This window comes from Aureimonas glaciei (assembly GCF_014643375.1).
Taxonomy (GTDB): domain Bacteria; phylum Pseudomonadota; class Alphaproteobacteria; order Rhizobiales; family Rhizobiaceae; genus Plantimonas; species Plantimonas glaciei.
In genome coordinates this window covers 171,031-216,397 of sequence record NZ_BMJJ01000011.1, presented here as the reverse complement: position 1 = coordinate 216,397, position 45,367 = coordinate 171,031, and the positions used below count along the sequence as shown (strand labels likewise).

General features: G+C 64.8%; 24 protein-coding genes and 2 pseudogenes (1 of these 26 cut by a window edge). 19 read left to right on the top strand and 7 right to left on the bottom strand.

Going from position 1 to position 45,367, the window contains the following annotated elements; genetic code table 11:
• Positions 1-997: 997 nt before the first annotated feature.
• A complete protein-coding gene (locus IEX88_RS20825) occupies positions 998-2,875 on the bottom strand; it encodes an ABC transporter substrate-binding protein (protein ID WP_188854405.1) in 1,878 nt (625 codons plus the stop codon).
• Positions 2,876-2,926: 51 nt separating this feature from the next.
• Positions 2,927-16,240 carry an RHS repeat-associated core domain-containing protein gene (locus IEX88_RS20820; RefSeq protein WP_188854404.1) on the bottom strand — a complete coding sequence of 4,438 codons (13,314 nt, stop codon included), beginning with the start codon at positions 16,238-16,240 and terminating at the stop codon, positions 2,927-2,929.
• Between the two features lie 463 nt (positions 16,241-16,703).
• Between IEX88_RS20820 and IEX88_RS20815 the strand changes: the two are divergent.
• A pseudogene (locus IEX88_RS20815) lies at positions 16,704-17,592 on the top strand (IS256 family transposase).
• 651 nt (positions 17,593-18,243) lie between these two features.
• Here IEX88_RS20815 and IEX88_RS20810 read toward each other — a convergent pair.
• Both IEX88_RS20810 and IEX88_RS20805 read right to left on the bottom strand, forming a co-directional pair.
• Positions 18,244-18,575: pseudogene (locus IEX88_RS20810) on the bottom strand (transposase); the annotation flags it as partial.
• 204 nt (positions 18,576-18,779) lie between these two features.
• Positions 18,780-21,386 carry a glycosyltransferase family 39 protein gene (locus IEX88_RS20805; protein ID WP_188854403.1) on the bottom strand — a complete coding sequence of 869 codons (2,607 nt, stop codon included), beginning with the start codon at positions 21,384-21,386 and terminating at the stop codon, positions 18,780-18,782.
• A gap of 683 nt (positions 21,387-22,069) precedes the next feature.
• Here IEX88_RS20805 and IEX88_RS20800 point away from each other — a divergent pair.
• The 8 genes from IEX88_RS20800 to IEX88_RS20765 all read left to right on the top strand — a co-directional run bounded on the left by IEX88_RS20800 (position 22,070) and on the right by IEX88_RS20765 (position 31,950).
• Positions 22,070-23,212, top strand: coding sequence for an amidohydrolase family protein (locus IEX88_RS20800; RefSeq protein WP_188854402.1), 1,143 nt, complete (start codon positions 22,070-22,072; stop codon positions 23,210-23,212).
• 299 nt (positions 23,213-23,511) lie between these two features.
• Positions 23,512-24,888, top strand: a complete 1,377-nt coding sequence (locus tag IEX88_RS20795) for an efflux RND transporter periplasmic adaptor subunit (protein ID WP_188854401.1) — start codon at positions 23,512-23,514, stop codon at positions 24,886-24,888.
• Positions 24,885-28,022 (top strand): efflux RND transporter permease subunit, encoded by a 3,138-nt coding sequence (locus IEX88_RS20790; protein WP_188854400.1) that lies wholly within the window; start codon positions 24,885-24,887, stop codon positions 28,020-28,022. The genes IEX88_RS20795 and IEX88_RS20790 overlap by 4 nt, the downstream gene beginning before the upstream one ends.
• The gene (locus tag IEX88_RS20785) at positions 28,019-28,744 is read left to right on the top strand and encodes a response regulator transcription factor (protein ID WP_188854399.1); all 726 of its coding nucleotides are present in this window, start codon (positions 28,019-28,021) and stop codon (positions 28,742-28,744) included. The genes IEX88_RS20790 and IEX88_RS20785 overlap by 4 nt, the downstream gene beginning before the upstream one ends.
• Positions 28,744-30,096 (top strand): ATP-binding protein, encoded by a 1,353-nt coding sequence (locus tag IEX88_RS20780; RefSeq protein WP_188854398.1) that lies wholly within the window; start codon positions 28,744-28,746, stop codon positions 30,094-30,096. The genes IEX88_RS20785 and IEX88_RS20780 overlap by 1 nt, the downstream gene beginning before the upstream one ends.
• 109 nt (positions 30,097-30,205) lie before the next feature.
• Entirely contained in the window at positions 30,206-30,724 is a 519-nt protein-coding gene (locus IEX88_RS20775) for an isoprenylcysteine carboxylmethyltransferase family protein (protein ID WP_188854397.1), read from the top strand.
• On the top strand, positions 30,721-31,554 hold the full coding sequence (locus tag IEX88_RS20770; RefSeq protein WP_188854396.1) for a MipA/OmpV family protein: 834 nt from the start codon (positions 30,721-30,723) through the stop codon (positions 31,552-31,554). Before IEX88_RS20775 ends, IEX88_RS20770 begins: the two co-directional genes overlap by 4 nt.
• Positions 31,555-31,623: 69 nt before the next feature.
• Positions 31,624-31,950 (top strand): hypothetical protein, encoded by a 327-nt coding sequence (locus IEX88_RS20765; RefSeq protein ID WP_188854395.1) that lies wholly within the window; start codon positions 31,624-31,626, stop codon positions 31,948-31,950.
• Positions 31,951-32,280: 330 nt separating this feature from the next.
• On the opposite strand, the gene IEX88_RS20760 is transcribed toward IEX88_RS20765, so the two are convergent.
• Entirely contained in the window at positions 32,281-33,180 is a 900-nt protein-coding gene (locus IEX88_RS20760; RefSeq protein WP_188854394.1) for a LysR family transcriptional regulator, read from the bottom strand.
• Positions 33,181-33,613: 433 nt separating this feature from the next.
• On the opposite strand from IEX88_RS20760, the gene IEX88_RS20755 reads away from it, so the two are divergent.
• A complete protein-coding gene (locus IEX88_RS20755; protein ID WP_188854393.1) occupies positions 33,614-34,438 on the top strand; it encodes an alpha/beta fold hydrolase in 825 nt (274 codons plus the stop codon).
• Between the two features lie 17 nt (positions 34,439-34,455).
• Here IEX88_RS20755 and IEX88_RS20750 read toward each other — a convergent pair whose 3' ends face one another.
• Positions 34,456-35,610, bottom strand: a complete 1,155-nt coding sequence (locus IEX88_RS20750) for a GAF domain-containing protein (RefSeq protein ID WP_188854392.1) — start codon at positions 35,608-35,610, stop codon at positions 34,456-34,458.
• 259 nt (positions 35,611-35,869) lie between these two features.
• Here IEX88_RS20750 and IEX88_RS20745 point away from each other — a divergent pair, with 259 nt between their 5' ends.
• The 7 genes from IEX88_RS20745 (at position 35,870) to IEX88_RS20715 (ending at position 44,511) form a co-directional block, all read left to right on the top strand.
• Positions 35,870-37,474, top strand: coding sequence for a GMC family oxidoreductase (locus IEX88_RS20745; RefSeq protein ID WP_188854391.1), 1,605 nt, complete (start codon positions 35,870-35,872; stop codon positions 37,472-37,474).
• Between the two features lie 123 nt (positions 37,475-37,597).
• Positions 37,598-38,257, top strand: a complete 660-nt coding sequence (locus IEX88_RS20740; RefSeq protein WP_188854390.1) for a hypothetical protein — start codon at positions 37,598-37,600, stop codon at positions 38,255-38,257.
• Between the two features lie 8 nt (positions 38,258-38,265).
• Positions 38,266-39,318, top strand: coding sequence for a cytochrome-c peroxidase (locus IEX88_RS20735; protein WP_188854389.1), 1,053 nt, complete (start codon positions 38,266-38,268; stop codon positions 39,316-39,318).
• A complete protein-coding gene (locus tag IEX88_RS20730; protein ID WP_188854388.1) occupies positions 39,315-41,870 on the top strand; it encodes a two-component system VirA-like sensor kinase in 2,556 nt (851 codons plus the stop codon). Before IEX88_RS20735 ends, IEX88_RS20730 begins: the two co-directional genes overlap by 4 nt.
• On the top strand, positions 41,867-42,592 hold the full coding sequence (locus IEX88_RS20725; protein WP_188854387.1) for a response regulator: 726 nt from the start codon (positions 41,867-41,869) through the stop codon (positions 42,590-42,592). The genes IEX88_RS20730 and IEX88_RS20725 overlap by 4 nt, the downstream gene beginning before the upstream one ends.
• Before the next feature lie 173 nt (positions 42,593-42,765).
• A complete protein-coding gene (locus tag IEX88_RS20720) occupies positions 42,766-43,878 on the top strand; it encodes an FAD-dependent monooxygenase (RefSeq protein ID WP_188854386.1) in 1,113 nt (370 codons plus the stop codon).
• A 51-nt stretch (positions 43,879-43,929) separates the two neighbouring features.
• A complete protein-coding gene (locus IEX88_RS20715; RefSeq protein WP_188854385.1) occupies positions 43,930-44,511 on the top strand; it encodes a phosphatase PAP2 family protein in 582 nt (193 codons plus the stop codon).
• 9 nt (positions 44,512-44,520) lie between these two features.
• Here the strand turns inward: IEX88_RS20715 and IEX88_RS20710 are convergent, their stop codons facing one another.
• Positions 44,521-44,904 carry a winged helix-turn-helix transcriptional regulator gene (locus tag IEX88_RS20710; RefSeq protein ID WP_188854384.1) on the bottom strand — a complete coding sequence of 128 codons (384 nt, stop codon included), beginning with the start codon at positions 44,902-44,904 and terminating at the stop codon, positions 44,521-44,523.
• A gap of 56 nt (positions 44,905-44,960) precedes the next feature.
• Here IEX88_RS20710 and IEX88_RS20705 point away from each other — a divergent pair, with 56 nt between their 5' ends.
• Both IEX88_RS20705 and IEX88_RS20700 read left to right on the top strand, forming a co-directional pair.
• The gene (locus IEX88_RS20705; RefSeq protein WP_188854383.1) at positions 44,961-45,284 is read left to right on the top strand and encodes a nuclear transport factor 2 family protein; all 324 of its coding nucleotides are present in this window, start codon (positions 44,961-44,963) and stop codon (positions 45,282-45,284) included.
• Positions 45,284-45,367, top strand: partial view of an SDR family oxidoreductase gene (locus IEX88_RS20700; protein WP_188854416.1) — the start only. It continues 702 nt past the right edge of the window; the window shows 84 of its 786 coding nt (coding positions 1-84); its start codon is at positions 45,284-45,286; its stop codon lies beyond the right edge, outside the window. The genes IEX88_RS20705 and IEX88_RS20700 overlap by 1 nt, the downstream gene beginning before the upstream one ends.

Sequence of the window (45,367 nt, the reverse complement as noted above, 5' to 3'; positions counted from 1 at the left end):
GGTCGACCCATCCGATGCTGGCCTCCCACCCAGCCAGCATCTTGAATCACAGAATCAAAGCTTAGGGAATCCGGACCGATTCAAGCTGACGCTGAACCGCTCTAGTCGAAGTTGGCCGAACACCCCCATTACTTCCTCAAACGCCGTTTGCCGTTGCAACGATCAAGCAGAGGTAGTGACGGTCTGCCGATCGGCCCTGGCGGACCGTGGAAATCATTTCCAGACGCGGTGGCAGCGGTGTCGTGAGGCCTCCGTGCCGATGCTGCCATCCAAACCGGCTCACATCGATACGTCTCGGCAAAGCCACGTTCGCCGGCTCGGCTGATCCGCAGCGTCCGCCTCTTCGGCGTGCGGACGAGCCAACCGACCGCGACCGAACGATCGGGGATCGCGGCGCCGAGCTTGCCCGCCACATGTGGACGGCGCTCGATCCAGTCGACGCACGACCGGCAGAGCGGGCGCTTGCCCTCGACAGTCTAGCGATGTCGGGGCCGACGTTGGCGAGGAAGCGCCGGCCCTCGTCCGTGACCAGGCCGACGCCGTCCTCCAGCCGGACGAGATCACGGCGCTGCATTGCATCGGCGATGGCGACGCCGAGCCGGCCTGCCGTCGCTAAAGCTGATCCGAGGCAGATCTCGTGACGCTGGGCGGCGCAGGTCGAGCCGGCGCCGCCCGTCCAGAACGCCAGGGATCAGGGGAACCGCTACTCAGTGATGGTGTACTCTGCGAGTTTACACAGGTCTTGCGTGTCAGTTGTTGTCCGCTAGCTCGTTCCTTCAAATTCAAATTGCATGTCATAGTCGCAAACGTCGCGCCCGTCGGCACTACGAAAAGTTGTCTAAAGCATATATCCCGCTGCTCGGAGTGCTTCGCTAAGGCATTAGGACTAGTCTAAGCTTCGCCCGGGACCCACCCGGTGGGGGCCAACCAGGCGGACTCGCAAGCGGGATGCCGGGCAAACACGTAGACTAGAGTAAGCGCTATCGGGCTCGTCAACTCAGCGCTTCTTCAACCTGTGAACCATCAAATGCGCGTCGCCCGAGGTGTACATCGGCACGCCGCCGGTCGCCGCGGACGGCCAGCCCGTCCAGTTCGTGGTATTGAACGGGACAATGCGCGGCGTCTGCACTAGCGGGATGAAAGGTGTGTCCTCATCGATATGCTTGTACGCCTTCGCGACCAAGTCAGGGATCGCGGCGTCGCGGACCGGTAAGGCCGCGATCTCGTCGAGCGTCGCCTCAAAGGCCGCGCTCGCCTCCGAGTCCCACCGGCCGGTGTTGTTAAAGGTACGGGCGCCGAGAGGATTCTTGATGGCGGTGCTCTTCCGATATCGCGCCATTGAGGTGTAGGGCTCTACCACGGACCCGCAGGACAGCCATCCATAGGCCAGCGCATAGTCGCCGGTCGGGATGTCGCGTCCCCAATAGTCTGCATTGGAAACGCTCTGGAGGACTGTTTCCAACCCCGCGGCGCTCAACTGCGCCTTCAGTTCGTCGACTGCCTTCTTGTCCGTTGGAACGCTGTCGTTCACGGTGATGGCGGCAGTAAGTGGCTTGTCGTTTCTGTGATAGACTCCCGCCGTCTTTGAGTAGCCGACTTCCGAGAGGAGTCTCTCGGCCTCGGCGATATTCGCCTGCTCGGGGAGACCGAAATCCTCAGCGACGGCTTCGATGACCGGCGTCATCGCGCCGGTTTCGTAGAACATCGTTCTGGCTGGCGTGGTGGTTCCGCCATAGCCGATTTCGGCCAGTTTCTTGCGATCGATCAGGAGCGAAAGGACCTTGCGCATGCGTGGATCGTTCCACGGCTCGACCTTGGTGTTGATTTCGAGCTGCCGCGTGCAGGGCTCGGCCCAGGCGAGACCTGCGTCAACTGGGGACGGTGCTGGGCCAGTTGCCGGTCCAGATCCTGGATTCAGCGGCGGAACCGGGTCGGACCAGCCGACGATTGCCGGGTTCGCGCTGCGGGCGGCCAGGAACGTCTCGCGTGAATAGGCGCGCGCCGCGTCGAGCTCGTTGTTTACGAGCAGTGTTTTGCTGGCCATCTCGTCGGCGAGGGGCTGCCAGATCAGCTTTTCGGGTTCCGGCAGTTCGGTCGGATCGTACATGCCGCCAAGTTCTTCGCCGACACCCCACCACTTCGTCCTCCGCTTCCAGACGACCTTGGACATATCGTAGGACTCGAGTTCGTAAGGCCCGGTGCCGATCGGATCTTGCCACACGAACTGGGAAACTGGCGGTTCGAAGAACTCCCTGCCGTGCTTGTCCGTCTTGGTGCTGGGCCATTTATGCTCGGGCATGATCAGGAAGCTGCCGAACATTGCCCCGCCGAAATGCTTCAGCGCGAAGCGCGGATCGGGCTTGCGCAGTTTGAAGATCACCGTCAGGTCGCCGTCCTGCTCGATGCCGTTGTGGACGACCTTCCCGTCAACAACGCTGGAGCCGGGCTTCAGCGCACTGCGCATTTCCGTCGCCTCCAGCGCCGATAGCGTGTCATCGAGCAGCGCCATCTTGACCGTGTGGATCACGTCGCCTGCGTCGAACGCCTCGTCATCAGACCATTCGATCCCGTCGCGTAGGGTCAGCGTCCACTCGTCCATCGCCGCGTTGGCCTCGATCTTTTCGGCCAACCAGCCTTCAAGTTCGCCGGTCTCGCGGTCGAGCACAAACAGCGGCTCCCACATCGCCTGATGCGCGCCCGACTCCCGCCGCGACGCCCTTTCCGGCTCCCCTTTGGGCGGGCTCGGCGGGCGCATGAACCAGTTGAAGTTCTGCTCTGCGTCGAGGGGCTGGGTGAGTTCAAAGGTAACGGACTTCTCTAGGATACCGGAATCTTGGGTGAACCCGCTAGACGTCCATGCGAGAATGCTGAGCAATACAGCGCATACTTGAAATTTACTCCGCCTTATCATATGATCACCAATGCGTCAGTTAATTTTCATTGGGGTCTTCATCAGGCTATCGGAGCGTATTATTAACGAAGGTATGTCTCCGAGCCTTTCACGGACCGGACCAGATATTTTCGTTCTATTAGGCAGTACGATGGTTAAACCATCAAATTTGCCGCTTTCGACAAGTTCGATCTGCGATCTAATTTGTTTAGTTAGGCTAAGCCGGTTTACATCCTTAATTTCAAAAAGCTCTCGGCCTAAATCGTCGGCGAAATCAGCGTCGGGGACGGTGCGCGCTACGCTCGTCGAATGCCCAATTCTGTTTTCCCGAAGTGTCAGATTTTCGAGCACCTGCCCTTCAGAAATCTTACCTCTTGTCAGATGAGAAGGTGCAATACTATCGCCTTTGCGTGCAGTCGAGGCCATATTGTCAATATTTCGTCCAATTACGCCGGCAGCGTTGTCACCTATCTTCAATCCACCCCTCACCGCAACTCCTCCTCCAGTGGCGAAAGGAATGAGCACTCCACCTATATCTGCGCCCAAAGCGGTGAGGTTTTCACTCCTGTTGGCACCGCCTGTCTTGTATTCGTCGTATGCTAGCGCTCCGATGTCATACGCAACGAAACCTACATCCAGAATTGTATCGATGACTCGGCCGTCAGAATCTGAAGCCCGTATGGGATTGTGACCGGCAAACGCGTATGCGTTCATCGTTCGGACGCCCAGGGCAGTCAAGCCGGAGGGATTTCCTATGTACCCTGTCATCAACGGATCCGGGCTCAGCCAGATGCCGAGGTCGCGGCTGTAGGATCGCGCGCCGAAGGACGAGAAGTTGGTGACGCGGTCGAGTTCCTTGCCATGGAACACCGATAGCGGCGCAGCTCCCGGCCGCCCGGTCTCCGCCAAGCCGTCTGCCGTCAGCTCCAGCCCGTAGGGGCTATATTCGCGCCGGCCGATGACGATAGCCTGGGCATCCCAGGGCTCGCCGTACGCCGTCACACTTGCCGTCATCGAACCGACCGCGAGGTCGGAATGGACATAGGTGACGACCGGGGCTTCGCTGCCGTCGCCAGGCGCATCGAGCGACGCCGACGGCAGGGTGCCCTGCGCGATCTGCACCGAGCCGCGCCGGTCGAGCGTCCTGGCATAGAAGGGCGTGAGGTAGATCGTGGCGGTTGTGGCGGCTTCCTCGTCCTTGACCGGCTGGCCGGAGGCATCGACGCGCGGCCGATGGATGCGCAGCGTCCGGTTGCCGCCGGAATCGTAGACGTAGTCTTCGCGCATCCAAGCTTCGTTGCCCTCCGCCGACTTGTCCTGCACGCCGCGCACGCGGACCAGCCGGCCCTCGGCATCCCAGCTCATCGCCCGGTTGCTCAAAAGGCTAGCGGACGGCTTCGCATCGGACTTAGACTTTGCCATACCGACGCGGGTCATCCGACCGATGTCGTCATAGGCGAACGTGGTGTCACGCCCGACGTCGTTGGCTTGGAACCGGATGAGTTTTGGAGCGTGAAGCGGCGTTGCACCCGGTTCGTTTTCATATTGGTAGGTCCACTCGCGCACGAGGCTCGTCAGTTGCGCACCGGTGCCAAGGATGGACAACTGGCGGCGCGTAAAACGGTGCCCGGCGTCATATTCATAGATGCCGCTGCTCTTCAGCCCTTCGCCGCCCTTAAACGTTTTGGAGGCAAAGCCGATCAGCCGGTTGACCGCGTCGTACTGGAAGCCGAAGCCGCTCCTGTACCCCTCTCCCGCAAGTGCAAGATTCTTATAGGAGAGCACGTTGCCGCCGCCGTCATATTGGTAGCCGTTCACCTGGACGGCGAGCGGGCCGGCCGCCCTTCCTTCGCCTGCCGACAGCTCTGCGCCGCTCAGCGTGGCCAATTGGTTGAGCCGCAGATCCTTATCATCGTAACTGTAACCGGTCGCCGTCCCGTCCGCCGTCCAGCGGATTGTGGGCCGACCGAGCGCGTCCTGCGCGGCGGTGACCAGCGGCCGCTTGTTGAACAGCAGTTCGGCCACCGCGCCGTCCGGCGCATATCTGCGGCCGATCGTGAAGCGTGCCAGACAGGTCTCCACTCCGTTTTCCACGCATGTCTGATGCGGATTAGACGGCGCGCTTTCGGCGAAGCGCTGCTGCACGAGGTCGCCGAAGGCGGTGTAGGAATTCTCTATCTCATGGAAGGAGACCTCCGGCAGATAGTCCTCGCCGCGGCCGTTGCTGTGCGTCAGCCCCGCATCCTTCAGCGGCGCAACGATCGAGCGGATCTCCCGACTTACCAGTCCGAGCGGATTGTAGGCGAGGCTGCGCGCGCCGGTGCGGTCGGCGACAATCGCGACCTGGCCGATGCAGTTGTCGCATTCGCGGCCGGTCACGTCCACGAAGCGCCGGTTGGCATCGTCGTTCGGCACGTAGCGCAGTGCCTCGAGCAGTTCGCCGCTTGCTTCGGCGTGCGGGTAGCTGTCGTGGAAGAACCGGACGGTGTCGCGCCGGTCGTCCGCCCCGCCCTGTTCTTCGAGCGAGTGATAGGACATCTCGACCAGCCGGTCGGCGGCGTAGCGGTAGCGCTTCTCGTTGGTGACGCGGGAAGTCGTGCCGCAGGGTTTGCCGTCGGGCTCGTAGCGAAAGCCGCGTACCGACACGAGCAGGTTCATCGGGTCGTAGCCATAGCTGGTGCAGCCGGAATTCGGCTCATGCAACTCCGTCATGCGCCCGATCGAGTCGTATCGAGCGGTGATCGAGGCTCGCGCCTGCTCGGTTAGCGGATAGCTCACTTCCTTCAGCTGTTGCAGCTGGTCGTAGTCGTAAGAGACGCGCGCCGGCTGCGGGGACGCGATTTCGGTTTCGTGCGGCCACTCCGCTGCAGCCGCCATCTCCATTTGCGGTCGGAGCGGAGTGGCGACAGCGGCGATCGGCTCGCAGTCGCCCCAGGAGAGCGCGTGGTTGCGCTTGTAGTCTGCAGGTTTGTCTCCCACCGTATCGATGTCCGGAGCCTCGACTTCGCCGGAGATGACGGGCTGAGGATAAAGTCGTGCCTGCTGCTCGAAGACGGTACGGGTCAATCCTCGCGCATCCGACCACGCAGCACTGGCGCTGCACCGCGGCGAAACCGTCAACGCCTCGAACCGAGCCAATCGCGTCGATCCGGCCGGTGGGAGCACCCGATACCTGTACTGCGCAGCGCCGCGCACCCGGTCCTTCGCTACACCGTCTTCGAGCGCTAGCCGCGATTCCACCAGTGTCGGCCGCCCGGCGCCGTCATAGGTGCTGCGCGACAGCCAGGTCGGCTCCGCCGGCGCTGCAGCAAGCTCCTGCAATTCGGGCTCCCGATACGGCCCCGACCGTTGCTCCTGGAACGGGTTCGCATAAGGATAGGGCTCGAACGACAACAGGTCGCGTCCAAGGGCATCGATCGCGCTCGAAGGCGTCACGATGGCCTTGGCAACCCCTGTGCAGCGTTCTGCCAAGCCATCCGTGGGCGCCGCGAGTTTGCCCTTTGAGGTTGCGTTCTTCCTGCCATAGACGAGGTCGTCGGGCACTCCGGCGCAAACGTCGGCCTCGCGGATGCTCTGGATCGGACGGCCATTGCCGTCGGTGAACAGCGCAGTCTCGCGCGTGGTCTTGCCACGTCCCTGCAGGCCGGCATAGCTGTCGGACGGATCGAAACGCCGCAAATTGCCGCGCAGCAAACCGTTTGCGACCTTCTCGTAGTCCGCCAGCGCGAGGATCCGCCATTCGTCGGCTGAATTTAGTTCCCCCGGCTCCTGCGTGACCGCGTCGCTCTTGGCCAGGGCCAGTTTCAGCTGTGGCGAGAAGGTGCGGTTTTCGCGCGGCGCGTTGCCCCAGCCGCGCGCGACGAGGCGCAGCCGTCCCCAGCGGTCGAAATCGAGCAGGATCGCGTTGCCGTTAACGTCGGTCGTTTCGGCTGTCGCGCCGCTGTGCGCGTCGATGCGGGCGGTGGAATGATGCGTGACCGAGGTGCGACGCATCGGTTCCGGCAGTGCGTCCAAACCAAAGGTGCATCGGTCGTCCGCTCCCGAAACGCCCTTCGTGTCGTTTCCCGCTCCCGCGGTGTCCTCGACGCAACGGCTCAATGCCACGGTCGTTGGGGTCCGTCTGAACGGGTCGGCTGAGTAGGAGAAGCGGCGCTCGGTCCAATCCCTCCCGTTGGTGTGGGGAGAAATGGCGTGTGTAAGGTTTCCGAATTCGTCATAGCCTGCGAGTTGATGATGGATCACCGCATCGAACTCGTCTGCACCCTTGGGCAATCCGGGGATGTTTTCGTAGGTGGAGCGTAGAGCTGTCTGAAGCGTCGAATAGCCGTCGCGCAGATGACCGTGCAGGGTCTTTGCGTAGCTCGCGCAAAGCTCCGGGGGGATGTCCAGGCCGTCGGTCGGGAAAGCGCAGACGTCGCTCAAATTGCCGCGCCCGTCCGCCGTATACGACGCCTGGCGTACGCGCAGCGGTGACGTGCCGCCGCCACGGCGAGGAATACCGCCGCCGAAGATTCGGATCTCAAGTGGCAGTCCGAGCAGGGGGTAGCCGGCATTGGCAGGTGCGTGATCTCCCGAATTCGAGCTGTCCCGGACCCAGTCTTGCGGTTTGGGAGCATTCAGGCCTTGCCTAACGGCATAGGTAAGCGAAGCATTTACGGATGCGTCGTCGCCGGCCATCCAATCCTGCGCCGCCTCGCCGAAATCGTGAAAGCGGTGGACTTGACCCCACTGGTCATAGTCGAACGCGACTGCCGACCGAAGGCGCGCCGTCGTGCCAAGTGCCGCCGTCGTGGGAGTCACATTGCCGCCGAAAACCTCTAGCCTTTCGAGCCGCTGGTGCACTGCGCCGCTCTGCTGCGCCCAGAAGGCCTGTTGCTCGCGCGCGAACCCTTTGCGCAGGACGTCATCTTCCAGGGCTCTAACGCAGGTTGTTCCCAGCGCATCGCCGCAGACGCTTGCCGCGCCTAGTATGGGATTATCAACCTGGAATACCGATCCGTCCCATGTTTGCGGCAATTTTGAGCCGAGGACACGAGTGGAAGAGTCCCAGGATCCGGAAATCAGGTTCGATTCCTTAGGAGAGGGGGCCGCCCAATCCGCCGGATCGGGAACCGATTTGTAGTGGTCCAAATTCGCGATCGTGTAGCCGTACCGCCTTGCAGACACCACCTCTGCATCCGACGCAGCAGGTGCGTTGTCTTGGGTTTCGAAGCCCTCGACCTGTTGGGTCCTCAGCATGCCCTGCGTCAGGTAGTCTCGGTTCCAATAGGTGTCGCGCACGATTTGCAGCTTCCGGTAGCCGATCTCCGTCAGTTCCGTTTCCGTGGGCTGGTCACCGCCCTTGAAATGATCAAGGCAGGTTGGCGCCCTGGCGAGATCGCAACCCATGGTGGTCGAGACGCGGCTTTCGAAGCCGTAGAATTGCCGCTCCGCCCTGTTGAAATAGCCGCGCTGGTAGTTGTAGCGAGTCAGCGCGACGTCGTGGCCGTCGGCCGCCATCGGCTTCGCTTTTTGCTGGCTCGGCTCGAAGCCGTCATCGACGGCAACCTCATTCAGCGCCCACACCGCGCTGCCATGCGCCGCATCGGTATTGCCGTACAACCCGTGGCCGAGCAGGTAGCGCGACCCCGATGGGTTGGTCACGCTGGTCAGCAGGTGGTAGCGCGCCTCGGGATTGTAGTGCACCTCGCTCTCAAACGGTTCCTTGTCTCCAATGTCATCCAACGCTGAAGAAGTGCCTCTCACCAGCGCAAGGTCGGGGAAGCCGTCGCCGTTCATGTCGCGAAAGCTCTGTAGCTCACGCGTTTGACCGCGGGTAAACTTGCCGCTGACGTTGAATTGCACCTTTAGGAAGACGGGCGGCGGAAGATTGAACCCGTACGAGAAGAAGCCGCCTGCGTCGACGAGGGTGGTTTCCGTGAAGCCGGTACGCGTCGGGCTTCGATCCTTGATCGTGTGCCAACGTCCCTTTCCAAATCCGTTTCCAAGATTTGGGAAAACGACAAGGTTGCCGGAACCTTCATTTTTGGTAGGGACCGCAATGTCGGGACGCCCGTCGCCAGTGAAGTCCATGAACGCGCCCACGGAGCCGGTGCCGCGATGTGCCAAACCCATGCCGGCACCGTAGCTGCCGGACTCGACGCTAAAGCCTAGCCTGACACCGAACCCAGCCGAACTGTTGCTGTTGAAGGGCTGGGCCGACACGCCTGTGTCTCCGACTATAATCCGAGCCGCATTCGGGGCGGCCGTCATTCCGCCCCCAGCATTGAGCGCGAGGGTAAGGTTATCCCCGACTTTCCCGCCGGTTATGCTGTCGGGAAGCCCGTCGCCGTTGAAATCGCGTAGTTCGGTGAAGAGGTCGTCCTGACCTTTTTCTTCGTCGAGACTGAAGCCCGGATCGAGGACGGGATCGGGCGAACCGCTATGGGTCGTCTGGGTGCCGAGTTGCTTGAACACCGCGAATGTTGACGGCGTCAGACCGACACCCTCGCCGCGGCTGGATGATTTGGCATTCTGCTGCATCCCGTCGGCGACGAGCTCCGGGGCGAGCGAGGGCATGTTGTCGTCGACGCGGAAATAGTGCCACCAGTCCCGTCTTGACAGGCCGACCGGTGATGAGAGTTCCGCGTGCCCGCCGCTGACGACATCGGCATACCCGTCGCCATTGACGTCGAGATAGGCTGTCGTGTGTTCTCGGATGGAGTTGCTGCCGTTCTTGTTAAAAAGGAGCACGCCGGTGTTGCGAGAGACCGAACGAACTTTGCTAGACTGCACCGGCGCGTATACGGGAACTGTCCTTTTCGCGGCCGGCGGATTCGGCCGGTTTGGATAAAGCAACTGAGCCGGTGATTCCGAGGCCGCGGCATATCCCCGAATTTGGCACATCTCGATGGCCGGCGTAAGCTTTTCCAGTTCCTCCTTGATGGGTTCTATAGCCGGGTCGATGCAGGCCATGCGCGTGTAGGAATCGAATTCGAAGCGGAATTGCGCCAGCGGCGGTTGCTCGAAACCAATCAGCGCGGAAACCGAATGCATTTCCCGACGTCGCGCCTCGATCGGCCGGCCCAAAACGATGGGCTCTTCCACAAACAGAGTGTCGTCTGGCCCCTTCCAGCAGCTCGCCGTGGCGTTCGGGCGCGGTGTCGAGCATTGGCCGACACCAACCCTTTCAGCCGCCTCTGCGTCCTTTTCCGCATCGGGCTTTCTTCCAGCGATCGGCCCCCCGTCCACGGGGCCGACAAAGCGGTGCTGGAGCGTGAAGTAGTCGACCCCGTCGAGCGCTAAGCTAATCTGCCCCTTTGGCGCCAAGTAAGCCTCGCAATTCTTGAAGTCCGGATCTGCGCTGGCATCCGCAGGACATTGCTGCGCGCTTTTCTGATACGCATCCGTCGGCCGTTCGGACGGATCGCGATTTTCTTGCGTACCGAAGCGCAGTTGCCAGAACGGTGGAATCGGCTTCAGCGAACCGTCTCTCGGAGCACGGTTGCCCATTAGTATCCAGGCAGACCCAGTCTTGGTCACCTTGGGTTCACGCCGGTGGAAAATTAGGTAGTCGGTCGGCTGGGCGACTTCCACTTGATACGGGAGCTCTGCGGTACCGATCTCCTTCCGCAGGGCGACGATATCGCCCGTTTCTTTCCGGACAATTTCGCTAACAAGCATGGCGTTGCCGCCGCCGGTGCGTTGAAGCAGGTATTGGTCGGAACTCGTTTCGATCTCGGGTTGCAGCCGCAGGATCTCGCGTCGCCGCTTGATCGAATACTGGTTTGGCAGACCAGTCTTCTGCGCGTCGCTATAGGTGCGGTACTGCGCTCCGAGCAGGAGTTCGGCCCAGCCGAGCCGGCTCCACGGGCGGCATGTTGCGGGAAGTGGGCGGTGCCACGATGGCAGGGGAGCCCCCATCGCCGGCGGCACCGGCGCATTCGGACACGCATGCTTCACGCGCGGGTTGACTGCTCCTGTGACCGAAGGGTCGGGGAGTATGTCGGAAGGAGACCGGGGAATCAGGTGGCGCTCGCGAATGAGGCCGTTCGCTTCGGTGCCTTGAAGGATCGAGAATGCGCCGCGCGCCGTTGCCTGCGGGCTGGACGGAAGGTTGATGGACTGCTCCACGGGGACGATCCGGATCTGGAACTCCACGACGTCTAAAGGCATCGCCCGGAATTCGACGACACGGTTGCGGCCGATAAAGCGATTGCCTTGGGTAATCTCGTAGGTGACGGTGTAGGCAGGCGGCCCCTTGTACTTCTCGTCGTCGGTCGAGATGTCGGATCCCTGGAAGAGACAGTCTTGCTTTGCCTCCATCTGCCAGCCGGTCTTGAACAGCGGGTACGCGCGCTCGCATTTCGGCGGCAGCGTGGTCGACATGATGCTGTTTGAGAACGCCACCGCGCGGCCGGTGCGCTTGTTCGTAGAAACGCGTTGCAGCACGTCGCCCGCAGTCGGATCGTTCGGGTTGGGGCCGCTCGCGATACCCGTTCCTTCGGGATGGAGATACGCCTTGACGCCCGTGTTGCTGTCGCCAGTCGTCCCGTAGGTGCCTATGCAGGTCTTCGGCGTCACCGGCGTGCAAGGGTCGTTTCCCGTCGCGTCGCCCGTCAATTCCCGGAAGGCCGCAGGCCGTCCGTTGATCGTCGCTGCAAGGTCGACCTTGAACGCGGCCGCAGTACTGTTGCTCAGCGGCGCCAGCATCTTGCGGAGATTCTTGGCCTCCTTCTCTCCGATGAGCTGTTCGAAATCCTCCATCGCAAAATTCGCCGAAAGTCGATATGCGCAGTCAGGGACTGGCCGCCCGGGATAATCCACGATGGGGTCACTGAGGGGCGTGTCCGTCTTGCCGAGCAAGTCGCAGTCGAGCGGATTGACTTTGATCGGAAGGCGATATCCGCGCCGCGTCACCCGGTGCCCGTCGGTCAGGAAGTGGCCGCCGAGGGAGAGGCTGTCCTGCACGCGCTTCAGTAGGGTCTCGGCACTTGACATGCGGTCTTCGTAGCTGAGGCTTCGTAACAGCACCGGGAGATTCAGCCGATCTGTGACCGAAAGGTTGGGACCTGTCCCTCCGGTAAACGTCGCTTTGCCATAAGCAGCATCGGCCTCGGCGCAGGGCGTCTCGTATTCGCTCTGTGCTTTGATCCAGTAGGCGAGGTATTCGTCCGCGAATGGCGGTGCCTGCGGCGCATAGCTGCGCCGCAGGTAGTCAAGCAATTCTCCCGCGAAGCGGCAGAGTTCCCGCGTCTGCCTGACGCGCGCAAATTCCACCGTCGCGCGCTCCAGCTCCATCATGGCGCTGAACTGAATGAGCTTCGGCTGCGGATCGCCCTCGTTCATGTCGATATCAGGATTGTCGAACAAGCCGCGTTCGACGCGGAAGTACTCGATATCCTCCTGTCCCATCGCCACCGGCATATAGACCAGGCTGTAGCGCTCCTTGTAAGCGCCTGGCGCTAGGTCTCCGACGGGCAGTGGATCGAGCTTGGCGAGGATGGTGCGAATATGTGGAGGCCGCGTCCACACCATGTCCTTCAACAGCCCGTCGACGTTGCGCGCTTCGATCTCAGCGCCGCGTACGTCGTGCTGCACCACGATCCGGGTGGCAACGGCGAAATGACTTTGTTCAGCGGCTACGAACAGGTCGCATTCGTTCTTGAGCGGGCTGGCCGCCTCACAGGCGGATGGCAGCGTCACCGCGCAGGTTTTTGTCGCGCCCAAGCAGGCCGCGGACACGTCGAACCGATACACGCGCCCCAGCGCCTGGACCGGAACAGGCCCCGGTGCCTGCCCAGCCACGGCGCCTGCGCCGGCCGGTTGCGGGATTCGGCCCGCGAGGACGTCAAAATAGACCTTGTAGGTACTGGTCAGCGACACCGGGATGTTGAAGGCGCCCTCAAACGTCCGCTGGCGCCCCGGAGCCAATTCGACGGAGCGGTTCGGCGCCGTGGTCAGCGCGCCAGCGCGCAGGTCGAACGTGTAGGGCGAGAGCTGCGAGAGCGCACAATCTTTGATCGGTGCGGGTGCGACCGTCGGAAGGTTCCATCTGCAGGGCAGCCGCCCCACGATTCCCTTTTTGTCCTCTTGTACGGCGATCGCAAACGCCGGGTCGTTGTCGACCGCCACGTAACTTACCACCGCGTTCGGCTTCAGCCATTTCGCGAAGTGAGGATGAATCGAATAGGTTAGGTACAGCACGTCGCCGGTGCGGACATCGATGTGGCTGGCGTTGCCGCCCGGACGGCGGCACGCATGATCCACATCCTGCTCTGCGAGTTGAAATGCGCCTTCGGCGGGAAGGATCTCCTCCTTGCAGGTGACGACGGTTTTGGTTTCTCGTTTCGACAGCGAGACGCGCAGACGCGCACCGAACGTCCGCACGAAGCTGAATTCATCGGCCGGCCGGTTGAATTGCGCGCCATAGGGATCGGAATAGCGCCGGTGGCAGAATTCCTTCTCGGGCCAGGCCGTGCAGTCATAGGCATAACGCTTGTACGCCTCGACCTCTTCGTAGAGTTCCTGGAATTTGTCCGGCCCGAACTCCGGATCGAGGCCGTTCAGGGGAATCTTGTTCGGCTCTGCTTTGCCGCTGACGAATTCGCCATCCGCCAGTCGCACGACACCGTCGAGCGGAGCCTCCCAAGCGAGGGTCGTCTGGCTGTAGTCCAATGCCTCCAGTTGCAGGGCCGTCGCCTCCAGCCGCGCCTCGATCTCCAGGATCGTTTCGCGCAGGTCGCGGGGCAGGTGATGGGAAATCTCCGCAACGCGCGGGCCGCCCGGAAGCGGTGGCGTCAGCGCGCTGTTCGGCTGAAAGCGAACGACGCGCGTTCCCCCTTCAAGCATTCCATTCTTAAGCGTTCCACCCACGACAGTTTCGCCCTGGCCATAGTAGACCTGACCATAGGCGGCGAGGTCGATTAGCCCGTCGGCATCGCGATGCGTGAAGTAAATGTAGGTGTCGTTGTTCGAGCGGTTAAAGCCGACGCCCGCGAAGACAGAGCCATAGAAACTTGCTTCCGCGCCCGCGCTGAAGGTGGATGTGCTCGACAGCGAAAGATCAGCAATACCCTCGACGCGGCCGCAGCGGGTCGTCGGATAGGTGACGAAGTGCGGAGCAGGATAACGCTTGCCGCCGCAGTAGCTCAATTGTCCGTTTTCGCGCCAGACGACATCGTCGATTCCGTCGCCGGTCACATCGACGAGGGTGGAATTCGTCTCGGACCTAGTGAAATTGTAGCCGCCCTTGAAGCCCCCGGTGATCGGCTTGATGTTCGTGTCGCCCGTTGGGCCGATGCCGACATAGGCTGAAGCTCCGACTTCCTCCGAGCGCCCCGTGCCGAGCAGCGACCGCCGCACCTGCCGGTCGAAGCCGAGATTCTTAAGCAGACCCGTCGGGAAGCCGATCGTGCCGGTCGCGTCCTCGGGCAGGCTACCGAGCTCGGCTACTGGTGTCGCGTCGGACCACTCGCGCGCGCAGGCGCCTGATGTGTTAGAGACGTATTTCTCGCCGTCGTAATTGAAGCTGAACTCCTGTTCCTGCGACGCGGCGAGACCATCAAAGTTTCGGTTCCCATCCACCTTGTATTTGGTGAGAACTACGTCGTAGTTCATGCAGGCGTTGTCGCCTTCGCTCAGTTCGAAGCTGTGACGGGAGAAGACAACTTTGCCGTCCGCGTGCCCTTCATCGCTTGACGCCAGCCAAAGTTTGCCAGTATCTGGTCGGTATCTGACGTCTATGCCCTTGAGCCAGTACTGGTGTGCCCGCAAAAAGCCAAGCCTGCCGTCTGTATTATCTCGGCTCGTGTCGCGAGGCGTGTCGTCCGTATTCTCTAGCCTCTCGCCGCGAGGCCTCCAGTCGAATGCAACTACGGTTTCGCCACGGGAGTCGACCGCGCCGTCTGCCTGTTTAGGGCGGTAAGAAGTGTTGAAGGTCTGGTTGTACCTAACTTCCTTCAGCCGCAGTGCGGCGCGGCAGTTGCCCGCTGCGACCTCGTCGATGCACGCACGGCCATCGCCGCCGCTCTCGCCGTCGTTCTGGTGATATATGTAACTTGCTCCGCTACGCGCGGCCTGATTGTCGAATTCTTGCGTCAATCCCCACTGGCCGACTACCGCGCGTTTGAGCCCGCCGGAGAACTTGGCGGTTGCCAAAAGGTGGCCGTTGCGATTGTCGTCGATTTTGGGCCGAACACCGTCGCCTTGGAACGCGCCGCCATAGAGCCGCGTGACGTGGCTGTTTGGATTCCAGACCTCCCAATAATAGCCAGAAGGCGCGTTGCCGAAGCGGCGAACGATCAGCGGGCTCGAATTGTTGCGCGGTCGGAAATATCGGACCTCCTTCACGCGCCTTACGATCGGGCCGCCCTTGTGGAGAGGCGCCATGTCGACGCCGTCTCCGTCCAGAGCGATCAAATCCATCCCATCAAGCACATAGTCCTCGGTCTCGTACTCAGGGTGATATATCGGCGCAGGTCCCCGCACCTCGATAGTGCTGACGGAGAGATCCCAGCCGCGGCCGAGTACGCCGGGAGCGCCTTGCGAGTTGTAGGAAATCGAAAAGCTCGGGCCTGGTCCACGCGACGGTCGTAGAAGCATCGGCAGCTTCACGCCGTAGGCACCCTTGCTGTCTGGTTCGATAGGATCGATAGCGAGGTAACCATCCGAAGCGTTGACCTGGCTTATCGGGCCAGTGACCGAGGAAGGCGTGTTGAGGGCGGGCTGCTGCAGCCGCGGCGGCAGCGCGATAACGCCGACGATCAGCCGCTGATGGTGTTCTGCAAGTGTCGCATAGGCCTTTTGGGGGTTCCTTGCAGCCTGTGAATGAGCCTTCGCCTCTGTCCAGTTGCCATGCACCGGGTTGAAGACGAACACTGAGGGATTGCCGGTGGAATCGGAGCGCCGCTCGCCGGAATGATGCGCCTCCACCGCAATGGCTGTCGGCATTGAGTCGGTTATTTTTCTGCCGTCGATCAACTCTCGCGCGACCTCGGCGGACGTGACAGCGTAGGATGCACAGGGATCGTTCTCCCGGCGCGTCACATTGAGAAGCCTTGATCCTTCTCCATACGCACGCGCGTCGATTTCCAGCGGAGGCGTCCCGGATTCGTCGAAGCAATCAATCTTGATGGCGACGGGGTGCGAAGAGCCGTGATGGTCGGCCAATGACAGTTCCAGGCCACCTTCGCTAAATGTATTCTTCCCCTCCACGAGGGAAATCTTTGACCACAGCAAACCCTTCGGCGGCTCAATTTTATGCTGCAATACTAGCGGCAACGTCGGATCAGCACGAGCTGGCTCACTGGGCAGCGATGTTTGAAAAAGGAATGATACCCCGACGAACGTTAAAACCGTGCGACGCAACATTACTGCCCCCCGGCAATTTTACAGAAACTACCTTAGAGTAAAGTCAATGTCCAGACGGTCATGACTGTCGGCTTGCGATGCATTCAGTGAACTGGAAAGAAGCCAGGACTAGCGCCGATCCTCCCTTTGATGACCGACCATGTCGACCTCCCCAAATGAGGTCACAAGTCTAGCTCAAACTAGGGTTTTGACACAGTTTCGGTTGCTTTCAGAATGTCTGCTTCTCGGTGCAAACGCTTCAACGCTGGCCAATCTAGCCAAGGGGCTCAGGATTCTCCTGGCTTCTCCGTTCGACCGTGACACGGTGCTCGCAGCGGAAATCATTTCCGCATTTGATTGGGCTGCCTCGCCTCAAATGCTACCCGGTCGTGTCCCCATACGTGGTGTAGCTCGACGCGGTGGTCACCAGCGGTTTCCGGTTAGGCTTGGGTTGCGACATCCAACCCGGACCGGAGATCCCTTAATGACCGACGACATGATGAGTCTGCGCAGCCTTCTGGACCCCGGACGCCGATCTCCTGCCCGAGATAATCGGCTTTGCCGCCGAGCGGCTGATGGAGCTGCATGTCGGCGCTGCGACCGGCGCCGGGTATGCCGAGAAGAGCGGCGAACGCCTGGCACAGCGCAACGGCTATCGCGATCGGGACTGTCAGACGCGTGCCGGCACGGTCCAGCTGCGGATCCCAAAGCTGCGCAAGGGCAGCTATTTCATTTTCCTGGCTTCCTCGAGCCGCGCCGCATGGCCGAGAAGGCTCTGACGGCCGTCATTCGGGAAGCCTATGTCCAGGGCATCTCGACCCGCTCGGTCGACGACCTGGTCAAGGCGATGGGCAGGGACGGCATCTCAAAGAACCAGGCCTCCCGGCCCTGCGAAGAGATCGACAGCAAGGTGAAGGCCTTCCTCGAACTGCCGATCGAGGGCAACTGGCCGTATCTCTGGATCGATGCGACCTACCTGAAGGTCCACCGCGGCGGGCGCATCCTCTCCGTCGCCGTGATCATCGCCGTCGGCGTCAACCCGATGGTCGGCGCGAGGTGCTGGGCATGGAGGTCGGCACCTCGGAAGCCCAGCCGATCTGGACTGAGTTTCTGCGCAAGCTGGCCCGGCGCGGCCTGCGCGGTGTGAAGCTCGTCGTCTCCGAGGCGCACTGACGTCGTTGGCATCGTTCCCGAACGACGGGGCCATCCTGCGTCTTGTCGGCGCTCTGCTGCTCGAGCAGAACGACGAGAGGGCCGTCCAGCGAGCCCGATACATGACGCTGGAATCAGTCGCTACCTTGAGCGATGAACCTCTCATCAGCGTGCCAGCCGTGGCTGCTGATCAACCCGGCTGGGCCGGAACCGCGGTGTGACTTCGTCAGCTACACCGCGCCATGCCACACGATCATCTACCCCTGCAAGTCCAGCCTCTCCGTACGCCTATGGGCTCCGTGTATCGCGTGGTGTATCGTGCCGTGTATCGTAATTTGAGCGCGTCCGATCTCGAAGTGCCGGAATATATGGGTATTGACGTAATTGGCGGAGTGTCCCCCCTTCTCCGCCAGAATGACCAGCCAACAGACAGTTAGATGGTGATGTCGCCGCCCTGGCCGTGCGGTGGCGCCCGGTGTTTGCCTGGTCTCGCGCGGTAGCCACAGCCTCGGCACTGTGGCCGCGCAAAAGCCGCGCGATTCGTTTGCCTTCAGTCCGTCACTCGCCAACGTCATCTGCAATGCGTGTCGTTACGCACCACGCAGGGCGCTTCAGGCAAGCCGAACCGCTTCGAATTTCCGCCAGCCGGTTCGGCGTCTGAAGCCGTCGATCGACATAGAGAACGAACCGGTTCTTTCACGATCCGACCTCGTGGATGCTCTTCGTACTCACTCGTAGAGATCTGCTCTAGCAGGCCACGTACACGCAGCGAACTGGCCCGGCTTTTTGCCATGCCTCCCAATGTTCAGCGTGTCCTCCGTCGTAGGTGAGGCGATCGCCATACGAGACCGCATCCGGCAAAGAGCACTTTACTGCCGTTCGCTCATCTCGTGGCGCTCCATGAGATGGGCGACGGCAATCCGCCTGGTCGCGGGCGTCACCACTTCTTTCCCCGCAAGTCCTTTAGCGCGACATTGTCGAGCATCGCGTCCACCAGCATCCGCTTCAGCCTAGCGTTCTCATCCTCGAGCGCCCGAAGCCGGCGGGCCTCGCTGACGTCCATTCCGCCGTATTTGGCTTTCCATTTGTAGACGCTGGCATCGCTGACACCGTGCTTGCGGCGCAGCTCAGCCACCGGCACTCCCGCCTCGTGCTCCTTTGAGATGCCGATGATCTGCTCTTCCGAGAAGCGACTGCGCTTCATGTCCTAATCCTCTCAATAGGCGAAAACGGGCTTCAAACTGGATCAGACAAAGGGGGCAACGTCAAAAGGCTTAAAGGCCTACTTCGAAGGCCCCCTTTTCAGGGGCAGACCAATAGGGTTGCGCTCGAGGGCGACAGCACGGTGCAGACACGGGACAAAGAGACGCGGCGGCATGAGCCGATCGGCTGGAGACTGAAGCGGGCGTCAATCGCGATGCCGGAATCCGTAGCCGATCCTGTAAAAGAAGCGCCCCACCACGACGCCATTCTTTCGGACCTCCTGCCGCTCGACCGGGCCGATGGCCTCGAACCAGGCGTCCAATCCGTCATCGGAAACGGGGGCTTCCTCGACGCCGACCATGATCACGTTCCGACCGTCGGGGGAGCAGTTGGAAAACCACGTATCGAACATGAGGCCGTTGCGGCCGAAAAGGTTCTCACTGGTGACGTTTTCCAGCGCATTTGGCCCTGTGCTGTAAAAGCCGAGCTCGCTCGCGATGTTGTAGGGGTCCATGCCGACAAGCAGCGGCGGTTGACCGGTTTCGGATTCCACGCTCGCCTTGATCCGCTCCGCTTGCGCGCCGAACTCCTCCCAAGCCACCGGCAAGCCGCGCAGCTCGCCGGTATGGCCGATCACGGGCAGGCCCAGAGCGAGGTAGTGAAGCAGGAGCCCGAACGCCACAACGCTGGCGGCCGTGGTGATCTGCAGGGAACGCATGAAACGGGGCTTGTCGCCCTTCTTCATGGCTTGGACAACGACATTGGCCATGGCCGGCACCAAGGCCAACCAGACTGGCCCTGTCCAGTTGAGCTTGACCGAGTGGAACAGGCTGTAGAAGACGAAAACCGAAAGCGGCGCCAGTGTGAAGACGGTGACGAACATGCCGGCTTCCCGCAGAAAAGCCCTCGCCGGCAACCTGACCATCCGGCTGGCGGCATGTCCGGCAAGGGAAATCCCGATCGGGCCCAGCAGCGCCGCTATGTACAGCACCAGGGCGGGCATCGAAAAGGCAAGGTCGCCCTGCAACCATCGCCTGCTTCCCTGGAAGTGAAAGGAAGCCCAGTCGTGGTTCGCGTTCCATGCCATCACCGGGGTAAACAAGACCGCCACCACGCCGGCGCAGAGATACGGCCATCTTGTGAGGAGCCACCACCGAGACTGCGGATCGACGAGCAGGTAGACCAGCGTCGCAGGGCCCAGCAACGCGATCGTGTATTTCGACAGCATGCCAAGGCCCACGCAGAGTCCGGCGCCAAGCCAGGCCCTGGCCTCTTTCGCCCGCAACGCACGCTCCAGGAAATACAGGGCTCCCGCCCAGGCAGCCGTCAGCGGTGCATCAGGCGTGGTCAGGATCCCGATCAGGAAATAGAACGGGAAAACCGACACCAGCAGCAGAGCCAGAAAGGCGGCAGTCTGCCCGAAGAGATTCTTCGTAAGCCGAAAGATGAAATAGGCGGTCGTCAGCCAGGCGAAGGTGGCCACGATGCGAACGCCAAATTCGGTATCGCCGAAGACGGACGTTCCCAGCCCTATCAGCCACGCCACCATCGGCGGATGGTCGAGGTAACCCAAGGCGGGATGCTGAGCGTAGTTCCAGTAGTAAGCCTCCTGAGGGATCAGGTCTATGCTGCCCTGATAGACGATCCTCAGAGCCACGGCGTAGACGGCTATGGCGAGAGCCGCCAGTCTCCATTGGGCCGCGGAAGACAGGAACCGGTCATTCCTGAATACATAGAACTCGTTGCCGATGTAGCTGACGACCCCGCCGCCCGCGATGCCTGCAACCACGACGGCGAAGAAGGGAAAACCGAGATCGGTCGCCGCCGCGATGAAGCCGCCGCGCAAGGCGATGGCCATGGCCGATACAAGAATGAACCGCGCGAACTGCGATTTCCCCCGAGGACGATCGTGGAACGACCATTTCATGTGACCCAGATAATTGAACCCCGCCGAGAGGCAGAAGCCGGAGACATGAGCGACGGCGATGCTGATCCCGAGAGACTGCAGGACCGCGACCACGACAAAGTCCAGAAAGAACCCGGCCATGCCGACCATCGCAAAGCGGTGCATGGCGACCGGCGAGGAGGTGCCCCTGGAAAATCGCAGCAGCTGGTTGAGGTAGGCAATCGTCTGACTGGCGCCTATTTTCGACGTTCCATGAAGCCTGTCGGAAAATGAAATCGGCACCTCGCATACCCTGATGGCATCGCCGCCGGCGACGATCGCCTCCAGTCCGATCTTGAATCCTTCCGCATCCGCGCCCGCCGCCAGGAGACATGTCCGTCGTATGGCGAAAAAGCCCGACAGCGGATCCTGGACATCGGTAAAGGGTGCCGCGAGCGCAGCGCCGAGGCGCGAAAGCGCCTGGCGCGGGAAGGGCCAGTCGACCGTGGCACCACCGGCAACGTACCGGCTGCCGATCGCTATGTCGTATTCGCCCAAATCGACGGCGTCCACGAGGGAAATAATCGCTGAAGCCGGATGGCTTCCATCCGCATCGAGCACGACGATGATCGGAAATCTGGCGATTAACGCCGCGGCACGGACATCCTTGGCCAGCCCGCCGCCGTCCATGTTTCCAAGCAGGCGAACGGGTCGGTCTTTCTCCCACCAGACCACCGTTTCGCGCGTACCATCGGTCGACCCTCCATCTGTGACGATGATTTCATACTCAAAGTGCCCGCCGATATTCTCGATGATGGCGTGCAAGGTACGGTCGATGTTCTCCACCTCGTTCAACGTGGGGACGATGATCGAGACGGACGACTGGCGTGTATAAGCGTCAGGCGACGGCCTTGGATAAGAATACATGCAAGACTCCAGGCAGAATTGGCTGGCGCGGTCGGTAATCGAGCCGCGCTGCCGCCTGGACCTAGCCGGCTTGCCGACCGGAGGGTGTTAAGTCGTGTTAAGAGTTAGTTGGAGAATTTCGACGGCGAGACCGCGCCTACTTTGACCACCTGCTGCAGGCAGCGCCGTTGTCGGCGTGCGCTCCGGTCGGGCTATGCCCGCCCCGCGTGACACCCCGACAACGGCGCACTGCAACCGGCAGAGGTCCCCTTACCCAGAGCCGAACCCGGGCACACAAACCCGGCCAGCTCTCTGAATGCTGTCGTTGTGTGGGCTCGTGGTGAGCGTCGGTCTGCTTTGTTGCCCGCGATTACCGACGCCATCGCTTGATGTGCCGTGGGGGCAATGCCCCATTCCGGTCGCTTGGCTCCGCCCGCATCAGACGAAACAACTCTCAACAATAGAAAACACAAGCCGACGACAAAATCGGGATTAGTGCCGCGAGGGCCCATCTCGAAGGGCACTGGCTGTGAACGACCCGACACTGACTGTGCGCTTGCGATGCCGAGGACATCGGCTTGGCGACGCGCCCCGTCAGACCTCCCGGCACGCGGCAGGATCTGTCCCGGCTTCTGGGGGTCAAGCGGAAGTCTTTGCCAGGCGAAGCCGCACCCATACGTCACAACATCGGAGCGAAACCTGACATGAAACTGATCGAAAAGTCCTTGAAGAGCCTGACGATGGGACGCCGCAGCTTTTTGGGTGGCGCGGCCGCACTGGGTGTTCGTACGGGATTGTCTGCGCCCGCCATCGTCTCAGGCGCCGCCGCGTCAGAGACTGTGGACATCGCGCTGCGGGACAGGGACCTGCCATTCATTGGCGCGGAGGAAACCTTTTCCACCGACGAACTGATTGCCCTGAACGTCATCAACGACGATCACAGGAAGTATCTCGAGGAAACTGGTCTCGCCGAACTCGGCCCTGGCCGCATCGGCGCCATGGATGCGGCGGGAATCAACGTTCAGATCCTCTCCGCACATACCCCCGCTGTGCAGAACGTCCCCGGCCAGGAGGGCATCGACTTTGCCTATCGTCTCAACAAGCTGATTGTCGATGGACCGATGGCCACCTATCCCGGGCGGTTTCAGGGATTTGCGACCTTGCCGTTGCAGGACCCGGAGGCCTCAGCGGACGAACTGGAACGCGCCGTTCGGGAGGATGGTTTGCTGGGAGCCCTGACCAATGGATTCATTGGCAAGAAATTCCTCGACCATCCCGATTTCGAGCCCGTTCTGGCGCGTGCCGAGGCACTTGATGTGCCGATATACCTGCATCCCGGCTTCCCGCCGGATGAAGTCTTCGAAATTTACTATAAGATTGCGCGAAAAGAATACAACAAAGAATATCAGGACTACATTTTCAGTGGCTCGGGCTACGGGTGGCACCAAGAGGTGCTGACTCAATGCATTCGCATGATCGCGACAGGTGCATTCGACAGATTCCCTAAACTCCAGATTATCATCGGCCACATGGGAGAGGGCCTTCCGTTCTACTACAAACGCATCGTGGGGGAGATGAGTGAGGTGACGGAAGACTCGCTAAATAAGCCTTTCGCGCAATATTTTCATGACAATTTCTGGTTCACACCCAGCGCAATTTTTCAGGATGAACTGCTCCACCTCTTGCTGAAGTATATCAGCGTCGATCGGGTGATTTTTGCCACCGACTACCCATTTGCAAACATGAAAGAAGGGACCGACTGGTTTCGAGCGGTCGATCTGCCCCGCGAGGCCAAGGAAAAAATCGCGTACCGAAACGCAGAAAAACTGTTCCGCATAAAGGTCTGACGCATCCTCATCGGATCGACGGATGCGGCTGGTGTTCGGTTTCGGCGGTGGGCACGAACGGAGATCACTCTGGCTGTATCGTGAAGGTCCAGCCAAAGGATGCCTGCGAGAGCGGACATGAGCCGCCCAAGCGCCCGTAGGCAGCGCGCCACGGTCCCCGGCAAAGAGGGAGTGAGGCGACCGGACCGGACACATAAGTTAACAGCTCATCATCCCGTCCCGCGCTCCGCGCGGATAGCTCTTGGGGAACTGGGAACGGGCCTTGCCCCGACGCCCGTTCCTCTCCACGGGAGTCCAATATGCGCTCAGCCCTTCAGGCCCTCTTTCCCGGAACACCGCCCCCGGCAAAGCCCGATGGCACGGGATCCCGAAAGGACGATCGATGGCGCTGGGCCAAGAGAACCGCGCCCTCGGCTGCCGGAGCGGGCGAACGGCATACCGGATGTCGCGGCGTCCGCCCGACCTTCCTCGGCCGACCGCGCCTCATCCTCTGGCGGCTGGTCGTCGTCCTGGCCGGGCTCGCCATCGGCGGCGGCATGACGATGGCCGAGGATAAGCCGATCGCGGTCAGCGTGGTGACGGCACGGTCCGGCGAACTCGCCGACCTCGTGCGGGTCACCGGCTCGCTCGTGGCGCGCGAGGAAAGCCTGGTGAAGGTCGACCTCGCCGATACCCGGATCATCTCCGTCGAAGCCGAGGCCGGCGACATGGTGCGACAGGGCGACGTTCTGGCGCGGCTCGACCCGACGCTGATCACCATCGAGCAGAAGGCCAACGCCGTCCGGCTGGCCCGCGCCGCCGCCGCCGTCGCCCAGGCCCAGAGCCAGATCGAGGACGCGCAGCTGGCGCACGAGCAGGCCCGCGCCGACAGGGAGCGCAGCGGGAAGCTGCGGGCCAAGGGGTTTGCCGCAGAGGAGACCCTCGAAACGCGCCAGACCGCCCTGATGCGCGCCGCCTCGGCGCTGGCTCTCGCCCGGCAATCGCTGACGGTGGCCGAGGCCGACCGGCGGATCATCGTCGCGGACGGACAGGAAATCGCGGCCCGGCTGGCGCGCACGGTGATCGCCGCCCCGACCGGCGGCCGCATCCTCAGGCGTTCCGCCAAGGTCGGCGCGATGACTGCGGCCGGGGGTGACCCGCTCTTCGTCATTGCCGTGGACGGCGAGATCGAACTCGACGCCGAAATGCCGGAAGTCGACTTCGCAAGGCTGGCGGTCGGCCAGACGGCCAGCATCGCCATCCTCGGCAAGGAAGCACCGATCGAAGGCCGCGTGCGCCTCTTGGCGCCCGAACTCGAGGGTCGCAGCCGGCTCGGGCGGGCGCGCATCGCCTTGTCGCCGGCCGGCGGCCTCAGCGTCGGCGCCTTCGCGCGCGGCGATGTCGAGGTCGAGCGACGGGGCGGCGTGCTTCTGCCGACGAGCGCCGTGATCGCGCGCGACGGCGGGACGTCCGTCCATCTCGTCGAGGACGGCGTCGTCCTCCTTCGGCCGATCGCGACCGGACTGCGCGCAGCCGGCCTGGTCGAGATTTCCGCCGGAGTCTCTCCGGGCGACATCGTCGTCCTCAAGGCCGGCAACTTCCTCGTCCCCGGCGACCGTGTCTCGCCCCTCGACGTGACCTATCCCGCGAGGATGCCTGCCGACCATCCCTTCCTCACCTCGGACGCCGCGCGGTGAACGTTTCGGCCTGGGCGATCCGCCACCCGCTTCCGCCCCTCCTGCTCTTCCTGGTCCTGACGGCGCTCGGGTTTCACAGCTTCCTTGCCTTGCCGATCACCTACTTCCCGACCATCGACGTGCCGGTGGTTTCGCTGACCATCAGCGATTCCGGTGTCGCGCCGACCGAGATGGAGTCCAGCGTCACCCGGCTCGTGGAGGACGCGATCTCGGTCCTGCCTTCCATCGACGTACTGGCCTCGACCATCGGCGACGGCGTGTCGACGACCTCGGTCGAGTTCGAACTCGGCGTGCCGATCGACCGAGCGGTCGCGGACGTGCGCGATGCCGTGGCGAAGATCCGCGCCGACCTCCCCAAGACGATCGACGAGCCCCTCGTCGAACGCGTCGACGTCGAGGCCGAGGCCGTGGTCTCCTATGCCGTCGCCGACAAGGCGATGACCGCGGAAGAGCTCTCCTGGTTTGTCGACGACGTCGTCGTCCGCAGGCTGCGCGGCCTGCCCGGCATCGGCCGCATCGACAGGGTCGGCGGCGTGACGCGCGAGATCGGCGTATACCTCGACCCCGACCGCCTCATGGCCCTCGGCGTCACCGTCAACGCGGTCGACGCGCAGCTGGCTGCGACCCATCGCGACCTCTCCGGGGGACGCAGCCGGATCGATGGGCGCGAGCGGGCGGTGAAGATGACGGCGACGACGCACAGCGTCGACGACCTGGCGCAGCTGCCGATCCCCCTTGCCGACGGCTCGACGGTGAGGCTCGGCGACCTCGGCGCCGTCGCCGACGGTTTTGCGGAGCCGCGAAGCTTTGCGACGCTCGGCGGCGAGGAGGTTGTCAGCTTTTCCGTCTACCGCGCCCGCGGCGCCAGCGACGTCAGCGTCGCGGAGGATGTCGCCGAGGCGCTCGAGGCGCTCGCCGCCGGGCACGGCAATGCCCGGTTCGCGCTGATCGATGACAGCCTCACCCAGACGCTCGGCAACTATGACGCGGCGCTCGGCACGCTGGTCGAGGGCGCGATCCTCGCCGTGATCGTCGTCTTCCTGTTCCTGCGCGACTGGCGCGCGACGCTGATCGCAGCGGTGACGCTGCCGCTGTCGGCGATCCCGACCTTCTGGGCCATGGATCTCCTTGGCTTCTCCTTGAACATCCTCAGCCTCCTCGGCATTACCCTGGTGACGGGCATCCTCGTCGACGACGCCATCGTCGAGATCGAAAACATCGTCCGGCACGGCCGGACCGGGAAGACGCCGTTCCAGGCGGCGATCGATGCCTCCGACGAGATCGGGCTGGCGGTCATGGCGATCTCGGCGACGATCATCGCCGTGTTCGCGCCGGTCGGCTTCATGGGGGGAGTGGTCGGGCAGTATTTCCGCCAGTTCGGCCTGACCGTGGCGATCGCGGTGTTCTTCTCGCTGCTCGTCGCCCGGCTGATCACGCCCCTGCTCGCGGCCCATCTGATGCGGTCGCATGCGCGGGGCCCGGCCGTGCCGGGGGGCGTCATGCGCGGCTATCTCAGGCTTCTGCACCTCTCCATGCGCTGGCGCTGGACGACGCTCGGCACCGCGGTGGCGCTCTTTGCCGTTTCGATCTGGTCGGTGCAGTTCCTGCCGAGCGAGTTCATCCCGCCGGAGGATACCGGCCGGATGTCGGTCTCCATCGAACTGCCGCCGGGCTCGGCGCTCGCCGAGACCCGGCAGACGGCGGACCTGATCGCCACCCGCCTCGGCACGCTGGCGGAGACCCGCTCCGTCTTCGTCCAGGGCGGCGCCGATGCCGCCGGCCTGCGCGACGTCCGGCGGGCGGCGGTGCGCATCGATTTTGGATCGGCGCGCGGCCGCTTTCGCCCCCTGGAGGCGCTCGAGCCTGTTGTGGCCGACATCCTGCGCGGCGTGCCCGACATCCGTTTCGAGATTCTGAACGACCGGGGCGGCCGCGACGTATCCTTCGCCGTGCTCGGGACCGAGGGCAAGGCGACGAACGCCGCCGCGACGGCCATTCTCGCTGAGCTCGTGGCCAGTCCCCTGGCCGTTGCGCCCCGCTCCGGCGCGGCGGCGGAACGGCCGGAGCTCCAGGTCCGGCCCCTGGCCGAGCGGGCCGCCGATGCCGGCGTCTCGACGGCGGCCATGGCCGACACGATCCGCGTCTCGACCGTCGGCGCATCGGACAGCGATCTGCCGCAATTCATCGACGGCGGACGGCGCATTCCGATCCGCCTGCAGCTGGCGGAAGCCGCCCGCAACGACATCGACACGCTGCGCTCGCTCCGCATCCCCAGCCTCGACGGTCCCGATGTCCCGTTGTCGGCGATCGCTGCGATCGAGGCTGGCGCCAGCGTGGCGAGTATCGACAGATTCGATCGCGAGCGGCGCGTCGAGATCAGCTTCGACATGCCGCCCGGCCTGACCGCCGGCCAGGGACTGGAGGCCGTTTTTTCGCTGGCCTCGGTCAAGGCGCTGCCGGCGGGCGTGCGGATCCAGGCGACCGGCGATTCCGATACGCAGGGCGACGTCTTCACCGGCTTCGCCACCAGCATGATCGCCGGCCTCGCGCTGGTGATGATCGTGCTCATCCTGCTGTTCGGCAGCGTGCTGACGCCGCTGACCATCCTCGCCACCCTGCCGCTCTCGGTCGGCGGCGTCGTCGCCGCGCTGCAGATCACGGCGACCCCGGTCTCGCTGCCGGTGGTGATCGGCATCCTGATGCTGATGGGAATCGTCACCAAGAACGCCATCATGCTGGTCGACTTCTCGGTGGAACGCGAGAGGCTCGGCGTCCGGCCGCGCGAGGCGATGGTGGAAGCCGCACTGGAACGGGCGCGTCCGATCCTGATGACGACGCTCGCGATGGTCGCGGGCATGGTGCCGGCGGCGATCGGCTCGGGCGAGGGCGGCGGCTTCAGGGCGCCGATGGCGATTGCGGTGATCGGCGGTCTTATCGTGTCGACGCTCCTGTCGCTGGTGGTCGTGCCGGTGCTCCATTGCCTCGTCGCCGATCTCGGCGCGACAGTTGGTCGGTTTTGGGCAAAACTCCTGCCCCGGATCGAGGCGGACGCCGGGGAGCGCCTTGAGCCGCCCCGACAGAGGGAGGGACTCGACTTGCCCCGCAACCTGCAGCAGTCCACGAGGATGGAATGAGCCAGTCCACCGCGAGCAAACGCCCTGCCATCCTCATCGTCGAGGACGATTTCGAAATCGCCCGGCTTTTGGCGGTGACGCTGACCGAGGCCGGCATGACGGCCGAGATCGCTGGCGACGGAGCCGACATGGATGCCTGGCGCCGCCGCGCGACCTTCGACCTGATCGTCCTCGACGTCATGCTGCCGGGAGAAGACGGGTTCAGCCTGTGCCGCCGACTGCGGGCCGAGACGACCGTGCCGATCCTGATGCTGACCGCCCAGGGCGAGGAGGTCGACCGGATCGTCGGCCTCGAGATCGGCGCCGACGACTACGTCACCAAGCCGTTCAGCGCGCGCGAGGTGACGGCGCGCATCCGAAGTCTCCTGCGCCGTGCCGCCTACGCGCCTGCCGAGCGTGACGGCCTGAAACCCTTGCGCTTCGAGGGCTGGACGCTCGACCCGCAGCGCCGGCAGGTGCGCGATCCCAGCGGTGCACGCGTCGCCATGACGACGGCGGAATTCGACCTGCTCCTGGTCTTCTGCCGCAACCCCGGCAAGATCCTGACGCGGGAGCAGCTCTTGGCCCATACCCATGCCGGCCTCGCCGGCCCCATCGACCGCAGCGTCGACGTGCATGTGCGGCGCATTCGCCAGAAGATCGAGACCGATCCGAGCGAGCCGATCCTTTTGAAGACGGTGCGGCTCGGTGGCTACATGTTCACCGCCACGGTGGACGTGTGATGAGCGGTCTCTGGCGGCGGGTGACGCCGCGCACGATGCGGGGCCAGATCCTCTTCATCATCGTCCTGGCGATCGCGGCGGTGGTCCTCGTGGGACGCGCCCTCGAGGACGAGGTGAAAGAGGGCGGCTACATCCCGGTCGGAGATATCGATGGGACCGTCGATCCTGCCTTGGCCATCGCCTCCCTGCTGCCGGCATCGACGCCGGCGGAGCGGGCGTTGATCGTCGCGCGGGCCCGGCAGACGAAGGTCAACATCGAACTCGTCAGCGCCGAAACGGCCGCAAGACTGATCGCGCGCTCGCCGCCGTTAAGCCGCTCCGAAAGAATCGCGGCCTTTCTGTTTCCGCCGGACTACAAGCTTCCCGCAGGCGGCCAGCGGGTCGCCATCGATGGGCGACCGGCCCTGTCTCTGCCCGTCGACGACCAGACGGTGCTGCTCGTGCGCAACCTGCCCGATACGTTCCTCAGCGACGACCTGTTCGGGCCGCTCACCTACTACATCCTGTCCTTCATGACCCTGTTGGTCTTCCTGTCGTTCTTTGCCGTGCGCAGCGTGACCACGCCGCTCGCCCGGATGTCGGCGGAGCTGAACCGCTCGGATGGTGTGCGCAAAGACACTGTGTTCGCCGAGACGGGCACCGAGGAAGTCGCCCACCTCGCCCGCGCCCTCAACGGGATGCGGATCCGCATCCGCGAAATGGTCGACACCCGCACGCGCATGCTGCGCAGCGTCAGCCACGACCTGCGCACGCCGCTGACCCGGCTGCGCCTGCGGACCGAGCGCCTCGACGACGGCGATCTGCGCCAGCTGATGATCTCGGACATCGACCAGATCAACCGGCTGGTCGAGGAAACGCTGGACTATCTGAGGATCGACGCTTCCGGCGAGGAGTTCGAGCGCGCCGACATCGCCAGCCTGATGCAGACCATCCAGGCGGATTTCGCCGATGTGGGCTTTGCCGTGCGCTATGAGGGGCCCGACCGGCTGGCCGGCACCTGCAAGCCGAATGCCCTGGTGCGGGCCGTCACCAATCTCTGCGACAATGCCCTGAAGTTCGGGACGCAGGCCACCATCTCGCTTGCCCGGGAAGGCGATGCAATTCGCATCGACGTCGCCGACGACGGCCCGGGCATCCAGGCAGACCAGCGCAAGACGGTGCTGGAGCCCTTCGCCAAGCTCGACGCCTCGCGCGCCGAGACCAAGACCGCCGGCTTCGGGCTCGGCCTGTCGATCGTCGCCGACATCGTGCGGGCGCATGGCGGCGACCTGGAACTCCTCGACAACCATCCAGGCGGTCTCATCGTCAGGCTGGTCCTGCCCTCACCCTCCCTCGCGCCGGGCCGCCGGTAACAAAACAACATCAAAATGCGCCCACCGCGCCCGCGGCGAGAGCTATCGATCCTGCCAGAGGACGGCATCCACGACCGGTCCTCCATTTGGTGGGACCGAGATGGCGGACATGACGACGACGCACGGTAGCCTCGACGCCTTGCAACGGCGACGCAAGAAACAGAGCCGTCCGGCCGCCCTGGTGCCGCTGCTGCTCTTCACCACGGGATGGGCGCCGGAGGGACGCTGGTACCGCGAGGGGCTGGAAGCGGCGGCACTTTTCCTGATCGTCGCGGGCATTTTCGGGCGGGCCTCGAGCCCACTCGACATCGGCGGACGCAAGGCGCGCCAACCGGTCACCGCCGGTCCGTATTCGCTCAACCGCAATTCCCTCCACCTCTTCGCCGTCATCGCCGCCGCCGGCCTCGGGACGCAGACGGGAAGCCCGACCGTCGCCGGCATCTTCGCCCTCGGCGCCTACGCGATCGTCATCCCGGTCGTCCGGCACGAGGAGGCCGCCCCGCGCACGCTCTTCGCCGCCGAACTCGACCGCGACCGGGCCACGGTGGCGCGCTTCCTGCCGACGCCATGCCCGGCCACCCCTCTCCCTCTACCCCGCACGTGTTCGCAAATCCTGGAGACACCATGACCCCTCGCTCTTATCTGCTCGCCACCACCGCCTTCCTGTCGATTTCCGGCAGCACCTTCGCCGCCGACGTCGGCGACGACGAAACGTTACCTCCCGAAGCGCCCGCCGTGACGGATCGGTATGCCGGCGTCGATCTGGTCTTCGAGATCGGCGCCGGCGGCATGATCTCGCCGAAATACGAGGGCTCGGATAAATACGAGGTCTCGCCCTCTCCGATCATCGGCTTCGGCTACCTCAACATTCCCGGCCTGTTCGAGATCGGCAGCACCGGGCCGGAGACGGGCGGCCTCGATATCAGCCCTTCCTTCAACATGATCGGCGAACGCAAGGCGGAGGATTTCGATGCCCTGAAGGGGCTTGGCGACGTCGACGCGACCTACGAGGTCGGCATCAAGCTCGGCTACGAATGGGAATTTGCCGAGATCTACGGCGAGGCCCGCTACGCCTTCGGCGGCGTCGAGGACATTGTCGGCGAGGCCGGTGCCAACCTGATCCTCCGTCCGACCCCGGAGCTCGAGCTGAAGGCCGGCCCCTTCGCCACGTTCGCGGGCGAGAAATACACCGAGACCTATTTCGGCGTGACCGCCGCGCAATCGGCCAATACCGGCTTCCGACTCGATCCCTATGATCCGAAGGGCGGCATCAAGAGCGTCGGCGTCAACGGATCGGCGCGCTACGAGTTTCGGCCCGACTGGTTCCTCAACGCTGACGCCTCCTACAGCCAGCTCGTCGGCGATGTCGCGGACTCGCCGATCGTGAAGGCCGGGGACGAGAACCAGTTCACCTTCGGTCTCGGCCTGTCGAAGCGCTTCACGCTCGACCTGTTCTAGCACCGGCACCGTCCCCCCGGGCCGTCGGCAAGGCGCGTCCGGGTCCGCACGCTCAAGACGGAGTTTTAAATGGATCCAGTCACGACGCCCCACGCCCCAGCGACCACCCGCAGCATCACGGCCGCCCAGTGCCGCGCGGCCCGGGCCCTGTCCAACTGGTCGATCGGCCGCCTTTCCCGCGAGGCCGAAATCCCCGTCTCGGACATCGTCGCGCTCGAGTCCGGCCGCCTTCTGATCCGCGCGGCAATTCACGGGTCGCTGATCCGCGCCTTCCATCGCGGCGGCGTCCTGTTCCTGCCGGGCGAAGGCTTGCGGCTGGCCCGGGAAAGCGGCGGCCCCTCAGCGGGCACGGCCGCGGAAGAGCGGTCCGGCGGGACGGGTGGCCGGCCGGCCTGAGACGGCAGGGCAGGCGGCGTTCGGCGAAGTCCTCCGCGACATGCAAGCCTTAAGCAAAGCTCGACGTCGTAATGCTTAGTGGTATCTCGATAAATTTTGGCTGCTTCGCGCCCATCCAGCCCTTCATGCCACCGCCGGTGCAAACTCAAACGAACCATATGGACGCGTCAAGGCTCGGCTGGGTCGAACGGCTTTGCTTGAGAAAAGACGGCGACGCCGATCATCGTTGGTCGTCTGCCACTAACTTGGCTTCCCGATAAAGATGCCACCGCGGCGTGGCGGCATGACCAAAGTGGACGGGCAGGGCGGCGGCATCGCCGGCCAGGACCCTCACAGGGGAGATGTCGTCCGCGGGATCGTTTCGGCGAGATAGTCGATGAGGGACCTGATGGCGGGGGTGAGGCCGCGGCGGGAGGAAAAGACCGCGTAGATCGTGCCCTCAGCCGTGCTCCATTCCGGCAGGACGTGGCTGAGGCTCCCGGACAGGAAGCCGGCGCGGCAGGCGTGCTGGGGCAAGAGGCCGATGCCCAGTCCTGCTTCGACCGCGGCCGTCAGCATCTCCAGATTGGGGGAGACGAGACGGGGCGTCAGCTCGATCTGCCGGCGCCCGCCCGACCGATCGACGAGGTTCCATGTCGTCTCATGGGCCATCATCAGCGTCGGAAGACGGCCGAGATCCTCGATCCCAGGCGGTGCGTCGAGGGCAGCGAGGAAGGCGGGCGCAGCGGCAAGGACGCCGGACTCGCGGGCGAGCCGCCGGACCACGAGGTTCGCATCGGCCTCCACCTCGTAGCGGGCACGAAGCGCCAGATCGATCCGGTCCCGGACGAGATCGGCGGGCCGGTTCAGCTCCTCCAGATGCAGGCAGATCTTCGGATGTGCTTTCAGGAACCCAGGCAGGATCTCGGCCAGCATGCCGTGAATCAGCCCCTGCGGACTGCCGAGCCGGAGAACGCCGTTCGGCTCGGCCTGGGCGGAGGCGGCAACGGCTGCGGCCGCCGCCAATCCCGCGACGATGAACTGCGCCTGCTCGAAGACCTGTCGCCCCACTTCGGTCGCCCGGACATCGCGGGTTGATCGCTCCAGCAGCCGAACGCCGAGGCGCTCCTCCAGCCGCGTCACCCGCTTGCTGAGCGTTCCCTTCGGCAGACCGAGCTGGCGGGCCGCGGCGGAGAAGCCGCCATGCATCAGCACGGCGTGCAGCGCGACATAGTCGTTGGCATCGTCCATCGGTGGGCTCGCTGTTTCGCAAGGGAAACGAAGCGTTGCTCCCCCGGCAGCTAATCATGCCGTCAGTTTCCGCATAGACAGGTGCCTCCAGTGCGGTCAACGAAGCCTGCCTGAGCAAATTGACAGTCGTCTACCACAGCAGCACGGAAATATTCACCAGATCGCGCAAGCGGGGCCTTTGGGCGACCGGTCGGCTTTTGCCGGCAGGGGACGCCGAAGGCAGCGCAACGCGCGTGCGTCCGGTTGCTGACACCAGAGGGGCGGCGCGCTGCGGTCGAAGGCGAAAGCGCAATTCGGTCGCAAAGGGGTTGATCCGGAATGGGCCGGCGCCTCTCGGCGGGGCACAGACGGCGTCCGACCCTCCTGCGGCACGACTGACAGAACCATCCTCATGCCGGGAATGATCCGGGCGTCTGGACCGAGGAGAGCAAGCATGAGCAGGACAGGAATTTCCGTGATGGCGGCCCTCGCGGCGGTCGGCCTTGCCGCCACCGCCGAGGTCCGGGCGCAGGATGCATCGCCGCCCCCGGTGAAGAACGTCGTGCTGGTCCACGGCGCCTTCGCCGACGGATCGGGCTGGCGCGGCGTCTACGACGATCTGACGGGGCGCGGTTATCGCGTGACCATCGTCCAGAATCCGCTGACCTCGCTGGCCGACGACGTCGCGGCGACGAAGCGGGCCCTGGATCGCCAGGACGGTCCGGCCATTCTCGTCGGACACAGCTGGGGCGGCACCGTCATCACCGAGGCGGGCGTCGACGAAAAGGTCGCGGGCCTCGTCTACGTCTCCGCCCTGTCGCCCGATGCAGGCGAGACCACGGCCCAGCAATACGACGGTTTTACCACCCCGCCGGAATTCGTCATCGAGACCCATGCCGACGGCTTCGGGATCATCAAGCCGGACAATTTCAAGGCCGCGTTCGCCGCGGACACCAGCGATGCGGACGCCGCCTTCATGCGGGACTCGCAGGTGCCGATCAAGATGTCGGCGTTCGGCACCAAGCTCGAGCACGCAGCATGGCGCGAGAAGCCGAGCTGGGCCGTGATCGCCACCGATGACAAGGCCTTCGACCAGAAGATGCTGCAGGCCATGGCGAAGCGCATGGGCGCTGACATCACCGAAGTGCCGGCCAGCCACGCCGTCTTCAAGACCCAGGCGAAAGTGGTCGCCGACGTGATCGACGAGGCGGCCCGAAAAGTGTCGCCCAGCAGCCAGTCCGGAACGGCCTCTTCCGCGGCGGGCGGAACGTCGCAGTAGACGCAGGACTCGGTCGCTCAGTCTCCCGCAGGCCGGTCCTCGCCGTTTCCCCGCCGCGTCCCCGGCGCGCCTGATCGGCGTGCCGGACCGCCGGCGGCCGATGGTCCGTTCCGCGGCCGGCGCGCCTCACGCAACTGGCGCTCGGCGGCGCGCAGCCGAAACTGGTCCGAGGCGAGCCCCGCGAGCGCCTGGAGGGTTTTCTCCTGCGTCTCTTCCAGCACGCGCGGCTTGGTGTCGATGACGCACAGCGACCCCACGGCAAAGCCCTCGTCGTCGCGAACGGCAGCCCCGGCATAGAAGCGGAAACCCTGGGCGCCGACGACGGCGGGATTGGCGGCGAAGCGCGGGTCGAGCGAGAGATCGGGGATCGCGAAGATGCCCTTCTGCAGGATCGTGTGGTTGCAGAACGACCAGCTCCGCGGCGTCTCCGTGAAGTCGAGCCCGACGCGCGACTTGAACCACTGCCGCGTCGGCGTCAGCAGCGTGACCAGCGCGACCGGCGTTTCGAGGGTCTCGGCGGCCAGCCAGGCGAGCCGGTCGAAAGCCGCCTCGGGCGCGGTGTCGACGAGGCCGGAGCGTTCGAGGGCCACCAGCCGTTGCCGCTCGTTGAGCGCGATCGGAAAGGTCGCGTCGACGGGGGGGATGGCGCTTCCGCCGGCGTCGGCGAGGACCATGCGCAGCCCGGCGGCCGCTGCGTCGGGGGTGCCGACATGGGTCGCCCGGTGTTCGCCGTCCGGCGGGGGGGTGGTGCCGACGGTCAGGATGCGACGAAGAGCGGGAACGGCCATCAGGCTCGGGAGCAGCGCCTGCCGCGACGGATCGCCGTCCTCGAGATCGACGACGACCGCGAAGGGCCGCAGCGAGCCGATGGCCAACAGCGCGGCAAAGGGGTCGGCGAAGCCTTCGACGCTGCATTCGGGGATGGCGGAAAACAGCCGATCATAAAGCCCGAGCCGTTCCGCTGCGGCGATGACCACCACCAGGACCGAAGAGGGGGCCGTTGCAGGGCCCTCGATCAACGCCTCGACATCCGACCGATAGACGCGGCGGTGCCCGCCCGGCGTTTTCCACGAGGGGACCGAGCCCCCCTCGATCAGGAGCTGGGCCGTGCGCACGGACACGCCGAGCAGCGTGGCCGTGTCGGCCGTCGTCAGAATGTCCTTGTCGATCATGGGCTTCGCTTACGGAAATCGGGGAGCGCTGTGCTGTGCGGCGATGGAATGAGCAGTACGGGGCACGGCGCTTTGTTTCAATTGCAAGAAGAAACGGAAATGATAACTTCGACGTGAATTGATAGAAATGATAGAATTGATATTTGAGCGGCAACCCGGACGGTCCGGTGCGGTCGCCCCCTCAGCGAGGGCCCCCGCCCTCCGCATCGGGGTGCCCTCACGCGAGCCATGAGCGCTCGCTGCCAACAAGGAAATCCCCATGACGACCCAGGCTGAAAACGCGCAAGGCGATCACGACGCCCGCCGGCGCCAGGACGCGGACACCCTGCAACCCGCCTACGACTTCATCGTCTGCGGCGCCGGCGCCTCCGGCTCGGTGATCGCCAGGCGGCTGGCCGAAAATCCCGACGTGGCGGTTCTCCTCGTCGAAGCCGGCGATAGCGACGAGGCCGAAGCCGTTCTCGATCCCGCATCCTGGCCGCTCAATCTCGGCAGCGAGCGGGACTGGGGCTTTCAGGCACAGCCCAATCCGCATCTGAACGGGCGCGCCCTGTCGATGTCGATGGGCAAGGGCCTCGGCGGCGGCTCCAGCATCAATGTCATGGTCTGGGCCCGCGGGCACCGCAGCGACTGGGACTTTTTCGCCGCGGAAGCCGGTGATGCCGCCTGGGGCTACGACAATGTCCTCGACATCTATCGCCGGATCGAAAACTGGCAGGGGGAACCGGACCCGCAATACCGCGGCACCACGGGGCCGGTCTGGGTGCAGCAGGCAGCCGATCCCAGCCCCATCGCGCATGCCATGCTGGAGGCGGCGGGCGAACTGGGCATTCCGACCTTCGAGAACCCGAACGGCCGGATGATGGAGGGGCCGGGCGGTGCCGCTTTGTCCGATACGCTCGTTCGCGACGGGCGGCGGCATTCGCTGTACCGCGCCTATGTCCACCCCTGGCGCGACCGGCCGAACCTGACGGTGCTGACCGGAACGACGGTGCTGCGCGTGGTGATCGAGGGCAAACGGGCGACAGGCGTCGAGCTCCTGCGCAACGGTGAGACCTTCACGGTCCGTGCGCGGGCCGAGGTGGTGCTGTCGCTGGGCGCGATCCAGTCGCCGAAGGTGCTGATGCATTCGGGCATCGGCGACGCGGCGGAACTGACGCGTCACGGCATCGCGGTCGTGCAGCATCTGCCGGGCGTCGGTCAGAACCTGCAGGATCACGTCTCGTTCGGCTGCACCTGGGAATACAAGGAGCCGATCGCCCCGCGCAACAACGGCAGCGAGGCAAAACTCTACTGGAAGAGCCGCCCCGAACTCGAGGCACCGGATCTCCTGTTCTGCCAGGTGGAATTCCCAGTGCCGAGCGAGAGGACCGCGGCGCGCGGCGTTCCCGAGCACGGCTGGACGATGTTTGCGGGGCTCGCGCGACCGGCGAGCCGCGGCAGGCTGATCCTGCAGAGCGCCGATCCCCTGGCGCCGCTGGCGATCGACGCCAACATGCTGAGCGATCCCGCCGATCTGACGGCCGCCCGCGCCTGTGTCGAGCTCTGCCGCGATCTCGGCAATGCCGAGGCCTTCAAGCCTTTCGTTCGCGGCGAGGCCATGCCGGGTCCCCTTAAAGGGGCGGCGCTCGACGACTACATCCGCGATGCCGCCGTCACCTACTGGCACCAGTCCTGCACGGCCAAGATGGGGCGCGATGCGATGTCGGTGGTCGATGCGTCGCTCAGGGTCTACGGCATCGACGGCCTGCGGGTGGCGGACGGCTCGGTCATGCCGCGCGTGACGACGGGCAACACCCAGGCGCCCTGCGCGATCATCGGCGAGCGGGCGGCCGAGCTTCTGCGCACGGCGCATGCCGCCTGAACCCTGGCGACGCGGTGGCGGTGTTTGGGCACCGCCGCCGCGTCGTGTTCATCGGTGGGATCGGACCTCCATCCGGCATTCCCAGTCCGGTGGAGCCGGTTCCCTCGAAGGTCGAGAAGCGTGATGCATCATGAAAAGCGTGCCGGCGCCGCATGGCGTGAGGCGAAATGGTTGCCGCGGCTCGTCTGTCGCTGCCGCGACCTGCCGGACATTCTCAAATTTGCCCGTGTCGCAGCCAATTCCGTGGCGTCGGCCACCTGCCTCTATGGGCCGGACCAGTCCTCGCAATCCTGCGCGGCCAGAGAGAGCGACGTGGGGATCGAAATGGGTCTCGTCTCCGTCGACCAGGCGATGATGGAGGCAGCGTTTGCCTCCGAGCTCTGCGCCGACCTGTCGCTGGCCTGTGCCGTCGACGTCAGCGGCGAATCCGGGACAGCCTGGGCCGGGCCGGGCGCGACCGTCGAGAGCCTGATGCGGGCGTGCCGCGATCAGCAGATGGTGCCTGGCTTCGACTACCGCCGCTCCGACCGGGACGGACCGGGCACGTTGCTGGCCGCGCTGCTGCGCGATCCGACTCCGCTGGTCCGCATCCAGACGGTCAGCCCTGGCGGCAACGTCCAGTGGCTGCCCCTGCAAGGCCAACCGGAGAGGCTTGCCTTGCTCTGCGCGGGAACACCCGCCGACGGGATCGTCAGTCGGCTGGAACTGCGGCTGCAAACGGCGACCCGCGCTTGCAGTCCGGCTGACCCGTCGTCCTGCCGGCCGAAGGCATTGCGTCGATGAGGGGATGGATGCGCAACGCTTTCGGGTGGCTCCTGGGCGTCGTGGGCCTCCTGTCGCTGCCGTTCTTCCTGCTTGCCGGCGACCATGGGTTCGGGGTCTCGGCTGGGGCGCGAAGCGCTGTGGTGGCGCGCCTCCGCTCCGAATGGCCGGAACCGATCAGCCCCCTCTCGCCTGCCCCCGGGGCGAGGGCGGAGCTGGTCGCGCTCGGCGCCAGGCTGTTCTCAGACCGGCGTCTCTCGGCGGGGGCCAGCCTCTCCTGTGCCAGCTGCCATCGGCTCGAAGCGGGCGGCGGAGATGGGAGGCGAAGGGGCGTCGGCATCAATGGCGAAGAGCTTCTCTTCAACGTCCCCAGCATCTTCAACGCCTGGAAGAACTATCGCTACAACTGGCGGGGCAACTTCGCGACGCTGGAGGACCAGAACGAGGCCATCCTCTTGGATCCCCATGTCATGGGCAGTTCGTGGCCGTCGATCCTTTCCGCCCTCGGCCGCGATCTGGACTATGCGGCAGGCTTCCGCGAACTTTTCGGCGAGGCTCCGGACCGGAACGGGGTCCTGGCGGCGCTGGGCGCCTTTCAGCGGTCGCTGACGACGCAAGATGGCCGTTTCGACCGCTATCTCAGGGGCGAGACGGGGGCGATCACGCCGGAAGAAGAAGAGGGATACGCCCTGTTCAGGTCCTATGGCTGCGTCTCCTGCCACCAGGGCGAAAATGTCGGCGGAAACCTGATGCAGCGCTTTCCCCTCTTTCCTCCCGGCCTGGCGCCGACGGAGGGGAAGCCGAGCAGGGCGGCACGGACGGCGGACCTCGGGCGCTTTACCGTGACGGGGCGGTCCGAGGACCGGCAGCTCTTCCGTGTGCCCAGCCTGCGGAACGTGGCCTTGACGGCGCCCTATTTTCACGACGGGCGCGCGGCGACGCTGCCCGAGGCCGTCGGCGAGATGGCAGCGAGCCAGCTGGGGCGTCCCATCCCCGACAGCGATGTCCAGCTGATCGTGAAATTTCTGACGACGCTGAGCGGCGCCCCACCGGGTCGCCCGCCAGCGAACCAGATCCCATGAGCCGCTTGTCGGTTTTTTTTGGCGCCGCGGCCGGGATGCTCGCCATCCTGACGACCCTGTTCGTCCTCAGCATGACCCCGAACGATGCCGAGCATCAGAGAACGCTGGAAGCCTTGCGGTCGATCGACACCAGCAATGCATCGCTGCAGCGCGATGTCCTGCAGTCCCGCAGTTCGATCCTGCGAAGCTACGATCCGCTGGTTCGCAGCCTCGAGGCGATGCGGCGGGCTTCGGACACGCTGCTGAAGGACCTGCGCGGGACGGACCCGCAACTGACGAACGTCGCCGCCGAGCTGCGCACGGCCCTGGACCGCGCCGCGGATCTGGTCGAACGGTTCAAGTCCACGAATGCCGTGATGCAGAATTCGCAGATCATCTTCGGCGACGCGCTGGAGATGGTGAAGGACAGCCTGCCGGGAAAGCACGGCGAGGCGCATGGCCGACTGACCGCTGTCGCCGGGGCCGCCGCCCGCTTCACCCGTGAGCCCAGCGAAGAGAACCAGACGCGGCTCAATCTGGCGCTGAACCGGCTGCATTTCCCGTTCCTCGCCGATTTTCGCGGCCCTCTGGTTCGCGCGCTCATCATCCACGGCCGGATGCTGGCCAACACTTTTCCCATCGTCGACGCGATCGGCGCGGATCTGCAGCGCGTGCCCGTCGCGACCCTCGTGCAGCTTTACCAGGCGCGCTATCTCGAGCTCCACGCGGCGGCATCGGGCCGCGCCGCGCTGTTTCGCGTCGTCCTATACGGCATGGCGCTGATCCTGTGTGCCTATGTGGCCTACCTGTTTGTGCGCCTGCAGCAGAACGCCGCGACCCTGCGCGAACGGCTGGCCCTGGAGGCCGCCATCGCGGCGATCTCGACGCGCTTCATCGACCTCGATCTGAGCAAGCTCTGCCGGGAGATGGAGACGGGGCTGAGCGTTCTCGGCCAACTGGCCGGCCTCGACGAGGCCCGGGTTCTCGTCCGCGACGAGGTGTCCACCGAAGCGCCCCGCTCCGGCGACCCGAAGGACCGAGACAAGACAACGCTTCTCGCGCTGGCCGCAGACTGGCAAGGCAGTGACGAGCCGCATGGCGGGATCGCGGTCGCCAAAGTCTCCGCCTTGCCGATCGGCTCCTGTCGCAACCGGCTCGAGCGTCTCGGCTACCGGTCGTGGCTGGCCCTGCCGCTGCAGAACGCGGAGCGGCAGTTCGGCTACCTCAGCCTGGCCACCCTGTCACGCGAGCGGTCTTGGCCGGCAGACGAAGTCGCCCTGCTGCGCACCGCCGCCGAGATCTTCACCAATGCGCTGCAACGGGCCCGCGGTGATCGGGAGCGGGCCTTTCTGGAGACCCGCCTGGCGGAATCCCAGCGGCTGGAATCGCTCGGTACGCTGGCCGGCGGAATCGCGCATGAGTACAACAACATTCTGGGGGCGATCCTGGGCTATGGCGAGCTGGCTCTCGCGGAGCTGGATGCCGACGGCACGCCACACCGACAGGTCCAGCAGATCGTCCGCGCCGGAAGGCGCGCCCAGACGATCACCGACCAGATCCTGGCCTTCAGCCGCCGCCGCGAAAGCCGTCACCGCCCCATGCGCACGGTCCCGGCGGTCATCGAGGCGCTCGAGCTGGTGCGGGCGTCGCTTCCCCAGACGATCGAGATCAAAACCCGCTTCGGCAACCGCGACGGGGTCGTCCTGGGCGATCCCGCCGAGCTTCAGCAGGTGGTGATGAACCTCTGCGCCAATGCGGCGCATGCCATGGAACGGGAGGGTGTCGTCGAGGTGGCGATCGACGAGGTCAGCATCGTGCGCGGCCGCGAACTCTCGCACGGGCGGCTGCAACCCGGTCGCTACGTCCGTCTCGCGGTTCGCGACAGCGGCCACGGCATGAGCCCCGAGACCCTCCGGCGAATGTTCGAGCCCTTCTTCACGACGAAGACGGTCGGGGAGGGCACGGGTCTCGGCCTCTCGGCCGTGCACGGCATCGTCACGGCCCATAAGGGCATGATCAACGCCGCCAGCGAGCTCGGCAAGGGCAGCCGGATCGAAGCCTATTTTCCCCGCAGCGACCTCCTGCCTGTCGAGGAGGAGGATGCCGCGGCGCTGGATCGCGAAATCCCGCGGGGCGGGGGCGAGGCCATCCTCGTCGTCGACGCTGATGCGCAGCGGCGCATGCTCCTGGAGGAGATGCTGGCGCATCTGGGCTACGAGGCCGTCGGCTTCGGCCAGACGCAGAGCGCCATGGAGGCCCTCGCCCGCAACGGCGACCGGTTCGACCTCGTGCTCCTGGACGAAGGGGTCGTCGGGGCCGGCGGGCATGATTTCCGGCACTTCCTCCGTCATTCCGAGGCGAAGCTGCCCGTCCTCGTCCTGGCCGAGCGCGGCTCGGGTGCCGGCCAGTGCGACGAGAGCGACGCCGGCGGCGAAAGGCTCGAGAAGCCGTTGCGCATGGAAGCGCTCGCTCTGGCGCTGTCGCGGCGGCTGCGGGGCGAGGCTTCCGAAATTCCCACCATCGCAACCAACGGCCCGTCGGACGCGGCGCGCAGCAGGAGGTCGCAGTCATGAGCAGCCGGCATATTCTCGTCGTCGACGACGATCCCGCGATGCGCGATCTCATCGGCACCTATTTCAACAATCACGGCTACGAGGTCAGCACCGCGCCGGATGGTGCGGCCCTGAAGCGCGTGCTCAACACGCGACCCGCCGATCTGATCATCCTCGACCTGCAGCTCTCCAAGGAGAACGGCCTCGACCTGATGCGCGGCATCTCGTCCGACAGCCAGGTGCCGGTCATCATCATCACGGGCCAGCGACGCGACGAGCCGGACCGCGTCGTCGCGCTGGAACTGGGGGCGGACGACTATGTCACCAAGCCCTTCAGCCTGCGGGAGCTGATGGCGCGCGCGCGGGCGGTTCTGCGCCGGTCCGAAAGGGCGGACGGGCGTTCCCGGGAGATCCAGCAGCGGATCCGCTACCGCTTTGCCGGCTTCGAACTCAGCGTCCGCATGCGCCGACTGACCTCGCCCGATCAGACGCTGGTCAAGCTGACGGTCGGCGAGTTCAACCTCCTGACCGCCTTCCTGCGCTCGCCGCAACAGATCCTGAGCCGGGAACAGCTGATCGCGGCGACGCGGATGCACGACGAGGAGGTCTTCGACCGCAGCATCGACGTCCTGATCCTGCGGCTCCGACGCAAGCTGGAGGCCGATCCGAGCCATCCCCAGCTCATCCGGACGGAGCGCGGCGTCGGCTACCTCCTGCACGCCGAGGTCGAGGTCGTGCGCTAGCGCCGGCGTGCCATCGTTTCGTCTGTAGCCGAACGCGGTGCAACTGAAGCGCCTGCGAAACGGGCCGCGTCTATCTCCGGCCGTCAGGCATCGGCGGCGGTCTGCCCCGCCGACACCTCTTCGGACGGTGCCGCGAACCGCGACAACCGCTTTCGAAAACGCGAGGAACAACCGTGAAGATACTCATCGTCGGCGCCGGTCTGGCCGGCCTCTCGCTGGCGCGCGCGCTTCTGTCCCGCGGCATCTCGGCCGACATCGTCGAGCGGCGCTACGACTGGCGGTCACCGGGCTTCGGGCTGTTCCTGCCCGGCAATGCGTCCCGAGCCTTCGGACGCCTCGGGCTCATGCCGCAAATGATCGAGGCGGCGGTGCCGATCCGCCGGCAGGATTTCTACGACCATCGGGGGAGACACCTCAGCAGCATCGACGCCGAGGCCTTCTGGACGGATTGCGGACCCTGCCTCGGCATGCCGCGCTCCGCCCTGCACGCGATCCTGCGGGAATCGGTCGCTGGCCTGCCCATCCGAACCGGCCGGGGCGTCACCGAGCTTCGGCAGATCGCCAACGGCTGTGAGGTGACGTTCGACGACCAGAGCGCCCAGACCTACGACCTTGTCGTGGGGGCGGACGGCCTCCATTCCACGATCCGCCGGCTGGCCATCGATCCCGCGTCGCCGACCTATACCGGCAACGGATGCTGGCGCTTCTTCGCCCGGAACCTTTCGGGCATCGACGCCTGGACGGTCATGGTGTCCAAGGGCCGGACGCTCCTGGCGGAGCCGGTGGACCGCTCGACGCTGTACGTTTACGCCGAGATCACCCAGACGGCGGGCGATCCGCGAGAACGGGCCAGCGGCGCGCAGCTGCGATCCTATTTCGCCGATTTCGCCGCGCCGATCGGGCCGCTGCTCGATCAGCTCCTGCCCGAGACGCCGCTGTATTTCAGCCGCATCGAGACGGTTCAACCGCGGACAAGCTTCAGCGGCCGTGTCGTGCTGATCGGCGATGCGGCGCATGCGACATCCCCCAGCATGGCCGAGGGCGCCGGAATGGCCTGCGAGGATGCCTTGCTTCTGGCCGCCGCGATCGCCGCGCCCGGTGATCTCGACACGGCGCTCGGCTGCTACGCCGCGCGCCGTAAGCCCAGAGTCGATTGGGTCCAGGGACAATCGGAAACCCGCGACCGCCTCCGCCGTCTGCCCGCGGGGATCAGCACCAGGCTGCTGCGCTTCGCCGGCATGCCCCTGTATCGGCACAGCTACACGCCGCTTCTGGCCGAGGCCTGATCCATGCGAGGCAAGGGTCTGGCCGTCTCTTTGCTTGTGATTCTTCCCGTCATGGTCTGGGTCGACACGCCCGTGGCCGCCTGGGTGGCGACCCAGCAGTCCCGCCAGCCCGGCAGCGGGGCCGCGTTCTCGAACTGGCTGGCCCTTCCCGGCGCCGTCCTGGCTGTCGCGGCGGTCCTCGCGGCGCTGGTGGCGCCGACCCGCCCGGGTCGCAGGCGACCCGCCGATCCGGCGCAGCTTCCCGGCCACACCGCGACGCTGGTCCTCGTCTCCGCCGCGGCATCGCTCGCCGCAGCCGCGACTCTCAAGCACCTGATCGGCCGCATCCGACCCTCTGCCGGAGCCGATGCATGGCGCTTCGAGCCGATGGCCTTCGACGATCGTTTCGCCGCCCTGCCGTCAGCGCAGGCCGCCTGTGTCGCCGCCATCGTTCTCGGTCTGGCCATGCGGCTTCCCCGCTGGCGCATGCCGCTCTTCACCGCCGGCGCCGCGGCCTGTCTCGCCCGGGTGGCGGCCGGCGCCCACTGGCCGAGCGACGTCGTCGCCGGCTGGGGGCTCGGCGCGGCGATGGTCCTCGTCACGCAGCTCGGCCTCGTCAGGCGGCAGCGTCGCCCCGGCTCCCGCCGCCGCTGAAGCGCGTCGTCACGGCGTGTGCGTGCCTTCCGGCTTCGCCTCCGCCCATGTCAGGAGCGCGTCCAGCGCCGGGCAGAGCGACTGGCCCCACGCCGTCAGCCCGTACTCGACCTTGGGCGGCACCTGGTGGTGCACGAGGCGCGTGACGATCCCGTCGGCCTCCATCTGGCGCAGTTGCTGGATCAGCATCTTCTGCGAGATGTCGGGGATCGCCCGCTCCAGATCGGAGAAGCGCAGCAGCCGGCCGCCGAAGAGATGGAACAGGATCACCAGCTTCCACCGCCCCTCCAGCATGCGCACGACATGTTCGACGCCGGAGGCGGCCGTAAAGGGCGTGTGCTCGGCGGGCTTACTCGGACGTAAGTACCCTACTTTTTCGTGCGTACTTGTCATTCTCCGAGCTTAGAATGATCTTTGGGGAACCACAACAGCATTTGACAGGAGATGACATGTTAAACGCACCCGAGGCACTAGCCCTCTACTTCGATCTGGCCGCCGACGCCACGATGGCAGAACTCAGCACCGTGTTTACCGACGACGCCGTCGTCTGCGATGAGGCGAGGCACCACCGCGGCCTTCTCGCGATCCGCGACTGGCGCGTCGAGACGATGGCGCGCACGCCGTTCACGGCGCGGCCGCTGTCGGTCGAGCGGCAGGGCGGGGTCCTCGAGGTCCCGGCCAGGGTGACGGGATCGTTCCCCGGCAGCCCGGTGACGCTCACCCATCGCTTCACCCTCCGCGATGGCCGCATCGCAGCGCTGGAGATCGGATGATGGGCGCCGGCTGGATCGATCTCACCGGTCGCCGGGCCGTCGTGACGGGCGGCACCAAGGGCGTCGGCGGGGCCGTCGTTGCC

Coding starts and splice junctions, on each gene's coding strand:
- IEX88_RS20705 (WP_188854383.1), top strand. CDS start 44,961: ATGTTAAACGCACCCGAGGCACTAGCCCTCTACTTCGATCTGGCCGCC.
- IEX88_RS20725 (WP_188854387.1), top strand. CDS start 41,867: ATGAGCAGCCGGCATATTCTCGTCGTCGACGACGATCCCGCGATGCGC.
- IEX88_RS20785 (WP_188854399.1), top strand. CDS start 28,019: ATGAGCCAGTCCACCGCGAGCAAACGCCCTGCCATCCTCATCGTCGAG.
- IEX88_RS20710 (WP_188854384.1), bottom strand. CDS start 44,904: ATGACAAGTACGCACGAAAAAGTAGGGTACTTACGTCCGAGTAAGCCC.
- IEX88_RS20765 (WP_188854395.1), top strand. CDS start 31,624: ATGGATCCAGTCACGACGCCCCACGCCCCAGCGACCACCCGCAGCATC.
- IEX88_RS20750 (WP_188854392.1), bottom strand. CDS start 35,610: ATGATCGACAAGGACATTCTGACGACGGCCGACACGGCCACGCTGCTC.
- IEX88_RS20795 (WP_188854401.1), top strand. CDS start 23,512: ATGCGCTCAGCCCTTCAGGCCCTCTTTCCCGGAACACCGCCCCCGGCA.
- IEX88_RS20730 (WP_188854388.1), top strand. CDS start 39,315: ATGAGCCGCTTGTCGGTTTTTTTTGGCGCCGCGGCCGGGATGCTCGCC.
- IEX88_RS20775 (WP_188854397.1), top strand. CDS start 30,206: ATGACGACGACGCACGGTAGCCTCGACGCCTTGCAACGGCGACGCAAG.
- IEX88_RS20755 (WP_188854393.1), top strand. CDS start 33,614: ATGAGCAGGACAGGAATTTCCGTGATGGCGGCCCTCGCGGCGGTCGGC.
- IEX88_RS20820 (WP_188854404.1), bottom strand. CDS start 16,240: ATGTTGCGTCGCACGGTTTTAACGTTCGTCGGGGTATCATTCCTTTTT.
- IEX88_RS20745 (WP_188854391.1), top strand. CDS start 35,870: ATGACGACCCAGGCTGAAAACGCGCAAGGCGATCACGACGCCCGCCGG.
- IEX88_RS20805 (WP_188854403.1), bottom strand. CDS start 21,386: ATGTATTCTTATCCAAGGCCGTCGCCTGACGCTTATACACGCCAGTCG.
- IEX88_RS20780 (WP_188854398.1), top strand. CDS start 28,744: ATGAGCGGTCTCTGGCGGCGGGTGACGCCGCGCACGATGCGGGGCCAG.
- IEX88_RS20770 (WP_188854396.1), top strand. CDS start 30,721: ATGACCCCTCGCTCTTATCTGCTCGCCACCACCGCCTTCCTGTCGATT.
- IEX88_RS20735 (WP_188854389.1), top strand. CDS start 38,266: ATGCGCAACGCTTTCGGGTGGCTCCTGGGCGTCGTGGGCCTCCTGTCG.
- IEX88_RS20715 (WP_188854385.1), top strand. CDS start 43,930: ATGGTCTGGGTCGACACGCCCGTGGCCGCCTGGGTGGCGACCCAGCAG.
- IEX88_RS20760 (WP_188854394.1), bottom strand. CDS start 33,180: ATGGACGATGCCAACGACTATGTCGCGCTGCACGCCGTGCTGATGCAT.
- IEX88_RS20800 (WP_188854402.1), top strand. CDS start 22,070: ATGAAACTGATCGAAAAGTCCTTGAAGAGCCTGACGATGGGACGCCGC.
- IEX88_RS20740 (WP_188854390.1), top strand. CDS start 37,598: ATGCATCATGAAAAGCGTGCCGGCGCCGCATGGCGTGAGGCGAAATGG.